The sequence below is a fragment of the Nakamurella sp. UYEF19 genome (assembly GCF_040546275.1).
Lineage (GTDB): Bacteria > Actinomycetota > Actinomycetes > Mycobacteriales > Nakamurellaceae > Nakamurella.
In genome coordinates, this window is the sequence record NZ_JBEPNO010000001.1 from 1 (window position 1) to 57,671 (window position 57,671).

A 57,671-nucleotide genomic window follows, 5' to 3' on the forward strand; every position below is an offset into this window, starting at 1 on the left:
TCGTCGCCGGGACGCAGTATCAGCGGGGCAGCTCTGGACATACCCCATTTTCTCAAACATCCACAGTAAAGTCACTTGCAACACGCGACACTAGCGGCCACGGCCAACGGTCTTGGCATGCAATACATGAACCAGATCACCGAACGCATCGACCGCGAACAGGACCAGGCCACCCCGCCGATCTTCGCACCCCTCCTGCAGGGAGTCTTGGCTCGACCCGGGCGATTGCCACTGGTGACATTCAGACTCGGCCACCCTGTCCGGGCGGCACTGCGCAGTCCGCGTCGAGCAGTCAGCGGGGTGATCCGATGATGACCTGGCGAGGACGTCAACGCATCGCCGGATGGCTCGGCCTGTGCGGTGGGATCCTGGGCATACTGGCCGGTCTGGCTCAGACGACCCTCGGTAGCCGGATTCCCGAGTGGACCGGGCACAAGGCGAGCCTGGTGGCGCTCGGGCTGCTGACCGTCGGATTGAGCGTCATCGGCGTGCTGTGCGCACTGCTCCTGCTGCGCCATCCGGAACTTACGCCGCAGCGTCGGATCGCAGTGGCAGTAGGTCTTTTCGTTGCGGGCGGGCTGTGTTTCAGTACGGCGGGCATTCTGTGGTACCTGCCGGGAGTGCTGCTTCTGGGTGCCTCGGGCTACGCGGTGCTGGCTGGAGATCCACTCCGCACACGGCAGATCGTCATGCATACCTGGCTACATCTGCTGATTAGCGTGCTCGGGGCCTTCGAGGTGCTGATGGCCGTGAGCGCCGGACCGGTGGCCGCCATCGTCGTCGGCGTCGTCGGTGGGCTCGCGCTGATGACCGCCCCTTGGATTCAGGGACTGGCTGTTCCGGGAGTGCTCCAACTGATCGGGACCGTCCCGTTCGCCATCCTTACTTGGTGGACCGTGGCCAGTCCACTACTTGCGGTGCTCGCCCTCGGAATGGGCGTGGTGCTGCTCCGGACGGGTCGCCGGCGGGAACGCTTGCCGCGACGAGGGCTGATCGAACGGCTGGTCACACAGTAGAACGAGGCGATGCCTCTGCAGCCCAACAGATCAACCCCCGAAACCAAACGCGAGGAGTACATCATGAGCATCACAGGCCCACGGCTTAAAGGCTCGCCCGACCGGAACCGGACCATCGACCGGATCACAATCGCAGCAGGCGATGGTGGCACGGTGAAGCACGAAGTGCCGCCGCTGCCCCCACAGGCGGTACCCCGGATCGATCTGAGTTTGACCGGTTCGTCGGCGATTCCGCGCCCAATGAGTGCCTCTCGCAACGTCATCGTCGTCGGCATCGACGGGTCAGAACAGTCGCAGCAGGCGCTGCGCTGGGCCCGGTTCCTGGCCGAGCAGCTCGGGTGCACGCTGCAGGCTGTCACTGCATGGCAGCTGTTCGGGGAAGCGGGGTGGGGCGGGTACGGCTGGTCGGTGGTCCCAGGAGTTTTCGATCCGGTGAAGACCGCCGAGCAGATATTGGCGGGCGCCGTGAACGACGTGCTGGGTGCGAACCATCCGGATGGGCTCGTCCTCACCGCCAACGAGGGGGCGTCTGCCAAGGTACTTCTGGAGGTCGCCAAGGACGCCCGAATGTTGGTAGTCGGAAGCCGCGGGCACGGCGGTTTTGCCGGCCTGCTGCTCGGCTCGGTCAGTTCAGCGTGTGCGGAACACGCAGAGTGTCCGGTGCTGGTGATTCACGGCGATAGTGGACCATCGCCGGATTGATGACTTGAGACGGGGGCGAGCCCGGATTACACCCGAGCACCTAAAGCTCGGGAAAGCCCCAGCCCGCTCGTGGAGGTTGAGAGTGAGGCGTTGGCGCCGCTTCGGCGTGGAAAGGTACCGATGCGATCAGCCGTTCGTCGAAGCTTGGGAGGACGTCGCCATCGGGCCGAGGTCGGTGAACTTCAGCGGGAAGGTCAACTCAGACGGCAGCGGGTGGCTGCTGGTAAGGGTGTGGTCGGCGTCGATGCGGATAAGCTCACCGGGGGCCAGTGGGCGCCATCTGGGGTCGTCGTCCATCGGCTCGCTCGCCACCACGGCCGCTGTCCGTTCGGCGAGATCAGGTGATACGGCACCGATTCGGGCGGTCCTCGCATCCAGCCCACCACGACGGGCCTGCTTTTCCCGTTGCAGGACCCACAGCTCATTGGTCTCCGGGTAGCGCACGGCCCACAGTTGGTGTGGTGTCGCCAGGATCAAGTTCAGGCTGTAGACCGGAATGTTGGTCGCGGTCCAGGTCAGGGCAGCGACCAGCCCGGCCTCGATGTCGCCTCTTCGAGCCGTGGTCTCCGCGGTGATCAGGGCGAAAAGCCGTTCGCTGTCGGTATCGCCCTGCACGAGGCTGCCCGCGCCCATGTCTTCGAGCCGGCGGTCCAGCAGGTCCAATCCCTCGACGGCCCCATTGTGGGCGAACAACCGTCCATCCTGGCTGAAGGGATGAGTATTGAGAGCGGTCAGGCCCCCGGTGCTGGCGTAACGGACATGGGCCAGGAACACCGAGCTGGTCAGCTCGCGGGCCAGGGTGGCGAATTCGCGGTCCTGCCACGCGGCGATCGGCCGCTTGTACAGCTCAGGCTTGCCTTCTGTTGTGAAAATTCCGACGCCGGTGCCGTCCGGTTCCCGATGGCTCTGCAACAGCAGGCTGTCCGGGGCGCCGAGCAGCCAGAACGTTGCCCGGACCGGTGTTCCGGCGTGCAAAGCGAACAGGCGACACATGTCGACTCCGTTCTCCCTGAATGCGCCCGATTGAACCGCTGAGTCGTCGGCGTCGGCGTACGTAGCCTCCGGCGGACTGGGCAAAGGTCCCGGCCGGCAGGGGACCAATGGGCACTATCGGCACGTGACCTGCAGATTACAAGATGAGGCCATGGTCAAACTCAGCCCCTCGGCACGTGCCTGGACCACGACCTCCACTACGCAGAGCAGTCGAGTCGTCGTCGGCATCGACGAAGACCCAGGCTCGTTGCAGGCGCTTCGTTTTGCCGCCGACGAGGCGGCGTTGAGGGGCGGCGAGGTTCTGGCCATGCATGTCTGGCACAGTTCCAGTGCTTGGGGCAATCCCGACTTCCGACCGGACGGTGGCCCCGCCGACGGCTATGTCCGCGACCGGCTCGCCGAGACGGTGGGGACCGTCTCACGCGAGCGGGAGTTGCAGGACAAGCCACTGGTACGGATCCACATGGAGGCTCTGGAGGGAATCGCGGAGGTCGAACTGACCATGGCGGCTGTCGGTGCGGCGATGTTGGTACTGGGCCAGCGGCATCACCACCGACTGTTCGGCTCGGTCAGCCAGGCGAGTCTTCGTCGCGCCCCCTGCGTGATCGTCATCGTTCCGCCTCCTGCGTCCACACCGTGAGAGGCCGTTCGACTTCGGAGCTCACGGTGACCGTCACCGTGAGCCGAGAAGTCGCGGCATCGTCCAGCGTTGGACCTGGGTCGACGCCGGTGGGGGAGTGCGCGCCAACCGCGCCTGGGAAGTCTCGACCCATGGTGCACTCTCGACCCGTGGCACCGCGGTCAGCAACACCGTGGAGATCTCCAGGGCTCGCAGGGTGTGCTCCGGTTGCGGGACGATGAGCAGATCCCCTGGGCCACCCAGCCAACTGGCCTGATCAGCGGCCAGTTCAACCCGTCCGGAAAGCACCTGCACAAGAATGGTGGCCTGGTCGGGGTGTTGGAGCTCGGACAACTCGGCTCCCGCAGCCAGTTCGAGCAGGGTTTGCCCGATCGCGACCCCGCGCCCGCCCAGACCGACCGTGGTCTGGGTTGGTCCGGCGGGCCGGCTTTGTGTCGCGAAGAGCGGGGCAACGGTGGAGGCATTGAGCAGACGCTCGTACATGGGTCACTCGTCTCGGTCGGTTCATCGGCGATGGTTGTTCTGGTGGTGAGGAATTTCGGATTGACTCGCTTCGTCGAGGTGCCCTGTTCTGCCGTCCAGACGGTCCAGTGCCAGAGCGAGAGCCATCTGCGGCAGTGACTCGGGGTGAATTGAACCGTCGAGATCTGAAACAGCCTGCGCAAGAGCCATTTCGGTAGGGACGACCATGCGAGTCACCGCTAGGGGGTGACAGTCAGATTATTGGTGATGCGCCTGATTCCGGGGGCAGACCAGGAGACCTGCTCGGCCTGGCGGCGCTCGGCCCAGGAACGAACGGTTCCGTCCAGCGTGACGTGGCCGCCGGGACCGGTGCTGACGGTGATGGATTCACCGTCGAACTGGGCATTGCGGAGCAGTGCGGCCCGGATGTTCTCCTTCACCACGACGGCGGAGACCGTCGGCTTGATGGTGATTCCGTCGATCACGTCCAGCACCCCCTTCAGGTAGTGCACCGCCCGAACCGCGTCTTCGCGTTCGAATCGCCACTGGACGTCGCCCGAGAGCGTGACGATCTGGTGGTGGACGGAGGCGGTGACGCCATCCGGAACGGTGATCGACCGGCCCAGGGCCTCGCCGGCTTCCCGCGCGATGTCCGTGTCGTTGGTCGAGGACCAGCTGTTGTGGACCTCCAACTCCTGTGCGATGGCCGTCACGCCCCGGACCCCCAGGGTTGCCTTGGTGGCCGACACCTTCTGCGGGTAGGTCTCGACGTGGCCGGTCAAGGTGACGGCGCCGTCATCGACCGAGACGCCGATGTGATTGCTGTTCACGTTCGGCAGCCAGGACAGTTCGTCCTCGACATTCTTCTTGGTTTCTGCGTCTGTCCTTTTCAATGTCTGTGTCATGACAACGATTCTCATGTCCCCGCCGTTCTCCGCGAAGGGCACAAGGTCCCGTCGTAGGAGCCGAACGGTCCGGCGGGGACGGGCTTTTGGACATCGCGCGCGTCCTACCGCGAGCCGGGCACGACAGTGCTCGGGCGGGAGGCGGCTGCCGAATCCGTGATCAGGACGCTCTGCGCCGTGGGGGTTGGGGTGAGCTCGATGGTGGGCACCGACGGAGGGCTCGCGTCTGGCGCGGTGGGGGACGCCGATCGTGTAGCTGCGGGTGGCGTCCGCGGTGCCGGCGACGAAGTCATCGACGAGGGTGAGAAGTTCGATGATGCAGAAACTTCGGGAGCCCGCGACGACGTCACACCCGACGACGTTCCGGCGGAGGTCGATGAGCGGGGGGTCAAGGACGAGGTCGGGGAGTCACTGCTCGCGGTCTGTGGTGTCGACGTAATCGCCCCGGAAGTCGTTGGAGCGGTCGACGGCGGCGTCGTCATGATTCCGACCACATAGGTGGGGGTCGCCGGGACCGACTCCGTGGCTGGCCGGACGAGCAGGTAGGTCGTCAGGACGGCCAGGAAGCTGAGCAGCAGGATGATGGTGGATCTTCGGGGGCCTGTCCGTCGCAGTCTCACGGGGCGGCCGCGGGCAAATGGTCGTCAGCGGCGCTGCTGTCCAGCGTCGCGGTGTCGAGCGCCGCGGGTAGATTGATGCCGGCTTGCGAGAGCGCGCTCGTGATGCGCATCCGGAGGGCTCGGCCCACCTCGAACTGCTTGCCTGGCAGGGTTCTGGCCACGAGCCGGATCTGGAATTGGTCGACCTCGATCGACTCCACACCCATCACGGTGGGTGCGTCCAGCAGCAGTGGGCGCAACTCGAGATCGGCGTATGCCGCAAGGCCCACCGCTCTGAGCAGATCGCTGACCTTCGTGACGTCGGCCGTGGCTGCCACCGGTACGTCGATCACGGCCCGCGCCCAGTCTCTGGACAGGTTCGTGACCTGCACGATCTGGCCGTTCGGGGTGATGACCACCTCCCCGCTGGCCGACCGCACAGTGGTGATTCTGAGCGTCACGTCCTCCACCGTCCCGAGTACCGGCTTCACCACCCCGATGACCGATATGCGAATCAGGTCGCCGAAGCCGTATTGGCGCTCGGCGATCACGAAGAAACCGGACAGTAGGTCCTGGACCACCCGCTGGGCACCGAAACCCAGGGCTACCCCCAGCACCGTCGCGGGGGCGACGAAGCTCGCCAGCGGGACCCCGATCAGCTCGATGATGACGACGCCGACCGTGGTGTACATGATCACCAGAACCAGCCACGAAATGACCTGGGCCAGCACGTGTCGATGCTTCGCGGCCTCGGATTTGACCATGGAGTCGACTGTGTCGCTCCGCGCGTCGATGCGCTCGGTGATCTTGCTGGACGACCACCGCACCAAGCGGGACAACAGGATCGAACCCAGAATCAGCAAGACGATCTGTAGGCCGTTCCCCCTGGCCCAGTGGCCGAGCTCGACGAGGGCGTTCATCGGTGGACAGTTCCTGTCGTCATTCGGCGCCTATGGATGAACGATGATCTTGACGGCTGTGTCCTTGTGGTGGATGAGGGTCTCGAAACCTTCCTCGATGAGTTGGTCCAGTGATATCCGTGCGCTGATGAACGGGGCGAGATCGATCTTGCCGTCCTGGACCAGTTTGATCGTGGCAGGGTGATCGCGGACGTAGGCGATCGTTCCTCGCAGATCGACCTCCTTCAGCACCAGCTTCTGCATGTCGACCGTGGCCGGATGACCCCAGATCGACACGTTGACCACCACACCACCGGGGCGGACCCCGTCCAGGAGCTGGTCGAGGACCGCATTGATGCTCGAGCATTCGAAACCTACGTCCGCACCTCGTCCCTCTGTCAGTTCGTGGACGCGGGCGACGACGTCCTCGGTGCTCGGATCCAGGACGTGATCGGCCACGGCAGTCGACCTGGCGATGGACTTCCTCGCCTCGCTCAGTTCGGAGACGATGACCGTGAGTCCCTCTGCTTTGAGCAAGGCACACAACAGCAGCCCGATGGGTCCCGCTCCGCCGACGAACGCGACATCGCCTGCCTTGGCTCCACTTCGCACAAATGCGTGGTGTCCCACCGATAGTGGCTCGATCAACGCAGCCTGGTCCAGCGGGATGCTTCCGATCGGATGGACCCACCGCTGTTCGACGACGATCTTCTCGCTCAGTCCGCCGCCACCGCCGGCCAGCCCGATGAAGCCCATCTTGACGCAGAGGTTGTATCGGCCGGCCAGGCACGGCGCGCATTCACCGCATGCGAAGTATGGTTCTACTACTACGTTCTCGCCGATTCCCAGGTCAGTGACCCCGGCGCCGAGAGCGGAGATGGTCCCGGAGAATTCGTGCCCCATGGTGACCGGCTCCTCCTCGTGGGAGAGCGGATGTGGATGCCCGGCAGCGGGGATGAAGATTGGACCCTCCAGGTACTCGTGCAGGTCGGTCCCGCAGATCCCGCACCAGGCGACATCGATCGCCACCGTGCCGGGACGTAGGAGCGGCTCCGGAATGTTCTCGATGCGAATGTCCTTGCGCCCGTGGAAACGTGCTGCCTTCATGGTGGTGCCTCTCAGTGGTGTTGATGAGTGATCGTGCCGATGGCACAACGTTGTGCTCCGGTGGGTGGATGGTCGACTGCTGCACTAGTTGTGCAGGACGGCGGCACCGCCGAAGCGGCCGTGGGCGAGGTCGGACAGCGCCCGTGGCGCGTCGGCCATCGGGTAGGCGGTGGTGGTGGCGTGGATCTTGAACCGTTCGGCCAGCCGGAGGAATTCCTCACCGTCGCGACGGGTGTTGGCGGTGACGCTCACCAGGTGCCGCTCCCGGAAGAGCTCGGCCGTGTAGTCCAGCGGTGGGATGCTCGACAGCCATATTCCTGCCACCGCCAACGTTGCGCCAGCGTCGAGGGCGCGGAGAGCGACCGGTACCAATTCGCCGGCGGGCGCGAACAGGATCGCACCGTCGAGCGGTTCGGGAGCGGCATCTGCCTGGCCTCCGACCGAATCGACGCCCAATGCCCTGGCCAACTGCTGGTTGTGCTCACCACGGGTGAGCACGTGCACCCGCAGACCCTGATGGAGGGCTATCTGAGCGGTCAGATGAGCGCTCCCGCCGAAGCCGTAGATCCCCAGACTTCCGCCGGGGGGCATGCTGGTGGCGCGCAATGATCGGTAGCCGATGATCCCGGCGCACAGCAGGGGGGCGGCCTGCTCGTCACCAATGGAGTCTGGGAGTCGGTAGGCGAAGTCCTGATCGACCAGGCAATAGTCGGCGTAGCCACCGTCTACGTCCCATCCGGTCAGAGTCGGTGAGAGACATAAGTTCTCGTCACCCCGCCGGCAGTATCGGCATTCACCGTCCGCGCTGCCGAACCACGGAACACCCACCCGTTCGCCAAGGGCGAAGCGCGTCGCTCCGTGACCGAGGGCTTCCACCAGGCCGACGACCTCGTGCCCGGGCGCGACCGATGGACGTCGCGGCGGCAGATCCCCTTCGGCAAGATGGAGGTCGGTCCGGCAGACCCCGCAGCAGGCTACGGCGACCCTGACCTGGCCGGGCCCAGGTTCCGGGCGCGCCCGCTCCACCCGCCGTAGCGGTCCGGCGTCGATCGGCGCGCAGTGCCATACGACCCAGGTTCGCATCAGACAATTCTCTTCTCTGCAACATCAGCCTCGAGTACATCAGGTTCGGTCGCTCAGGATCGGGTGAGAAACGCACCGGCGAATGCTGCAGCAGCCGCGGTTCCTGCAAGAATCAGGCACACCATGAATATCCCCCGTCGTTGATTCTGTCCCCGTGCGCCACTGACGGGCGCACTTGTTGTTCCTTTCCACACTGCGGTACGCCGATCCCGGGTGCCATCACCGAACGTCCCTGTGGGGCAGGGCAAAAGTCCCTGGTTGGCCGACGCTGCCGGAAAATACCTTGGGGGTCGGATCACCGTGGGTCGCTGCGGTTCCAACTGACAAGGGGAAGAGAATGCCGATCAGGGCAAGGGAAACCGATCAGGGGGCAGGGAGGGTCGAACCCACCGGCGGCGTACTCCCGGCAAAGGCTTTCGGCGGACCGGATGACGGCCGACGATGGATGGTTCCCGTCGACGAACTGCAGAGGATCCAGAAGTTCGGCGCCGGCCGATCCTGGGGCTACCTGTTGGCGCTCGATCCGCGAACTGGGCAACCCGTTCGGGACAGCTTCGGACGCCTGGTCTACCTCGCCTCTGGCGACCGTCTTCTGATTTCTCAGAAACCGTGTCTGTACTCCCATTCCGACAGCGACATACCGAGAAGTTCGGTCACCGGATCCGGTACCGCATTCCTGGCCAGGACGAGATAGGGGGCGCATGTCAGGGCACTGCCGATGTAGCCGTCGGGAATCCACCTGGTCTTGAAGCCGATGAAGATTTCCTTGTACTTGACGTGTTGATCGGCGCCACAAAGCATGATGCTGTCGACGATGTCCTCCATCCTGGTCTCCAGCAGTGCTTCGCGATCTGCCGGAGTTGCTGCCGGCAGATCCCGACCGACGTCCTCGACGAACAGGCTGGAGTCGCTCTCGCGATCCTGCGCGACGGCCAGTGCCATCAGGGACCAGACCGAAGTCGGTCCGCGCACGGTGATGCTCTTGGTGGCCCCGACCACGTGGGATCCAGGGAGCAGGGGGTATCGCCGGGCTGCCTCGGTACCGAACAGTTGTCGGCCGGCATCCAACAACGGCGCGACAGGGAAGATCGGCAGGTCAGCACCGTCGTGCCGCCTGCGCCTCATGATGGGGCGGATGCTGCCGTCGGTCAGCCCGTCGTGACGGGCAAGGTCGTACCCCCACACGGCCCCGTTGATGCCGTTGAAGGACGACGTGTTCCGCATGTTGACCTGGCCCGCGTAGGCATCGTTCTTCTCGGCACGATCGTGCGCCACCACGGCTTCCAGGACCGTGTCCATCTGCCTGGCGACCATCCCGGTCGACAACTTCAGGACCGAGATGTAGCCCATCCCTGACGCTCCCGGGTTGCCGTAGCCGTCGCAGTAGTCGTCGAACGGACTGATGGCACCGTTCACCACGTCTTCCAGAGTCATCGCCCGGTGTCTGGTCACGACCGTTCCGGTTCGGGTCGGTCTTCCTCGTGGCGACAGTCGGGCGATGCCGTTGAGGTCGTCGGACGGGGCTGTTGCGGTCATGGCTTTGCCTTTTCCTGGTCCGGCAGAATACTGCTGTACCCCACGACTGCCCGCGGCTGATCGACTGGTGCGAGGCGGGTTTCGAGCCGGGGGAGAATCCTGGACCGCGCACCGAAGGTGCTCCTGAGCAGCGAGCACAATTGCTCGAAGGTGCCATGACCGGTTCGGTGGACGGCACCGGCCTCAGGCCGGCTGTTGAATCAGCAATCCCAGTAGAGTCGACCCGAGACCCCCCTGTCAACCGCCGGACCGTGAAAGCGCCCCCGTGGGGACCTTTGGCCCTGTGATGCGCTGCGCGAGCGTCATAGCGTGGACGGGTATCACGATCACCGATCGGATCAGAATCGTCCTAAAAGAGGAGCCGCGCCGTGCTGAGTGTTTTTCTGGTCGATGATCACGAAGTGGTGCGGCGCGGTGTGGCCGACCTGATCGACGACGAGGACGACATGGCCGTCGTCGGGCAGGCGGCAACGAAATCGCAGGCGCTGGCGCGGGTGCCGGCTCTTCGCCCGGACGTGGTGTTGCTGGATGTCCGCCTTCCGGACGGAAACGGGGTCGAGCTCTGCCGCGAACTGAAATCTAAGATGCCGCAGCTGAACTGCCTGATGCTGACGTCCTTCACGGACGAGCAGGCCATGATGGACGCGATCCTCGCGGGAGCCGGTGGCTACATCATCAAGGACATCAAAGGCATGGAGCTCCTGACAGCCGTCCGGACGGTCGGTGCGGGAAAGTCCCTGCTGGACAACAGGGCTGCGGGGGCGCTGATGCAGCGCCTGCGCGACGGCGTCCACCAACCCGGGCCACTGGCCGGGCTGACCGACCAGGAACGCACGGTGCTCGAGCTGATCGGCGAGGGGATGACCAACCGGCAGATCGCCGAGAAGATGTATCTGGCCGAGAAGACCGTGAAGAACTACGTGTCGAGGCTGCTGGCGAAGCTGGGGATGGAACGGCGAACACAGGCTGCCGTGCTGGCCTCCGAACTGCGGGCGACCCCCCGCTACTGATCGGCTGGTGACGTCAGACAGCACTCCGGCCGATCTGCAGGAGTACCTGCGGCCACAGACCCCCGCCAATGAGCTCCCGCAGTTGCTCGCGGCCGGCCGACGACCCCTCCGTCATGGCGAGGAAGCGGGCACTCAGATCCGACCGGGCTGCGGTGAGGAGAACTCGCTGCATGGCCTGGCCCGCGCGGATCCGTGAAGCGGCATCATCCTGCAGGGTCCCGATGACGGCAACGTGCGCCGATCGGTCGAGCAGCTCGAATTCCCCGGTGTCGCCGACGAATTCGCCGAGCAGGTGGAAGTCGGCCGGGGCGAGAAGCGCAATCCAGGCCTGCTCGATCCTGGCCGCATACCGCAGTTCGACCATCAGTGCTTCGGGAATCGAGTCGGTTTCGAAACGCTCGGTCCGGGTTTCCAGCAGTCCGATGGCCAGGGATAGTTCGGCTCCGTCAGGGTTGGTGGGCCGGCGCCCGTCGATCTCCACCGAGGCCAGCAAGGAGGGACGATCCAACTGCGGCAACAGCTGCACCACCGGGTCGACCCCGCACGATCGAATGGCGAGCCGCAGGTTGAGAAGTGCAGCGCCGCAGGCCACCCAGGCCTCACGGTGATTGTCGTCGAGGCCCCAGGGGTCGGTGGGGATCGCCAACAGCAGATCGATGCTCGTGGCTGTGCACTGAAATCTCCAGGGACGGCTGTGATGCACCTCGGGGGCCTGTTCGGCAAGAATCAGTACCTGCTGCACCTGATCCGGCCTGAGAGTGCCGACAGGAGCCTGGATACAGCTCATCAGTGTGGTGTCCTCTCGTGTCCCTGCCGCCGGGTGTCGCCGACGGCCCACGTCTTCCGTGCTTCCCACCTTTCCTGCCCTCCCCCGCAGCCTGTAGGGCCGAACGTCCCGCAGCTGTCGAACGAACGCCCCCCGTTTGCCCGGGTCCGGGTTGACGAACACACCGAGTGCACGATCACGTGCCAGAGTGGGACCATGACGGTCACAAGATGACAGATGTGGGCCCGGTCGGCGCCCGCCCGGCGCCGGGTCCCCAGGTCGTATCGGCAACACCGTCGACGCTGGCGCATTCGTTGTCCCAGGCCCGGCTGCGCGACCTGATGTTGGAAGTGGAAATCAGGGTCGAGGAAATCCTAGCGAGCAACAGGACCCGCATGGATGGCCTGCTGGACGCGGTCCTGGTGGTCTCGTCCGGACTCGAGCTGGATTCGACCCTGCGGCAGATCGTCAAAGCCGCCGCAGATCTCGTTGGAGCGCGTTACGGCGCACTGGGCGTGGTGGGTGAGAGCGGGTTGCTCACCCAGTTCGTCCACACCGGAATGGACCAGGAGACGATCGACGCCATCGGCACCCTGCCGGTCGGACACGGAGTCCTCGGCGTCGTGCTGGAGGAAACCAGACCCCTTCGGTTGGACGACCTTTCGACCCACCCGGTTTCGATCGGGTTTCCGGCCCACCATCCACCGATGCGGAGTTTCCTGGGCGTACCCATCCGCGCCCGGGGGGAGGTGTTCGGACGCCTGTACCTCACGGAGAAGGTCGGCGGCAAGTCGTTCGAGGAGGATGACGAGGTCGTTCTGCTCGCGCTCGCTGCCGCAGCCGGCATCGCAGTGGAGAACGCCCGACTGTACGAGGAGGTACGTCGCCGGCAGCGGTGGCTCGAGGCGGTCGGCGAGATCACGGTGGAACTGCTGGATGGTACGGATGCCAACGAGGCACTACGGCTCATCGCCGGCCGTGCGCGAGAGTTGACCGCTGCCGACTCTGCTGTCATCGCGCTGCCGGTGATCCCCGGTGACGGTGCCGCCGCCGGCGTGACGGAATTACGGGTCGCCGTCTGCGACGGACTGGGCGGTGAAGTGCTGACCGGGATGAGGATCCAGATCGAGGGTTCGACGTCCGGCTCGGTCTTCCGCGATCGGGTGCCCCGAAATGTGGCCGCGTTGGCGCAGTCGCTGCCGCAGGAGATCGGGGTTTCCTTCGGCCCGGCGCTGGTCCTTCCGCTGGGTACCGGTCAGTCGATCTCCGGTGTGCTGATGACTATTCGTCGCCAGGGGGCAGTACCGTTCGACGACCACCAGTTGCAGATCGCGGCGTCGTTCGCAGACCAGGCAGCACTGGCGCTGCAGCGGGCGGAGAACCAGACGGCAAAGACGGACCTGGTGATCTTCTCGGACCGCGACCGGATCGCGAGAGATCTGCACGATCAGGTGATCCAGCGGCTCTTCGCTGTCGGGCTCGCCATGCATGGGACCCTCCGGCGTTCCACGACGGACGTGGTCTCCTCGCGGCTCAACGATCACATCGACCAACTTCACGAGGTCATCCAGGACATCCGCACCACGATCTTCGACCTGAACACCGAGCCTTCGGACGTCCCGACCGTCCGCTCCGCGTTGAAGAAGGTGATCACCGAGCTCACTGCCGACACCGCCCTTCATGTCTCCGTCCGGATGACCGGTCCGTTGGAGGTGCTACCCGCGGAGCTGGTCGAACATGCCGAGTCGGTGGTGCGGGAGGCGGTCAGCAACGTGGTGCGCCACGCGAACGCCCGCGACCTCATGGTCACGGTCTCGGTGGACGATGATCTCGTGATCGCTGTCACCGACGACGGCGTCGGCCTACCGCCCAAGGTTGCGCGCAGCGGCCTGCACAACCTCAATCGCAGGGCGGTCGCGGCGGGCGGGACGTGCACGATCACCCGACAGGAAACCGGTGGCACGCGACTGGTGTGGTCTGCGCCGCTGCCCTGACCCTTTCGCAGACCTCGGATCGACAGCGTGTTGCTCCCCTTCCTGTTCAAGGCGACCGCTGAATTGCTGGACGTCCCTGACCGGAAGGACTTTCGCCTCTCACGGTCCGATTCTCGCGGACCGAAGATGAGTGGTGCATCAGTACGAGAGCGGGGGAATCCCTCCTCCGCATCATCGCCATTCTGTGAAAGAGCGTGAAATGGTCATACAATCGCCTTCCAGCGATATTCAGCCTCCATTGATCGATCGTGAGGTCAAGGCCCGGATTGCAGCAGAAAAGGCCTACGCCAAATCTCGGCGAAGCTGGCTCGCGCGGCACAAGGTGCTCACGGTGGCTCTGGCGGCCGTGGTGTTCGGGGTCGCCATCTCGATCGCCACGATGTCCGGCAAGTCCGCGAGTGATGCACGGACAACCGGGTCGACCACCTCCGCCGGCGCAGCTGGAATCGGCACCGCGGTGCGGGATGGCAAGTTCGAGTTCACCGTGACGGCAGTCGATGCGGGTGTTGCCACGATAGGGACGGCACCGCTCGACGAGACGGCGAAAGGTCAGTTCGTCACCGTCCATCTGACCGTCAAGAACATCGGGACAGTTGCGCAGACCTTCGACCAGAGTTCGCAGACGATGATCGACCAGCAGGGTCGGAAATTGTCGTCCGACCTGATGGCCGGTGTCTCGATTGATCCGAACAACTTCCTTGCCGGGATCAATCCAGGGGTCGGTGTCACCGGTGTCGTGCTTTTCGACATCGCCAAGGATGCCGTCTCCACCCAGATGGAGCTGCACGATTCTGCCTTCTCCGGCGGGGTCACCGTTCAACTGGTGAAATAGGACTGACGAGCGGAGACTTTCTGTTCTGCCGCATGGTGAAGGAGGGGGCCAGGATGAAAACATCACAAAGATGGGTCGCCTTCGCAGCGAACAAACGGAGAACTGCATGCTGGACGAACTGCGCCAGGTTCCGGGCATGAACGCCGGCCAGATCGGAGTGGCCGTGGGCGGCGGCTGCCGCCCTCACCGGTGAGGTGGCCTGGCCCTACGAGATGGACGCAGCGTGCCGGGCGGTCAACCACACCCTCTGCGTCAACTCGGTGTGCAATCTGGTGACGATCCGCTCGGGCCATCGGAGCCATCAGGTCCGCTATCGAACACGACATCACTGTTGCGTTGAGGCGCAAATGCGTCCCCAGGGGTGGCGCAGGGCAGCGTCAGGAGCGGCCCGCGAGACGACTGCGGCCCTCCTGGGCGCCCCGGGTTCGCGCGAGCGATTGTCACCGAGATCGACGGTATGGAACGAACGTGTCTGCGGTGAGGTCCGGCGACCGGCGGGACGTCTGGCCGGCCGCACGGGACCTTCGGCCCTTCTCGACAGGCTAACGGTTCGCGCACCGTCGGGGGATGACGACGACGCTGTTAAAGAAGGTCCCGCGACCGGCGTCCCACGGGCGCGGGGCGAGCCGGTCAGAGCTGACTCCACAGGCTCGCCACCTCGAACGTTCGGCGGGAGGCGTGTTGTTGGCACACGTCGCAGCGCAGGTGAAGATCCTGGTGGACCAGGACGCAGCGGTTCGGACCTACGAAAGCGAATCGATTCACGACATGCGCGTGGCCGCCAGACATCTGCGCAGCGTTCTCGCGACCTTCCGGCCCCTGTTCCGGGCCGAGATCACCGATCCGGTCCGGACCGAACTGACGTTCCTGGGCCGCTTCCTCGGCGCAGTGCGGGACGCGGAAGTCCAGAGCACCCACCTGCTCGAGGTGGTGGCGGCCGAACCTCCGCAACTGGTGATGGGATCCGTCGCCGAACATATCGGTCTCGAACTGCAGCGTGATTCGCGCACCGCAGAAATCGAATTATCAGAGGTCCTGGACAGCCCCCGCTACCGAGCACTGCTCGACACGCTGGACAGACTGCTGTCCGACCCGCCTCTGACCACCCGTGCCGGGGAACCTGCCGTGCGGGCGTTGCCCGCACCGGTCGCCCGAACCTGGAAGAGAATCCATTCTCTGGCCGACCATCGGCTACCGGAGGATCCGGACGACCGCGATCGTCAACTGCACGAGATCCGCAAGAGCGCAAAGGATCTCAGGTACGCCTGCGAGGCCGTCGAACCAGCTCTGGGTCGGCGTGCGGCCAGGTTGGCCACGACGGCTGAACGGTGGCAGACGGTTCTGGGGGACCACCAGGACAGTGTGGTGGTCCGGGCGACGTTGCAGTCGATGGGGGAGCGGATGTTTCTCGACGGTCGGAACTCCTTCACCATCGGTCGTCTGCACGCTCTCGAACAGCGGCGCGGCCAACGCGCCGAGAAGCAATTTCTCACCAGCTGGTCCAAGGGTTCCGGTCGTCACCGACCCACGTGGCTCGATGAGTGACCAAGGTAATCCGCTCGGACCGCTGAGCGGCACACCCCGCGGGGAGGTCGTACAGACGCCAAGCGTCAGCGGGGTAGGTTGAGCTCGCGCGTTCGCGCGATGGAGGGGGCTCGTGGTGCAACAAGGTTCCGACGGTCCTCATGCATTAGACCCCCTTGGCGATCCGCAACAGGAGGATCTCGATCTCGCCCACAGCCTGTCCGCGCTGTCGACACTGTCCACCGGACTGGACCTAGAAGTGCTGCTCACCAGGGTGGCGTCCTTTGCAGTCCAGGCCATTCCCGGTGCGGACGGTGCCGGCCTGACTTTGCTCGAGCTGGACCGTCCCGACCTGATTGTCAAGAGCGCCGATTTCGTCCGCGAGATCGACAGCATCCAGTACGCGATCAAGGAGGGTCCCTGCATCAGCGCTGCGGCCCAGGGGTTGACCATGCGATCCGGATCACTGGGCGGTGACCCCCGGTGGCCGCACTTCGGTCCGCGGGCAGGTCGGCTCGGCGTGCACAGCGTGCTCTCGCTGCCACTCGTCACGCCGGCCGGCATCGTGGGAGCGATGAACGTGTACGCCAGGTCCAAGAACGCCTTCGACGAACGAGCGGAGGTACTGGGGGAGACCTTTGCGGTACCAGCGGCGATCTCCGTGCACAACGCGCAGATCCTGGCGCAGACAGCCCGCGCCATGGCCAGGCTGCAGGACGCCCTGAAGGGGCGGGCAATGATCGACCAGGCGATCGGAATTCTTCGCAGTCGGGGTGGCGGAACGGTCGAAGAGGCTTTTGACCGGCTCCGGAAGATCAGTCAGGCCGAACACACGAAGATGACGGAGGTGGGCAGGACCATCGTCGACGAGGCGGTGCGTCGCGCCGATGCCCGTAGGGTTCAGTAGACCCTGCGAAGACACGCCTTATGGCGTACGATTTACTGATCGGTACGTTGAAGGCGGTCCCGAACCGTTGGTGCGTCCTGATTTCCCGTGTGGCGACTGCTTCCGCGGGCAGGTTTTTCGAATCGGCGTTCGGGGACGCCCGGAATACTTCCTTGTGGACAATCTCGCCGAATTGACTCAGTCGTTGGCAATTCTCTCGGTCGCCCACGACGACCCCGCCGCGGACCTCGTCGCCGAGCTCGCCCTGCTGGATCGATACCTACGGGTTGCTGTGCCCTCCAGCCTGGGCTTCACCCTGGCCATCCACGGGCCGGGCGGCACGATCTCACTGACCACCACCACACCGTCGATGGTGACGCCCGGTACCAGTCTCATGATGCCCCTACCGGCGGTCGCGTCGGGCCGGATGTCGGGAACGGTCATCTTCTACGCGGCTGCGCCTGGAGCGTTCGTCGACCTGGCCGCTGATGCCGAGTGGGTCAACTACATCGGTGAGCGGCTCGTCCCGGACTCCGAGCCGAGCGGGACAGGAGCGGAAACCATCTGCGGGGAAGACGGAATTGCAGCAGTATCGGAGGTCAATCAGGCCATCGGTGTGTTGATAGATCGGGGTCATCCGCCGCTCGAGGCCCAGAGCGAACTTGATCGCCGAGCCGCGATCATGCAGACAACCGTTCTCCGGGCGGCGCGTCAGCTGCTTGCCTCACTGAATCCCTAGTTTCGCCCCGAGTCAGCGGTGCCGATCCACCGGGGTGTGACCAGGGTCCGAAGTGCTTGACAGGTAGGTGCCCCGGGGCGTTACGTGGAGGGGCTGATGCCACAGCCGGCCTGAAACGGATTCCGCCCGCCCTCGGGTCGCGGGATTCAACGAGACCTTCGCCGCTCAGAAGCATTCTTGGTCCCTACGTCCGGCCGGAGGCCTGATGACGTCCGATCAACCAATGAGCACAGCTGAGGCGATCGGCGGTGCAGTCGGTCCGTTCGACGACTACTGCGACGGGTTCGGGAACCCCGGATCCTCTGGCGCGACGTATATCTCAGTGGTCAAATTGTCGACCGGCATGGTCGCCAAACAGATGGATTCTGTCGTCGACGAGATTGTCGCGCACGACCGGGCCGAGAAGAACGACGCCTACGCGGGGCAGGTCAATATGATCCCGTCGCCGCCCTTCCCTGGTATCAACAGCGCCCTCTGGGGGTACGACGTCGCCCGGCACAACGGATTGGACTCGGGCACCATCGAGCCCATGTCGTTCCGTGTGCAGTTCGATGGATCGCAGGCTCCGATTCTGCCCCTCGGACCGCTCCTGGAGGCCGGAGAGCAGTTGTTCGGTACGGAGTCTGCCCGTCGGTACCCCTTGCTACCGGGTACCCACGTGCACTGCGCGATCAAGGAATTCAGCGCGGCGGGACCGACTTCTGTGTGGGCCGCGATGGCGGTCGGGGTGGCGAGGGACAGGCGGCACCACACCAGCGTCTTCACCGAAGATGTTGGCCAGGACCCGATCGGCGAGAACCCCGCCCGGCGGGTGGGGAAGGTGCAGCGCCGAATGGACCTCATGGTCGACGGATTGCTCAAGGAGGGGACCGAGACGGGTGTCTGCTTCAGCGAGATATTCCTCGGGTTCAAAAGCCAATCAATCCCCAAGGGATATGTTGGGAGCGCGCTCGCCTGCGTCCCCTGCGTGGTGCTGGCCCGCAGTGCCGTACCGAACCCCGTCGCTGGGTCTGCGACAGTCATGCTGTCCCAATGGGAGGCGCAGCACGGGTTCTCCCGTCGCCCCGCAGATGATCGGCTGCACCTAGCAGCCGTGTCGCGTCGTCGCGGCTGAGTGATGAAGGCGGGCTGTTTGTGAGATGTCGGACCGTCCGCACCTCAGGAACGGGCGAGATGCGGGACGAGGATCTCTCGGGCCAGGAGCAGCATGGCGGCCGCGATGGGCATAGAGACGAGAGTGCCGATGATGCCCAGCAGGGCACCGCCGATCAGCGCGGCCATCACGGCGACGAGCGCCGGTACCTCGACGGCACATCCGATGATCCTCGCGGCGAGTAAGTAGTCCTCGCCGAACCGAAAGAGCACGAAGAAGCCGATCGTGGCCACACAGATCGGCATCGCAGAACCGAGGGTGGCCAATCCGGCGGTGCCTTGGGTGGGTGGTCGGTCTTGCGGCCGCGGCGGGCCGGCCGGGAGGGTCCAGCCTCCGCCCACGCCGAATCGATCACATGCCTGACGATGGTCAGATGGGGGCGAGCCCGCTCCCCGCGGGTGCGCGTCGAGCCCTCTGCCCGCTTCCCGCTATGGAGCTGCGGGTGCGGTTGTCGCCGCCCGGTAGCTGAATCGCCGTCGCGAACGCCGGTGTGCCATGCCCCATCACCCCAGGAACGGGCCGCATCAATCTGCTTCCGATGCGACGAGAGGCGCGGAGTGGTGATCCTGCCCGCTGTGCCCAGCGCCTGCGGTGGCACGGACACCGAGCCGCCGCCAGGCAAGACGGTGCGGTTCGAGTTGTCCCCGGCGAACGCCGTTGACTCAGCCGACCTGTCCGGGTGGTCCCGCAGCAACGCGGATGGGTCCGGTGCGGTGCTGCGCGACGGGATCGGCCCGCGGTGTCCAGTCTAAAACGGCCGCCGCTGGGTGGAACATTCGGGTGGCGGGACCACGAGAAGTGATCCACGCTCGGTGAAGGTGCGCAGACACTTGCGGTATTCGAGCGACGCCGGCGCGGTATCGCTTGCGGACCCACGACTGGACGCCGTGGTCGGGAGCGGCCTGGCTTGTCTGGAAGCAGCTGAGAGCGCCTGGCTCCACAGCCCGCTGGATGCCCGGTTCCTGCACCTGCTGGAGGTGACCATGCGCTACTTGAGTCCCTCTCGTCGGGCTGGGCCGAACGGGACCGGCTGAACCGGTAACCCACACCGAGCAGTCTGTTGAGCATTGCTGTCGGCTCGGCTACGGGTGCGGCGTGTTGGTTCGCACTGGCGGGGCCGCGCCACTGCGCGCTCGTTAGAGTGATCCGGGGTAGCCCTTGCAGTCTTGCAGGGTTGGTGCAGCACTCCGAACTGAATCAATCAATCAATCGATTGATAGATTAGTGGAGGAGGAACCATGGGTGTTCTTGAAGGACGTGTTGCGATCGTCACTGGTGCGGCAGGAGGTATTGGGGCTGCTACGTCCAAGCGTTTCGCCGAGGAGGGTGCCGCGGTCGTACTGACCGATATCCGCGGTGACCGCGTGATCGAGCTCGCCAAGGAGTTCGAACAGGCCGGTGGTCGGGCTATCGGTATCGGATGCGACCTCGCGGTGGAAACGGAGATCACCGCAGTCGTCGACCTGACGATCAGGACGTACGGCCAGGTCGATGTACTGGCCAACATCGGGCAGGGGGGAATGGACCGGCACCGCTACCTGGAGGACACCCGCACCGAGGATGCCTTGCTGACCTACACCACCGGACCGCTGCAGACGATGCTGTTCATGCAGAAGTGCCTGCCGCACATGAAGGCTCGCCACTACGGGCGGATCATCAACGTGGCATCGCACTCGGCGATCCTCGGGTTGCCGGGCTTCGCGCCCTACGAGATGGCCAAGGGCTCGATCCAGGCCCTGACCCGCAATGCATCGCAGGAGTGGGGGAAGTACGGAATCGTCACCAACCTGTTCCTGCCGGGGATCAAGACACCGGCATTCGACATGTCCGACCAGGGACGCGAGCAGGCGGAACTCCTGGCGACGCAGATCCCGGTGGGCCGCTTCGGCAACCCCTACGAGGACTGCACCCCGATGGTGCTGTTCCTGGCCAGCGAAGGTGCCGGGCACATCAACGGCCAGTCGATCGGCATCGACGGCGGGAAGACGATGATTGCGTAGTCGTGTTCGGCATATCCTTGGCCGCCGGTGTGCCGGTGCACACCTGCCACCGGCGCGTTCGCCCGGCGGCCCGAGCGATGGGGGAATCCAGTGGTGAAAGCGGCCGGGCCGTCCCGCGGTCGTCCCATCGGGTCTGACGGCGCAGTGACCCGGCACCGCATCCTCCTCGCGACGATCGACCTGGTCGCCGATCGGGGTTACGCCGGTGCCACCATGCGCCAGATCGCGGCCGGCGCCGACATGACGATCGGCACGGTCTTCTACCATTTCGCCAGCAAGGCCGATCTCGTCGCAGCCGCGCACGTCGAGGTCATCGAGCCTCTGCTCGAGCGAACCTACGCCGCGGCACGCGCTCAGACCGGCTTCCTGCCCGGCGTCGTGGCCTGGCTGCAGGTCGGTGGCGAGGTTCTCCAGGAGTGCCCGGCGATCGCCCGGTTCGGCGCAGCACTGCTCCAGGCATCGGAAGCCGACGGCCCGGTCCGGCGCATCCACGACCATTTGATCCAGCGTCAGGTCGACGTGCTCCGCGAACTCGCCGAAGCCCATGCCGACGAACTCGAACTGCCGGGTCACGAATGGCAGGCGGTAGCAGACGCAGCGCAGGCCATGGTGATCGGACTCATCGACTTCGCCGAACACAGCGACGTCCGGCGGTCGCAGGCCGCGCGGGCAGCAGCAGTCACCATGCTGGCCCGCTCGATCGGGCCCGCCCTGACGACCGACTCAAGTCCGATGTGACTGACAGCGCGCAAGTGGTGGCACGGTCTTCTTTGTCCATTTCGATTTTTCTGCGGGAGGGACGTAGCTCCCGGCCGTGCCCACATCTTGCCCACAATCGAGGCCGATTCGTGGTCATATGCCGTAAGCCGTCATGTACGAAATCCCGGGTCGGAGGCCATTTGGCGCGTCCTCGTGCACGTCATTTCGGCCATCATTGTCGTTCCACCGAAGAGGTGACTCATGAGTGTCCGCGCCGTTCAGTCGAGTAGCGCCGCGGCTTGGGCGGGTCCGATTCCGATCCGGATCTGGTAGATGTCCATGGTGATGGAGGGTTTGGCGTGGCCGAGTTGGTCGGCGATCTGGCGGCCGGTGAGTCCGGCTTTGTCCAGTTCGGTGGCGACCATCTTGCGGAGGCTTCGGGCGGTCATTGTCGGGTAGCCGTGTTTGTCGAGGAATCGCCGGACCTGACCGGTGAAGTTGGTGGTCCATCGGGGTGTGTCGTGGTCCCGGTGGTTTCCGGTACCCATTCGCTCGGCGGGGTAGACCAACGTGCTGTAGCCGCTGTGGGAGTCGCGTCGGCGACGGAGCATGGTGAGCGCCCTTTCTGGGAGGGCAAGGGTTCGCATGCCGGCGGAGGTCTTTGTGTGCTGCTGCCGTTGACCTTTGGCGTTAACTGTTGCGCAGATGGTGACCGTTCCGGCAGCGAAGTCGACGTCGTCCCAGGCCAGCGCGAGCGCTTCAGCGGTGCGGCAGCCCGTGCAGGCGATGAGCAGCAGAACGTCTGGGACGTCTGCGGTGAGGGCGAGGGGATCGTTGTAGAGCTTGCCGAGCATCTCATCGGACTGCGGGCGATCCAACCCGGTCGCACGATGAATGGTGCTCCGTGGTCGGTTGACGCGGGGGAGACCGACCGCAGGGTTGGCTTTGACGGCTCCGTCGATGAGCGCTTGGTCCATGGCCGCTCGCAGGATGCCGCGGCACGTCTTTGCCACCGCGGGTGTCAGGGTGTTCAGAAATCGTGCGACCTGGCCGGTGGTGATCTTGCCCAGGGGATAGCTTCCCAGCTTCGGCTTGATGGTGCTGGCGACTGCCTGGCGGTAGCGGATGACGGTTCCGATGGCGCGGTCGCCTAGTTCGGCGCGGTGTTCTTGTTCCGATAGCCAGGCATCCAGGTGTTCGCTGAGCAAGGTGGTGCTCGTCGAGGCGCCGGCTGGCGTGTCGGCCAGGCTCGCGATCACTTCTTCGACGACGTCCTGGATCTTTTGCTGGAGACGTTCGATGGCGGCGTCGCGGGTTCTGCCTTCGGCCCGTACCCGGCGAAGCGCCGACCCTGTTTCTGTTGTCCGGATCCGGGTGAGAGCGACCCAGTATTCCGGGCGCTGTGTGCTCCCGGTAGGACGGACGGTGGCGCGTCCGTCGACCGAGATGTAGGGGTAGCAGCTGATCTTGCCGCGCTCACCCAGGGCGGTACGTGGTTGGGGCATCAGGGAACCTCTGCGTGTCGGACCTGATATTGATACGGGTGCCGCGAGATTGCTAGGTGGACACCTTGGTGGACACTTTGCGCGTGATCGATCGGTGTCTCAGGTGATCACCACCACCCGCAGTGACTCAATGTCGCAGGTCACGGCTGATCAATACTGACCCGGCATGATCGATCGAGGGTCATCGCGACAAACCGTCAGGTCGTGGGTTCGAGCCCCACTCGCCCCACGTCAGAGCATGTATGAGGTCGCTCAATCCGGACAGTTTTGGCTCCAGGTCCCATGTCGACAGAGTCGTCGAACGCCCGTGGTTCGGCATTGACGGACTGGGTCTGGTCACCGAGCAACTCCGGGTTGTCCGATCGGCAGGCACGGGTGCCTGAACGTGGCGACACGGTCAAGGCATGCGGTCGCCAATCACCTCGGTTGATCGGCCGGCGGCGGTCGGCGGAAGAAGCGCCGCACATCCGCACTGCGCAGCCAGATGTACTCCGGCCCCGCACCCTCCTCCTCCTGGAGCTTGACCATCACAGGCGTCTCGTTCCACCGAACCGGCCGCCACTCCTGGGCGCCATCCAGCAGCACCCAGCCGATCTACGGTCCGCCTGGACGTCGACCATCTGTGAGCGGCAGATCGGTCCTCGCCGCGGATCACGCGCTGACATCCCCAGATGCGGACGGATCGTCCGGGGCCGGTCCAGCCGGCTGACGACCCTGGGTGTCGCGGTTGCGCGGGTTCCCTACGGAGCGGTCGAACTGGCCTTGGCTTGCTGTGGCTCCGGAGGCGGGCCGCCGGTAGATGGATGGATGTCTGGTTCACGGCAACGCAGGGACGGGATCATGGTCGTCGGTGTAGATGTTGAATTTTCCAGTAGAACGCGTCATAGCCTGCCGGCGGCGATCTTCCCGAGCGCGATCAGGGCATCTGAAGTGATCTTGGCGTCGAGGCCCGTCTGGATGTTGATCGACAGGATGTCCGGGCCCTTGAGGACGTACATCGCGGCGACAGCGCCGCCGACAATGGAAAGGCAGGCACCGTCTGCCATGGCGATACCATTCACATTCTCCAGGCCAGGCTGTGGTGGGGACTCCGAGCCAGCTGACTGCTTTGCGCTGCAGTACATGCCGAACTGGGTCTTGCTGTCAGTGCTGCCGCCACTGTGGTCGACGACGATGGAGACGGCACCGGCCCCGGTGTAGACGCATGCGGTGGTGGTGCCGTCAGAATTGTCCTTCCCAGGGCCCGGGTCGGCGCCCAACAGCGGGGTCAACTCCTGCCGGGTCAAGATCGAACAAGCGTGTCCATTGCTGCTGGAACCTTGGGAGGTCGTCGCGCCGCTGCTCGATCCGGGCCCCTGGGTGGCAGCGTCGATCGTCGGGGCAGCGGGGGTTGTCGCGGTGGGAGGGAGCGCTGCAGCGCCGGACTGGCACCCACTGAGCGCCAGAACGGCAGCCGCGCCCAGACAAGCTGCGATCTTCGAAAGCGAGGTCATGGTGATCCCATCGATAGGTTGGATGGTGCTCGCGGACATTTCGGGCGGATACCGGACAATAGGGCGACCGAAACTTCAGAACACGGGTTCATTGACAGGACGTTCCGGCGGGGAGGGTCGCGGATTTGTTGACGATGGATTCGTAGGGACCGGTGATTCCGCCACTGGCTTTGATCGGAGGAGCGCCGAAGGTGCTGAGAAAGAAATTCACCAACTTGGCGACGGGTGCGGGTATTTCGTAGCCGATTCCGTAGCCGAGTTGGACATTGATAGCAGCGAGTCGACAGGGCACGGCGGCTTCCGAGGATGCTGCCGTTACACCTATCCGCACGACCAGGGAAAGCCACGCCCCGGCCGAGAATCCAAGGAGCCCGACACCGACTGTCAACTTCGCCTGATATCCGAAGATCAGACCCACCGGTGCGATTCCGACGGCCTGGATCGAATCTAGCAACGACGTTTGGGTGGCGAAATTGTCTACTTTGGTGACGTTTTGGGTCACGCCATGAATTCCGAAGCCGATGGTGCCGCCGAAGGAGTAGTCACCGCTTGCGGTGACGGACCCGGGCGAGGCAAAAGCGGTCGACAGACTGAATGTCTGTTCAACCCGCGCAGTCAGTGGCAGCGCGAAGCCGCCGATGGGCACCGTGAATGCGACCGGCACTTGCACTCGCTGCCGCGCCACGTTGCCCTTTACTCCTGCCGTCGAGGCCGCGGAGAATTGGACTCCGATGCCGGCCGCGCCATGGAGATCGATGGACGCGTCGGTGACCTTGCCGCCGGCGATGTGCAATCTGAAGGACACCGTGGGGGCACTCAGGTGAAGAGTGAGTGTCGCCGAGACGCGCATCCCCGCGTGGTCGTAGGCCAGGCGCACGCCGGCACCTGTGGTGCAACAGAACGGGGTCAGGGTGTACGCCCCGACGTCGTCAGCAGGGGGTGTAGGCACCGGTAGGGGCAACACGCCGGAACCCGGGCTGCCCGGCACCGCAGGAGGGGCAGCGCGGCGACCGATCTCCGGGCGCGGGAGACGCCAGCCTGCCGGCTGGGCGACCGAGTTGAACTCGACGGTCGGTAGCCGGATGTCGCCCGGCTCGGTGGTGGGTGTTTGTGGTGAGGAGCTCACCGACCCGCTGGGTGACTGGATCGACGCGGCCGTCGATGGGCCTGTGTCAGGAGTCAACGGTGCCGCAGTGTCGGGGGAATTAATCGGAACACTCTCCGGTGCCTGGCTTTGAGTGCCGGTGACAGTTGGCGTTGCCGACCCGGCCGGACCGTCGTCGAGACTGGAAATCAGACCCGGCCGGGTCGGTGTCTGATATGCCATCACGGAGTTCAACGAGACAGGGGCCGCTGAGTCGAAATTGCCGTTGCGCACGACGTCGGTGATATCCACCGGGCCAAGGACCACCTGCTTGTTGTTGCCGACGGTGGAGACCGCGAGGATCCGGCCGGCTCCCAGTCCGGTGGCGAGCATGATCTTTCCAGGTACCAGGTCCTGGATATGGCCGGCGCTGCCTTTGATCGTCCAGACCATGCCGTCGGCGCTGACCGATTGAACCGCAGATGCGCCGCCTCCGACCAGTACGACATCGCTTTGGTAGACAATCGAGGCGTCCGATTTCGGGCTTGCGCCGTAGGCCGACTCCGGACCCGAGAGCGCCGCGGCCGATGTTGCTGTCGGGGCGGTCGTGGCCGTGCCTCCGGTCGAACACGCGCACAGCAACACCACGGCCAGCAGACCGGACGTCCATAGAGCGCGGCGACCTGATACACCGGTGCCTGCGTGCGGTGGGGAGGACATGGTGTGAGCTCCTCTTGGGGATTCTCGAGTGGGTGGTCTCGGAAATGGATGTCGGCGAGAAGGGATCAGAGCCGGGCAAGAGCTTGTTTGGCCAAAGTGATCAACTTCTGCTTGTTGGCGTCGGGCTTGTTGGTGAGGTTTGCGAGCGAGGGGAGAATGATGATGAGGGCGCTGGCTCCCTGTTGGATGAAGATCTCGCCAATGGTGGCGTTCCAGAATGCGTCGTCGCCCAACCCGGCCACGTGCTCGCTCAAACTTTCGAGCTGTTGTTTCCGTTGCTCGATGTCGACCGATGACTTGTCGACGGAGACGTACATGACAAAGCTCGCATCGGCGGTAGCCGAGTAGATGCACTCACCGATCGGGCCACCGTCGGCGGTCACCTTCATGGGCACCGCTGCCGCGGCGGAGACCTCGGCCAAGGTCACCAGTGCGCAGACCGACCCGGCGGAGATTGCGCTGGTCAATGTCGTCCTTTCGGGTGCCGGTTGGGCCTTGGTCTGACCGGCCGGGAGGGGAGCCCCGGCTGTGCTGAATGCGGGCAAGTTCCCTGTGGGGCTACCGCATGCCGTGGATAGGCACATCGTGACAACTGCGAGCAGAAGTCCCAAACGAATACGTTTCATGAGATGCTCTCCACTTGGATGCGGAATGGGTTTGGCCGATGTGGCCAGGCGAATGACAGTGAAGTGATCAGTCCCGGCTCACAACATGAGTGCCGGCAAGACCGTGGCCGTCCGAGAACCGGCGCGACGGAGCATTTCCATGACTGTCACGGCGTCCTCCGCGTCGACAACGCTGACGCAGGTCTGTTCACCTGGAATGTAGGTGCTGTGCAGCACGGACACCGGCCAACCGTGCGCCGTCATCACATCGGCTGCTTGCCGGACCGCGTCGACAATGCCGCTGAAGGCCCCAATGTCAGCGCCGATCACCGGCTGACGAATCGTGAAGATGCTCATGAGTTGACCGTAGGCAACGGCGTCTGCGTCGACATCCGTACAACCACCTGGTCACTACTTGGTTTTCGGTGCTCGACCTCGTGTCGTCGACCGCCGCACCACAGGTAGTGCCGGGGACGAAGTACTTCTGCAGGACGACGATGATCATCGGCAGGACGACGACCGATCCGGCGTACAGATTGCTGACCTCTTGTCCGTTGCTGCCAAAAGCCTGACGACCTGCAGGCTCCCTGGGTGCGTCCAAAGTCGATGGCCCCGGGACATTCTCAGGACAGCCCCCCGCACGTGCGGGCAATCTGGAGGCCGATCCGCGAAGGTTCCGATGCTGGTGCAACCGTTCCGATCAAGGCCGAGCCGAAGGCCGGCGGTCTGATCGAGGTCGCCGTCGGTCAGCGGGTCAGCACCGACACGGCCGAGTCAGCCGCGACCATGCACCAACCATCTGCCGGACAGGTCGCCTGAGCCCCGGCGGTCTTGAACTCGTAGTCGGTACTGGCAGGGAGTGCGTCGCCCCGGGCCCAGGACCGGCCCGACCAGACGAGGTAGTCACTGCCGGAGATACCCAGACAAAAGCTCGCCGACGAGCAGGACAACGCTCCGATCAGCTCGCCGTCGGTCACAGACCAGGACGACCCGTCGTACCGCTCCGCCTTCCCCCCGGTGCCTGCCAGGCAGAACATCGCGGACGCGCAGCTGACGTCAAGCGGGGTTGACATCGGCTCGTCATGCCAACCGGAGGCCGAGTGGACGTACACATCCTTTCCCGTTGCGATCCCGCACGTCACCCCGTCGTGCGCGCAGCCGATCGCTGTCGGAAGTCCTGCGAGCGTCAACACGGAGGTCATCCATGACGTGCCGTCCCACGTGCTGACGGCGGTCGCGGCTGACCCGGAAGGCCCGGCCACGCACCATCGCGGGCCGGCGCAGGCGAGCACGGCCACGCCGCCGCCTGGCGACCAAGAGCCTGCCCGCGTGATCTGCCAGTGCTGGCCGTCATAGCGCATCGTGGCGGAGCCGAACGAGGCCAGGCAGAAGGTCGCCGACGTGCACGACACCTGGCCCGCATCGCCGGCCGACGCCGTGACCGGCAACGGAGCCGCCGCACCCCACGCAGTTCCGTCCCACGTCCAGTACTGCGCCTTCTCGCTGATCAACGCACAAAACGTCCGGGACGCGCATGACAGCCAGACACGGGTGCTCGCCGCCAGGCCCGGCACCCCTACGGCTGCCGCGTGCAGCATCACGTGCTGCTGGCCGTTCGAAGAGGATGAGGAGGACCGTTCCTGTTGCGCCGCAGACGTACCGCAACTGCTGAGCAGCGCACCCAGCAGCAGCGCGAGCGCCAGCATCGCGACCTGCGCCCGGCGTCCTCGCTGCCGCTTACCTCGTGTGCCAAGCACGCGACGAGTGTAGCGGCGTAGAGCGGGCCGGCGTCCTTCGAGACCGCACGTCGCCTTCGCCGCGGTCGGCATCCCGATCATCATCGGGGCCCTATCGTGGTCCAGATGAAGGGGTGTGCGATGACACGGTGGTGACTGGCAGCTACAACTTCTCCGCCAACGCTCAACGCAATGCCGAAGACCAGGTGCGGATCACCGACCCGGCACCGGCTAGGCAGGATGGGGATGCGCGTCAGCCGCGGTCACCGGCCATCAGCGGCGCGCCTGTGATTGGTGTGAGACCGGTTCAGGATTCCCGTCGGGTTGCTGCCAGGAGCTGCGTCAGCGTGTGGCTCAGGTCCTCGAGTTGGTTGGGGGTCAGATTTGCGGCCAGCCTTCGGTGCAGTTCCTCGTGGAGTGTTGCTGCGGCCCGTGTGGTCATTTCGCGACCTGCAGGGGTCAGCGCGATCAGTGATGAGCGTGCGTCGTCAGGGTTGGGATCGCGTCGGCAATGACCGGCGGCTTGGACTCTGTCGACAATTTTACTGACCCCGCCCCAGCTGATGTTCAGGCGCTCGGCGATATCCAGCACTCGGCAGGGCCCGTCACTCTGCAGGACCTGCATCGTCTCGAACCGGGCCAAGGTCAGGCCGTTGGTTTCCTTGAGCCGGGCATCGACGGCGTTCCATAGAGTTGTTTCGAGCCGGATGAGGTCGTTGAAGGTACGGGCGAGATCGACCATCGGTCAGGCAATCTCAAGGACAACGCGCCCGCCGGCTCCGGCCTCCACCAGCTCGTGGGCCTCCGCGATCTGCTCGAGCGGCATCCGTTGGGCGATATGCGATTGCAGTGCGCCTTCCACCAGTGCATCGGTGAGCTCCGCGGCGGCGTGGGCCTTCACGGTGGGTGAAAAATCGTCGCTGCCCAGGAGCCGTAGGCAGGTGTCGGCGAAGCCGAGGGTCCAGTAGGGGATAGCGGGCTGGTCGACCGATGTCGCGAACGAGCAGATCGTGGCGCCGACTGCGACGATCTGCGCGTTGATGTCGATGTGGGCAGCGAAGTCGACGTCCGCGATTCGGTGCACTCCGGTCGGCGCGATCGCCCGGATCGCCTGGGTCAGATCCGGCCGCGTCGCGTCCAGCACGTGGTGGGCACCCAAAGTGCGGGCTTGTTCGAATTGGGCGGTACGGACGATTGCCAAGACGGTCGCGTTACCGCGGCGGGCCATCTGGGTGCCGATGGATCCGACGCCTCCGGTGGCCCCCCAAACCAGGACGTGAAGCCCTTCGACGGGACCATCGGCGAACACGGCCCGGTGACCGGTGATGCCGGCGATGCCCAGGCAGGCGGCCTGTTCGGCCAGCCACCGGTCGCTTCGCGTGGCCGACAACGGCAATGGAACCGTCAGCGCGGTCGGCACCACCACATATTCCGCTGCGGTACCGAACGGGCGGTAGGACTGCGCTCCGTAGCACCACACCCTGGTCCCGATTCTGGAGGCCGACACACCCGAGCCGACCTCGTCGATCACTCCGGCGCCATCGCTGTGGGGCACCACCTTCGGGAAGGCCATATCTGTACCCAGCCAGCTCGAGCGCTTCTTGACATCGCCTGGACTCAGCCCGGACACGGTCACCGCGATGCGCACCTCTCCTGGCCCAGGGTGCGGGTCAGGTAGGTCGCCGACCACGAGGACCTCACGCGCCGATCCACGCCTGTCGTACCAAGCTGCCCTCATGGCGACACCGCCTCACGTCGAACTCAAAGTACGTTCTATGGAACATACACTGCTGCGTCAGGTCGATGCCCGCTGCATGGGCTGCAAGACCCCGCAGCGGCCGTGATGGCCGCGGCCCGCACCGGTGCTATTGCGGGAAGCGCAGGATCGGTTTGATGGCACCGCCGGCGTAGGAGGCATCGATGGCGGCGGCTATGTCGACGAAATCGAAGTATTCGACGAGTCGGTCGAACGGGAACCGTCCCTGGTCGAACAGCCGCATGATCGTCCCGATCGAGGAGCCGCTCTGGCCGCCGCCGCCGAGCACGCCGACGATCTTCTTGCCCCACAGGGTGGAGAGATGGTCGAGTTTGAACTCGGCGCCGGCCGGGGCTCCGCCGATCAGGATGCAGGTGCCGAGCATCCCCACGCAATCTGCGGCCTGCCGTACGACGCTGACGACACCCGTGCACTCCAGAGCGAAGTCGGCCGGGCCGCCGCAGAGCCCAACAATCGTGCCGACCACATCGTCCTCTCCCGCACCGATCACATCAGTGGCGCCGAGGTCACGGGCCAGTGCCAGGCGGGACGGATGACGGTCGACGGCGATGATGCGGGTGGCCGGACTCAGTCTGGCGGCCATGATGGCGGACAGGCCCACCGTGCCGGCGCCGAAGACGACCACGCTCGATCCGGGACCCGGACGGGCGGTGTTGAACACCGCGCCGGCGCCGGTGGATACGCCGCAGGCCAAGGGGCCCATCAGTTCCAGCGGGAGATGCTCTGGGACTTTGACCAGGGCCTTGGCTGTCGTGATGCAGTGGGATGCGAACGAGGACTGCCCGAAGAAGTGGCTGGAGATCGGCTGACCGGTAGGTCGGTGCAATGCCGTGGCGCCGCCTGGTCGTCCACCGCCGACCAGCTGCTCACCCAGCCGGAGGCAGTACCTCGGCTGTCCTGAGGTGCAGTGCGCGCAGAGGCCGCAGAACGGCCAGCCGATCACGACGCGATCGCCCGGGTCGACGTCGTCGACGCCGGGCCCGATTGCCACCACGATGCCGGCGCCTTCGTGGCCCAGCACCCCGGGTAGCGGAAACGGGAGGTCTCCATGTCTCGCGAGCCCGTCCGTGTGGCAGATGCCGGTCGCCACCACCTGCACCACGACCTCACCCTGACCGGGATCATCGAGGACCAGGTCCCTGATCTCCCAGGGCCCATCCTGTTCCTCGATGACCGCTGCCATGATCTTCATGCGCTGCAACCTCTCTCGTGTGAGCGCCGGGCTGTCGACTCAGAATGGGTAGCTCGGGGGAGTGCTGCGAAGGGTCACCCATTGGGTTTCGGTGAAGGCCTCGACGTTTGCTGCGGACCCACCGAACCGGGAACCGGTCCCCGAGGAGCCGACACCGCCAAAGGGGCTGTTGGCCTCGTCGTTCACTGTCTGGTCGTTGATGTGGACGATGCCGGTCGGGATCCGATCGGCGAGGGCGAGACCCTTCAGGGGGTCGCGGGTGATGATGCCGAGGGAGAGCCCGTATTCGGAGCTGGTGGCCAACCTGACCGCGTCGTCGAGATCGGAGAACCGGGTGACCGGGGCAACCGGGCCGAAGATCTCCTCGGTGAAGGCCGGAGCGTCGAAGGCCACGTCGGAAAGAACGGTGGCGCGGTAGAACAGATTCTCGTACTCGCCTCCGGCCGACAACACGGCCCCGGTTTCGATGCTCGACCTGACCAACTGATGCACCTTGTCCCGCTGGCCGGCATCGATCAGCGGTCCGAGGGCGACCTGTCCACCGGCCGGATCACCGACCGGGAGCGAGAGTGCCTTGGCAGAGAGGCGTTCGACGAAGTCCTCGTAGATCCGGTCGTGGACGAGATGCCGCCCGGTGGTCATGCAGATCTGGCCCTGGTGGAAGAAGGACCCCCACGCTGCGAGGTTGACGGCCGCGTCGACGTCGGCATCGTCGAGGACGATCATGGCCGAATTGCCGCCCAGTTCCAGGTGCGCCCGCTTGAGGTGCCGTCCGGCCAGCTCACCCACCCGGCGGCCTGCCGCGGTCGAGCCGGTGAACGAGATGACCCGGACAGCAGGGTGTTCGACCAATGCCTCGCCCACGTCCGCTGTGCCCGGCAACATCTGCAGGACCCCTGGTGGAAGTCCGGCCTCCTCGAAGATCCGCGCCAGCACGACCCCGCCGGTCACGGCAGTCCGGGGGTCGGGCTTCAGGATGACGGCGTTGCCCAGCGCGAGAGCGGGTGCCACGGAACGGATTCCGAGAATGATCGGCACGTTGAACGGGGAGATGACACCGACCACGCCGGCCGGTACGCGGCGAGCCATCGACAGGCGTGGCTGTTCGCTCGGAATGAGTTCCCCGTACGCCCGGCCAGGCAGAGCGGCGGCCTCGTAGCACTCCTGCTCCGCGACGTGGACCGCGAAGCCGGCCATGCCGGCGACGGCGCCCACCTCGCGAATGTTCCACCAACTGATCTCGTCCGAGAACTTCGACCACAGATCGCCCGCACGCCGCATGACGCCGGCCCGCTCGGTGTGTGGAAGGGCGGCCCAACTGCGTTGGGCGAACACCGCCGCTCCAGCCGCACGCGTGACATCAGCGGCATCGGCTCGCCCGACCCGTCCGAGGGTCGCGCCGGTCGCCGGCTCGATGACATCGAAGACGCCGGCGGATCCGGAAACCCAATTGCCGTCGATCAGGACGTTCCCGGTCCAGGTGTTCTCGTCGAGTAGCAACTCGGGCCTCTTTCCTTCGTTGGCGGAGAGACCGCGAAGTTACGTCCCGTCTCCGGGCTGCGCAACATGCCGTTTCACCTATCGAAACTTGACTCTGACGATCAGAACGATCGACCTTGGGAAGAATGGAACCCAAGGCGGGCCGAGATGGCAGACGTGGTTCGTAGCAACGGTTGTTCGAGCCGGTCGACGAGGGAATCCAGCGTGACGTGCACGATGCTCAGGTGCACGGCGACGTTGACCGCCGCGATCACCTCGCCCGACCGCGAACGCACCGGTGCCGCCACCGAGCGGAGGCCGGGAGCGAGTTCCTCGTCGTTCCAGGCGATCCCGGTTTGCCGGACTCTGTTCAGGGCAGCCGTCAGCTGTTCGCGTGCGGTGATTGTCCGAGGCCCACGCCTGGCCAGATCGGTGCGGTCCAGCAGGGTCCGCAGCACGGCAGGGTCCCGCCCGGCGAGCAGCACTTTGCCCATCGCCGTGCAGTAGGCGGGCAAGCGGGAGCCCACGTGGAGGTTCAGATCCATTCCTGGATAGTGTCCGCGCCGGCTGCGTCGGCGGTCGACGTAGACGATGTCGGTGCCGTCCAGCACGGCCATGCTGACGGTGTACCCGGTGTCGTCGGCGAGCACCTGGAGATGCCGGCCGGCGATCCGGGTGATCTCCATCGAGTTGATCGCGGCGGCGCCCAGATCGATGACCCTGGCCCCCAGGGAGTACTTCTTCGTCTCCGGATCCTGCTGCAGGAAATGAAGTTTGGTCAGAGTACTGACGTAGCGGTAGGTGGTGCTCTTGTTCAGTTCGACGGCTCGCGCGAGCTCGGCGATACCCAGCACCGGTCGGGACTCCGTGAAGGTCGTCAGGATCAGCAGACCGCGTTCGAGCGACTGCGAACCCGCAGCCGCGGCAGGGGAGCTCGCCCGCCGCTCCTGCTCGACTTCTGCAGAGCCATCGACTCCTGGGGAGAAAACGTTTTCATCGGGAATCCCGGGGTCAGAGGACGATCCGCGTCCCAAACCTGGCTTCGTCACCATGTTCCTATTCTAGCCACACCGTTTCATTTATCGGAACGCCTCGTTGACTTCGCTTCCACCCGCTCTTACGTTCTCGCCACTCACTCAACGCGGAGGTGGTCATGGAGCAGAATGTCCCGACCGACGGGCCCCGGCTCAACCGGCGACGGTTCCTTCAGGCAGGTGGTCTAGGTCTGTCGACGCTGGCGCTGTCGGGTCCCTTGCTGGCCGCCTGCTCGGGCAGTGCACTGGGCGACAGCACCGGCGGGGCCGGCAGCAGCGCGCCGAGCGCCGGCAGCTCGGCGGGGCAGGCGTCCCAGGGATCCGGAGCAGTGACTTCGGCCCGTTCGCTCAAGGTCGGTTTCGTCAGTCCGATCACCGGTCCTGCCGCCGGGTTCGGCGAACCCGACTCCTACGTGCTCTCGCTGGCGCGCAGGGCATTTGCCGACGGATTGACGGTGGGCGGGAAGAAGTATGCCGTCCAGGTGATCGACAAGGACGGCCAGTCGAATCCGCAGCGTGGATCCCAGGTCGCCAACGACCTCATCACCAGCGAGGGCGTAGATCTCATGTTGACCACCTCGACACCGGAGACGGTCAACCCGGTCTCCGACGCCTGCGAGGCGGCCGGTGTCCCCTGCATCTCGACAGTGGTGCCGTGGGAGGCCTGGTACTACGGACGAGGCGCCAAACCCGACCAGAAGGCCGCCTACAAGTTCACCTACCACTTCTGCTTCGGTGTGCAGCAGTTCTATCTCGCCTACTCACACCTCTGGCCCCAGGTGTCGACCAACAAGAAGGTCGCGGTGATGTGGCCCAACGATTCCGACGGCAACGCGATTCGTGCTGCATTGGGACCCCTGCTGGCCAAGGACGGCTACACCATCGTCGATCCAGGGGCCTACACCGACGGAACGAACGACTACTCCGCGCAGATTGCGAAATTTAAAGCCGAGAAGTGCGAAATCATGAGTACCTTTCCGATCCCCTCCGATTTCGCGACTTTCTGGCAGCAGGCCGCCCAGCAGGGTTTCCGGCCCAAGATCGCCCAAGCGGCCAAGACCGGCCTCTTCCCGTCGCAGGTGGAGGCCCTCGGTGGCCTTGGCGTCGATCTGGCCGGCGCCGCTTACTGGACGCCGACCTACCCGTATGCGAGCTCGCTGACCAAGGTCGGATCCAAGGAACTGGCCGACGGCTACGAGTCGGCGTCGGGCAAGCAATGGACCCAGCAGCTCGGCGCCACCCTGGCGCTGTTCGACGCCGGCGCTGCCGCCTTGCAGAAGGCGTCCGACCCCACGGACAGGAATGCAGTGGCCGCCGCCATCGGCACGCTCGACGTCCAGACCCCGGTCGGGCGGCTGCAGTGGGGGAACGGTCCGGTGGCGAATGTGGTGGCGACGCCGATCATCGGAGGGCAGTGGGTCAAAGCTGCTTCCGGCAGCAAACATCCGCTGGAGTTCGTGCTGTGCGAGAACTCGGCCGACCCGAAGGTCCCGGTGGCGGCGAAGTTGCAGCCGTTCGGCGCATGACATTTTCCGCCGCGGACGGCGGCTCGGCGCCTGCTACGGGCCTGGATACGGCCGTGTTGGCCGGTGACGGCCTGACGAAGACGTACGGAAAACTGACCGTATTGGACCAGGTGTCGTTCCGGGTGGGGAAGGCCGAGGCGGTCGGTATCGTCGGGCCGAACGGAGCGGGAAAGACGACGTTGCTCGGCGTATTGAGCGGCTCGGTTCCGGCGACGTCCGGCGTCGTTCTCCTGAAGGGGCGCAACATCTCCTCGCTGCGGCCTGAGTTGCGGTGCCGCAACGGGATCGGCCGTGCTTTCCAGGTTCCGCGGCCGTTCTCCGGGATGACGGTTCTGGAGAACATCCTGGTCGGTGCGTCCTATGGTGCCGGGTTGGGTCGAGCGGCCAGCGATCGCCGCAGCATCGAGGTGCTCGAGTTGTGCGGCCTGGTGGATCTGGCGAATCGACGTGCCGAGACGCTCGGCCTGCTGCACCGCAAACGACTCGAACTGGCCAGAGCACTGGCCACGGACCCACAGGTTCTGCTGCTCGACGAGATAGGCGGGGGGTTGACCGACAGCGAAGCGGCAGAGTTGGTGGTGACCGTTCTCCAGTTGCGTGAGCTCGGTCTGGCCATCGTCTGGATCGAGCACATCGTGCACGTGCTCCTGCAGGTGATCGATCGCCTCGTCTGCATGGACGCGGGTCGGGTGATCGCGGATGGCGATCCACACGAGGTACTGCGCGACGCAGCCGTCATCGATGCCTATCTCGGAAGGGCGGCAGAATGAACATCCTCGAGATCGACTCGCTACGGGCCGGACACGGACTCCTCGTGGCCGTCCAGGATCTGTCGTTGACCGTGGCGGAGGGCGAGACCGTGGCTCTCGTCGGGGCCAACGGTGCCGGTAAATCGACTCTGCTCCGGACGATTGCCGGTGCCCACCGGTCGACGGCGGGATCGGTGCGACTCGACGGCGAGGACATCACGGCGCTGGCCTCCCATCAAAGGGTGCAGCGCGGTCTGGCTCTGGTACCGGAGGGGCGCAGGTTGTTCGGAGATCTCACGGTGTGGGAGAACCTCGTGGTCGCGGGTCGTCGGGCCCGCACCGGGCCCTGGACGGTCGACCGGGTGATGGAGGCGTTCCCGATGTTGACTGCGCTCCGAGATGTCCGCGCTTCCAATCTGTCCGGCGGCCAGCAGCAGGCCACCGCCATCGGACGGGCCCTGATGACCAACCCCCGGCTGCTCTTCGTCGACGAGGTATCCCTCGGCCTCGCGCCGGTGGCGGTGGATGCGGTGTACGAGTCGATGGCCGCCCTCATCGCCGGTGGTTCGACGGTGGTGCTCGTCGAGCAGGATCTCAGTCGAGCGCTTCGGGTCGCCGACCGGGTGATCTGCATGTTGAACGGGCGCATCGTGCTCGACGCTGGTATCGCTCAGGTCAGCAGGGCGGAGGTCACGGAAGCCTATTTCGGTGTGCCGGCTCCGCGCCGCCTTCCCGATGGCGCCGCACCCGTTTCCACCAAGAGCGCGGTGCGACGATGACCTGGGTCAACGCGCTGGTGCAGGGTCTACTGCTCGGCGGTCTGTACGCCTTGTTCGCCTGCGGGTTGTCGTTGATGTTCGGCGTCATGCGCATCATCAATCTGGCGCACGGCGACATCGCGATCATGGGCGCATTTCTCACCTTCCAGATCGCTACCAGGCTGGACGTTTCGCCCTTCCTCGCGCTGGTCCCCACGCTGCTGGTGATGGGTGCACTCGGCTACGCGCTGCAGCGGACGATCCTGGCCCGGAGTCTCCGGTCGGGTACGTTGATCCCCTTGCTGACGACGTTCGGACTGTCCATCGTCATCCAGAACGGTCTCTTGCAGGGGTTTTCCGCCGATGTGCACTCACTCGGCCCGCAGGCGGGCTCCATCGCCACGGCAAGCCTGACGATCAGCTCGCAACTGTCCGTGCCGTATTTCGGACTGGTCACCATGGTGGTCGCCGTCTGCCTGCTCGGGGGGTTGCAGACCGTCCTGCAGCGCACCGCCTTCGGTCGCGAGATGCGCGCCACCGCAGCTGATCCGGATACCGCCGGCCTGGTCGGGATACCGGCGGCATCGGTGTATGGAAAAGCGACGGCGATCGCCGTCGCCACCGCTGCGCTGGCGGGAACCTTCCTGGCCATCCGATCGACGTTCGATCCCTCCAGCGGACCGACCCAGCTGATCTTCGCCTTCGAGGCGGTCGTCATCGGCGGGCTGGGATCCCTGTGGGGCACGCTGGGCGGTGGCATCGTGCTGGGCATCGCCCAGACCGTCGGGGCCAACATCGATCCCCAGTTCTCCATTCTGGCCGGGCATCTGGTCTTCCTGATCATCCTGGCCAGCCCGCGTGGCCGCTACCTGGCGACGAGGAGTGCCACCGCATGACATCGATTTCGGTCGGTTGGGTCATCCGGCGCTCGACGCGGGCATCGCGGATAGCCTGCGGCGGCGCTCTCGTCCTGGTGCTGGCGTTGTTCGCGGTGCCGTTGGTGATGACTGCGAATGTGGTGCAGCAGCTCACCAGCCTGTTCATCTTCCTCATCCTGGCGGTGATGTGGAACGCTCTCGCCGGGTACGGCGGACTGGTCTCGGTCGGTCAACAGGCCTATATCGGATTCGGTGCCTATGGCACGATCTTCCTGACCCAACAGGGGATCCCGGCCTATCTGGCAGTAGCGCTCTCGACGCTGGCCGCCGGGGTCCTCGCCGCCCTGCTCTCCCTGCTGGTCCTCCGGCTTCGCGGCAGCCAGTTCGCGATCGGGACCTGGGTGGTGGCCGAGGTCCTGGGGCTTCTCGTGATCCTGGACCAGAGCCTCGGAGGCGGTACCGGCGTCTCCATCCGGAACCTCAACACCTACGCACCGAACCTACGCCGGGCGTACACCTACTGGATGACCCTCGGGGTCACCGTGATTCTGCTGGCGCTTGTCTTCCTGCTCCTACGTCGTCGGACCGGGGCTGCGCTGCAGGCGATTCGTGACGACGAGGACGCGGCGGCCTCCATCGGAGTACGGGTGCGGCCGCTGAAGTTCACGCTCTACGTCCTGGCCGGGCTCGGCTGCGGGGCGGCCGGAGCTCTGACCCTGACCAACAGCCTCTTCGTCCAGCCCCAATCGATCTTCGGCGTCCAGTACAGCGCCTACATGATCTTCATGGTGCTGGTCGGAGGACTCGGGACGTTCGAGGGGCCGATTATCGGGGCCGTCGTCTTCTTCGTCATCCAGAACCAGTTCGCCGACCAGGGCGCCTGGTATCTGATCGGTCTGGGGCTGGTGGCCGCCGGCTTCGCACTCTTTCTGCCCCGGGGGCTCTGGAGTCTCGCGAGTGATCGACTCAACGTTCAATTCCTGCCTGTCGGGTATCGTCTGGTCTCTCCGGAGCTGCCGTCGAGACGAAGGACCAAGAAGTAGTGACGCCCAGACGTCGAGCCTTGCCGCAGTTCCAACCCCGACAGGTGTCGCAGTACATCGACGGTCGGTGGTGCAGCTCCGAGGAGGGCCGGGAGTACGACGACTGCAATCCATGGACGGGTGACACCTTCGCCCGGGTGGTCGCCGGGCATGCCGAGGACACGAGGCGGGCCATCACTGCGGCCCACCGGGCGTTCCCGTCCTGGGCAGAGGAGCTGCCGGGCAACCGCCAGCTGATCTTCCTCCGCGCCGCCGACATCCTGGAGGGTCGCCGTGACGAACTCACCCGGGACCTTGCGGCCGAAACGGGCTGCGGTCAGCACTTCGCCACGGTGCAGATCAACTTCGCCGTCTCGCTGCTGCGCCAGGCCGCAGCGCTGCCCTATCTTCCCGTCGGCCAGCTCATGCCCTCCGATGTCCGCGGCACCACGGCCATGGCAGTGCGGCGGCCGGTCGGGGTGGTGGGTGCCATCGCCCCGTGGAATGCGTCGCTGATTCTCTCCGGCCGCGCCATCGTGGGGCCACTCGCGCTCGGAAACACCCTGGTGCTCAAGCCGTCCGAGGATTCTCCGCACACCGGTGGCGCCATCTGGGCCGAGGTGTTCACCGAAGCCGGTCTGCCGGCCGGGGTGCTCAACGTCGTCACCCATGCACCCGGAGAGGCCGGCATCGTCGGCGGTGAACTGATGGCCCACCCGCTGGTCCGCCGCATCAACTTCACCGGATCCACCGCTACCGGCCGCCGGCTCGCGGAGCTGGCAGGTCGGCATCTGAAACGCATGGTGCTCCAACTCAGCGGTCAGAACCCGCTGATCGTGCTGGCCGACGCCGACCTCGACTACGCAGTAGACGCGGCGGCCTACGGCGCCTTCGTGCACCAGGGTCAGATCTGCATGTGCGTCCGTCGCATCTACGTCGAGCGTGAGATCGCGGAGGAGTTCACCCGTCGCTTCGTCGAGAAGGTCGGCGGGCTACCGACCGGCGATCCGCTGGATTCCGGCACCGTCATCGGTCCGGTGATCAACAAGTGGGCGCTGGCACTGATCGAGCGACGGGTCGACGAGGCAGTGGCTCTCGGCGCCCGCGTCCTGGTCGGCGGGAAGGCTTCACCGCCCTGCTATCCCGCCACCGTGCTCACCGATGTCCCCCCCGAGGCCGAGATCTCGGTGGACGAAACCTTCGGTCCGGTCGTTATTCTCGAGATTGTCGACGACGCAGCCACCGCTGTGCGGCTGGCCAACGCCTCGCAGTTCGGCCTGACCGCCTCGGTGCTGACCAGTGACACCCACCGGGGGCTGTCCATCGCCCGCCGGCTGGAAGCCGGCATCGTGCACGTCAACGACCAGTCCGTGAACGACGAGCCGCAGATGCCCTTCGGCGGGGTGAAGGACAGCGGTTGGGGCCGTTTCGGCGTGGGATTCTCCGCGGAGGAGTTCACCGAGTTGCAATGGGTGACCTCCCGCGCGGAGTCCCGCGATTTCGCCTTCTGAATCCGGATTCGCCTCTCGTTGAAACCCGCGACACCGGGTTCGTGACCCCGGCATTGCTCGGGACGTCGCAGAACTCACCGCCCTGGGTCCTCGCTGACGACACTCTCGTCATCGTGAGCTCTTCCAGCGACTTGCTTTCACGCGTTGGCACTCCCGGAGCAGTGTCAGAGCGAGTCCTGGGGGGTGTGACCCGTGGCATCTGCGGTGGGCGCAGCCGCGCGGCGGAGGCGTTTTTGCTCGTACATCGCGGCGTCGGCGTTCTGCCAGGCGCCCGGGAAACCGGAGATGATGGTGTAGGGGGCGTGCCCGATGGACCCGGGCGTGCCTACCCGGGTCAACTGCGCGCTGAGCCGGTCGACCAGGTGCTGGGCCTGCCGGGAGTTGGCGTTCGCGGCCAGGATCCCGAATTCGTCCCCACCGAGGCGGGCCACGATATCGGAGTCCCGGGTGGTCTCCACGATGGCGCGGGCAGCTTGCCGGATGTGGGCGTCGCCGGAGTGGTGTCCGTCCCGGTCGTTGACCAGTTTGAGGCTGTCCAGGTCCATGATGATCACGGAGCCGGTGTGCCCGAACCGTCGGTAGCGGGCCTCCTCGGCGGCCAGCAGTCGGTCCCAGCCGCGGCGGTTGAACAAACCAGTCAGTGCGTCGGTCTCGGCGGAGGTGGCCGACCGTTCGGCGGCCTGCTGCGCTTGGGTGCGCATCAGGTCGGCCTGCAGGATCGTCGAGAGCAGTTGCGCGAGGATCTGCAGGAGTGGACCGTGCTGGGCGAGTTCGGCTGGTTGGGCCTGCGGGTCCAGCCCGCAGAGGGTTCCGAAGATCTCTCCGTCGGCCTGGTGGAGCGGCAAGCCGACGTAGGCCCTGATCGGCAGGCTCTGACGAACCCCGGCAGTGGCGTAAGAGGCTACTTGCTGGACGTCGGGGGCGATTTGTGGTCCGTCGCCGGTCAGCATGTGCTGACACATCGAGTCTGACCACCGGTGACTGTCGCCGGCCTGTTTACCGTAGGAGGAGTCCTCGACCGCTAGATACAGTTGGTCGCCTTCGGTGTGGCGGGTGACCGACCAGAACCCCATCGGTATCGCCGTGTGCAGGTACGCCAGGACACTCGCGCAGGCCTGGTCGAAGGTCGCACTTGCGCCCAACTGCGGTAGCTGCATGTCTCACCTTCGGCTTCCGGGAATCCAGCCTCTGATGATCCTCCACTGACCACCGGGTGTGCGGAGTTCATGCTCACCGAGACTCGAGTTCCGACGAATCTTGCTCCGCGAAACCCTAGTATCCGACGCTGGGCCCTTCCCTGCCGGACCCGCCGGCCGGGCCGTTGCGGTCATCGCCGAAGCTCGGGGGGGGGGCCTGCAGAGGCTTGACCTGGATTCTAGCTGAGGGCCGTTTCGGCAGATCCAGAAGTGTCCTCGAACGAGCCTGACGCAGTGCCCATCCCTGCTCCTTCGGTATCGGGCGGCAGATCCTCACCAAAAGGGGTCCTTCGCGCGAGTGCCGCATCTAGTCGGCGAGCGACTCATCGCGAACTGCCGACCATGCCTGTTCGCAGCGCACCGGTAGGCAGGATGGCTGCCCCCGGGGGTCCCGATCGAATGATCCAACATCCTTCCGTCTGACGCAGAGTGACCGAGCCGACGGATGCGGCCTTGACCTGGCACCAGGTGGCCCCATGGCCTCGGCGCAGACACCTGCCGCGGTCGCGCCACTTCTCATGCGATGGGTTTGTCGGCGACATCGATCCATCGGGCCGCCGCCGTGTAGAACTCGGGGATCGTGGCGTTGAACGCGATGGCAGCATGGGGTGCGTGGTGTCGGACGAGGTTGACGATGCGTTCGAACGGTACGAGTTCGTCGTCGGCCTTGCGGAGGCCGATGCCGATGATCACGCATCTCCAGGGCTGCCCGCGGAGGGCGGTGGTGATCAGCTCTTCGGGGTTGTCGCGGCCGTCGAGGCCGAAGAGGCAGGACTGCGTGCCGATGCCGTGTTCGACGAGCTCGTCCATGCCGGTCTGGATGGATTGGGCGACCGGTGCGGGATCGGACCGGCCTGACATGGGGTGGGGGTCGAGTCCGATGACCAGAACCTGCAGCTCCAGCTGGTGTGCATTCATCACTGTCCGATCCGTGAGATAACAGACGCAACCCCTCTTTTCCGGGTGGATCGGTCCCGCCTCCAGTCGATCGTTCCCAGGGCAGTTGGGGACCGGTCTCACCGGAACTGGCGTAAGCTCACGACCGTGAGTACAACGGATGCCGAGCCCAGGCAACGCAACCCGCGAGGCGCGGGCCGCGCACTGCGGGGCGAGATCGTTGCGGCGGCAAGGGGAATGCTGATCGAAGACGGCTCCGAGAGCGCGGTGACCCTGCGGGGTGTCGCCCGTCGCGTGGGTATCGCGCCGCAGTCGATCTATCCGCACTTCGCGGGTCCCGACGAGATCGTGCAGGCCGTGACCGTCGAGACTTCCGCTGAACTGGGGCGGTTCATCTCCGACGCGAAGGTGGGAATCGAACCCCCTCGGGATCGGCTACTGGCCGGGTGCCGCGCCTACATCCGGTTCGGGGTGGACCACCCGAACCTGTACGGTCTGCTGTTCCGCCGGAACCGGCCGCTGGGTGGCGAGGAAGCCGGCCCTCACGGGGTCGGCGAGCCGGACGACAGGAACCCGGACTCCGGGCCCTTCCCCTATCTGATGGACGGCGTCCGGCAGTGCATCGCCGATGGTTCCTCCGGCGCGACCTCAGTGCTGTCAACGGCTGTTCAGCTGTGGGCGGCGATGCATGGCCTGGTCTTGTTGCAGGGCAACGACTACCAGTTTCCGTGGCCCGATACCGACCAGACCGAGACCGAACTGGTCAGCTCGATCGCCAAGCTTCGCGACTGACCGGCTGGATCGAGGACTGCTGCGCGGGAGCATCGACTTGCCCAGGCATGTGATCGGTCCGCAGCCGACGGAGCGACTCGTGCAATTTGCCGATCATCGCCTTGCGGACGCAGCCGTGTCTGTCAGTGTCTGCGGCGCAGCCCTGGGCGACCGCTCAGGCACAGGGCAGCACCGGCCAGCAGCAGCAGAGTTGCGATGAAGAGCATTGGGGCTAGGTCGACTCCGGTGTTGGGCAGCCGACCGGGCGGTCTTGTTGGCGTCGTCACGGGCGTCGTCGATATCGGTGTGGTGCTGCTGACCGTGGTGGTGGTGGTGGTGGTGGTGGCGGCGGTGGTGGTCGGCGGTGTGGTGACCGGTGGCAGGGGGGGCACGAAGTACGTTGCGGCGGCCACGGCGATGGTCGGACCGGTGCTGGCGCGCAGCGTCGCCCGGTTCACCAGGGAAGTCCCCGCCGAGGCGGATACGGTGGTCCGGATGGTCACCGCGGTAGTGGCCCGCACCTCGAGGGTGCCGGCGAAGGTACAGACCACTGCGCTGCCCGCGCCCCGGCACGACCAGTCCGCCGGGCCGTTGAAGTCTCGGTAGGCAAGACCCTGTGGTAGGTGATCCGTCACGGTCAGCGGTGCGGTGGACGCGTTGGGTCCCGAGTTGGTGACGGTCAGCCGCCAGGAGAGCAGCCCGTCGGCGTCCGGGCCGGTCCCGACCAGAGCTTTGGTCAACCCCAGCCCGACCAGCGGCGTGACGGGTGTGGTCACCGTCGAGGTGTCGTTGCTCGGGTTGGTGTCCTGCGCCGCGGCGGTGACCGTGGCGCTGTTGGTCACGTTGGGGTAGGCCGAGGGGCCGACCTGCACCGTGACGTCGATGACGGCGGTGGTGCCGGCGGCCAGCGATCCCGGCAGTCGGCAGCTGATCGTCGCGGCGATCAAGCAGCTGGTCTGTGCCGCGACCCCGGGGGCTTGGGCGCCCACGACGGACACGCCGCGCGCGCTCACCGCGGTCAGACCGGTCGGCAGCTGATCGGTGACGGTGACGACGCCGGGCGCCTCGGTTGGTCCGTCGTTCGTGACCGTCAGCCGGTAGGTGGCCTGCTGGCCGACGACCAACGATCCGATCAGCGTCTTGGTGATCGACAGGTCGTCGAGCGCCGGGACCACAACTGGGTCGTCGGTGGTGTTGTTGGCGGACAACGGGTCCGGAGTCTTCGAGGATACGGTCGCGACATTCGTCACCCCCGGATACGCATGCTTGGTCACGGTCGCAGTGACGGTCAGCTGCTGCTCGGCCCCGCCCTGTGCTGTCAGCGGCGCCAGCCCGGTCGGCGAGTCGAGTGTGCAGTTGACCTGCTGGCCGGTGACGGTGCAGGTCCAGCCGGCGGCGGAGGCGGACAGCGGTGCGAGCCCGACCGGCATCGTGTCCTGCACCACGACGTTCCTGGCAGTGGAGGGGCCCTTGTTGGCCACAGTTAGCGTGAACGTGATGGGATTTCCGACCCGCACGGCGGCCGCATCGTGCGACTTGACGATCGACAGGTCCGCCTGCGGTCCGACCGGGACGGCTTCGTCGGTGCTGGTGTTGTTGCCCGCCGGGTCGGTGGCATCCGGGTCGGAGGTGGTTCCGGGGTGCACTGTGGCCGCGTTGTTCAGCGACCCGGTGGCTTCGACCGCCACGGCGGTGGTGACGGTGATCGGTGAAGCTGCACCGAGCAGCAGATCGGCCGGTGCAGCCGCGGTCCCCGCCGTGCAGGTGAGCAGTTGCCCGACGGCAGTGCACTCCCAGCCGTCGCCGGTGGCACTGATCAGGGTGACCCCGGTCGGTAGCGTGTCGGTGACGGTGATCGGGTTCGCCAGGGAGGCGCGGGATACCGAGGGCCCGAGATTGCTCACCATCAGCGACCAGCTGAATTGCTGCCCTGGTACAGCGGTTGCGCCCGGCTCGTGGGACTTGACGATCGCCAGGTCCGCCCGGGTATCGAGCGGTGCGACGTCGGTCGCCGTATCGGTGCCGGCCAGATCAGGCGTCGTGCTGGCGGTGATCTCCGCGGTGTTGGAAAGCGTGTGCACGGTCGGGTCGTTCAGGTCCGCATCGCCAAGGGTGATGGGATCAATTAGCCCGGTCAAGGTGATCGGGTGGTCCCCGACGGTCAGCGGTGCGGTGGCCTGGCACAGCACTGTCCCGATGACTGCGCCTGCGGCGCAGGTGAAGTCCGGCGAGGTGGCGCCGGAGTACGTGACCCCGGCCGGGAGGGTGTCGGTCACCGTGATCGGTGAGCCGGCAGCGGCGAACGAGTCCGACGGCCCGGCATCGGTCACCGTGATGGTCCAGTTGAACGGGGCCCCGGCCACTGCCCTGGCACCGTCGGCGTGGGTCTTGGTGATCGACAGGTCGGCCCGGGTGGCGACGTCGGCGGGATCGCTGGTGTTGTTGTCGGCCGCAGCGATCCCGCCGGTCGGTTCTCTGGTGGCCCCGGCAGCGATCGAGGCGGTATTGGTCACGGTTCCGCGGACCGAGGGCGCGACAGCAACCCGGATCGGGAATGCGACCGACTGGGATCCGGCCGGCAGGTTCACCGCCAGATCGGTGGTGCGCGTGCAGATCACCGTGGCGGCCGGTGTCCCGGCGACGCAGCTGAATCCGGATTCCGTACTACCGCCGGAGACGAAAGTCGTGCCGGCCGGCAGGGTGTCGGTCACGGTGATCGGGTTATCGACGTTCGCCTGGGACACCGAGGGGCCCAGGTTGGTGACGGTCAACGTCCAGTCGAAGTTCTGTCCGGCCGTCGCGGTCGCGGTGTGCGACTTGACGACGGTGAGGTCCGCGGTGGTGGTCACCGGGACGTCGTCGGAGGCGGTGACGGGGACGGCCGGATTCTGCGGGGTTCCGGTGGCGACAGCGGCGTTGTTCGTCAGCGAGGTGCTGAGCACCCCGGAGCCGATCGCCACCGACAGCAGCAGGGCAGGTGCCGCACCGCCGGCCGGGATGGAGGGGGTGCTGCCGTCGAGGGTGCAGGTGATCACCTGACCGGCTGCGGTGCAGGTCCATGGGCCTTGGTTGGACAGGTAGGTCATGCCGTTCGGCAGCGCGTCGGTGATGGTGATGGGGCCGCCGGCGTCGGAGGGGCCTGCGTTGGACGCGGTCAGGGTGAAGTTGACCGGATCACCGGCGGAAACGGGGTCACCGGTACTGTCATGGGTTTTCGTCAGTGAGACCCCGGCCAGTGTGTGGGCGGTGACGGTGTCCTCTCCGTGCCAGGCCGGAGGGCCGGCGCTGTGCGGGGTGGTCACCGTCAGATCAGCGGCGTTCACGAGCTGGGTTCCGGTCGGCGCCGACGAGACCGGATGTGCGGTCACGGTGATCGTCGAGGTGCCGGCCGCCACCGTCAGTTCGTCGCGAAGGCAGGTCAGGGTCGCGAGTGTGCAGCTCCAGCCGGGGCCGGACAACCCGGTGACGACGAGACCGGGATCCGGTGTGTCGACCACGCTCAGTCCCCGGGCGGTGCCCGGGCCGGCATTGACGACACCGATGGCATAGGTGACGTCGGTGCCGGCGACGACGGTCGCGCTGGCCGCGGTCTTGGTGATCGAGACGTCGGCCAGTTCGGCGATCGGCGTGTCCCTGGTGACGGTGTCGTTTTCCGGGACCGGGTCGAACACCGGCCCGGACACGGTGGCGCGGTTGACCACGGTTCCGACGGTCTGCTCGTCGACCAGGACGGGAGCATCGATCGGGGCGGCGAGGTTGTTTCCCGACGCGTTGGTCCCGATGGTGGCTGCACGGCTGCAGGTCACGGTGGCCGAGCCGGTCAGGGTGCAGGTCCAACCCGCACCGGCCGGGAGGTTGGCCGGATCGAAGGTCAGCCCGGCGGGCAGGGTGTCGATCACGATGGTGGGGCCGACCGCCACCGACGGGCCGAGGTTGTGCACCTGGAGGCGGTAGATCATGGTGCGCCCCGCGACGGCGGCGGTGGTGATCGTCTTGTCCAACGTCAGGTCGGCCTGCCCGGTCACCGCTGAGTCGTCGGAGGTGGTGTTGGAGGTCGGGCCCGGATCAGGCGTGTCCGCGGACACGGTGGCCGAGTTGACGATGTTGGTGGCCGTGTCGAAGTTGTCGGCGACATGGACGGAGATGCGGACGGTATCGGTCACCGGCGACCCGACGCCCGGCCCGGCGATGGCGCCGGCGAGCGAGCAGGTCACCCGTTGGCCGGCGGTGAAGCAGTTCCAGGTACCGGACACGGAGGTGAACGTGCCGTTGGAGGACAGGAAGGCCGGCAGGGTGTCGGTGACGACCACGCCGACGGCGTCGGACGGTCCGTAGTTGGTGACGGACAGCTCGTAGATCCGGTCGGTGCCGGCGACGATCTGCTGGGTGTCCTTGCCGACCAACACCTTCGAGACACCGAGGTCGGCCTCCAGATCGGGAGTGGTCGTGACGGTGGCGGTGTCGACCCCGCCGGACGACTCGTTGTCCGGCGTGTCGCCGGGTGCCACTGCGGCGGTGTTGACCACGGCGGACGTCCTGTCCGCCGGGATCCGCACGGTCACGGTCAGCGGGGCGGTGCCGGCCGAAGCGGCCAACGTGGTGGTCCAGCGACAGGTCAGCACCCCGGAGACCGGTACGTCACAGCTCCAGCCGGTACCGGCTGCGGAGACGAAAACCGTTCCACTGGGCAGCGTGTCGGTGACGATGATCGGAGAACCGTTGTTGGCCAACGACACCGAGGGTCCGAGATTGGTGACACCGATGGTGTAGCCGGCGTTCGCCCCGGCGGTCAGCGTGCCGTTCAGCGTCTTGGTGATCCTCAGGTCACCTTCGGTCACGACGGTCCCGCTGGCCGAATCAGTGTTGTTGGTGGTGTCGGGATCGAACGTTCGGTCGGTGATGGTGCCGGAATTGCTCGCGGTGGAACCCGAGATCGCATCCGGCGGGACGATGACGTTCACGGCCACGGCCGGGAACGGCCGGCCGGCTGCAAGCACCTCGTTCCCGTCCGTCCGGGTGCAGGCGACTGCGCCGCTACCGGCATCGGTGGTGCAGGACCACCCGGGGCCTGTCGCCGAGACGAGCGTGAGGGGGGCGCCGGCGGTGCCGCCGGGCGGGGTGAGGGTGGTCGGCACGGTGTCGGTGAGGTTGAACGGTCCGACGGCCGTGTCCGGGCCGTTGTTCTTGGCCGTCAACGTCCAGCTGCCCTGGCCACCGGCAGTGAAGGTGCCGGCGGTCTTGGTGATCTGCACGTCGGCTGCGGCGATCAACGCCACTGCGCTGCCGGTGCCGGTGCCGTACTGGCCCGCGGCGTTGCCCGTGGCGTTGGTCGCGTCGTTGCCGGTGGCGGTGAGCGTGTTCGTGTTCGGGCTGGCGGTTCCGGTGGACGTCGGCGCGTCGGGACCGGGGGTTGCATCCAGCGTGATGGTGACGGTCTGACCGGGCGCCAGGCCTGCGGTGGCGGGGTTGCCCTGCAGGGGTGCGAGGCCGGTCCAGGTCAGCGTCGGCCCGTCGGTGGGGGTGGCCGCCCCGATGGTCGGTTCCAGGGCGACGGGGGTGCCGCCTGCCGTGGTGACCCTGGCCGAGCCGGCCCGGTAGGTCCAGTGCAGCGGGAGGACGTCGGTGCCGGTCAGGTGGTAGGCGCGTCCGGTGCCGGCGTTGGTCAGCGTCAGCTGCCAGGTGAACGGTGTTCCGGCGTAGGCGGGTCCGGTGGTGACGGCTGCCTTGGACGGCACGATCTTCGGGAAGTCCGGGGTCACCGTGCGGGACGCGGTGGTACCTGGTGTCGAGTGCCGACCACCGGAGTTCATCTGGCTGTAGACGTCGGTGACGGTGGCGGTGTTCCTCTGCCCCCCGGTGCCTAGGACGGCGGAGGGCGCCAAGGTCGCGTGATAGGTGATCGTGGCTGATCCACCGGCGGCCAGGGGGCCGGGTATCGACCAGGTCAGGGTGCCACCGGAGCCGTTGGCGTTCGTGCCGGATAGGGAGGTGCCGCCGGGCAGGGTGCTCGGGTCGATGGCGACGCCGCTGGGAATAGCGTCCTTGATCGTCACGTCGAAGGCCGGCCCGACGTTGGATTCACCGGTGTTCCGGTTGTTGGCGGTCAGCGTGTAGTCGAACGTCTGGCCTGGTTCCGGGGTGGTGTTGGACACCGACTTGGCCAGGTGGATCACCGGTTCGGTGACGACGACCGTTGCGCTGGCGGAGATGTCGGTCGGGATGAACGGAGGCATGCCGCCACCGGACGTCGAGTTCCAGGCGATCGACGCGCCGTTGGTGACGACGGCGTTCCTGATGACGGACGGCACGTCGGCGAGTGCCGCGGTATAGGTGAGCGTGATGGTGCGTACCTGCGGTTGGGCCAGCAGATCGCCGAGGTCCCAGGTGGCCAGCGTGCCAGTACCGGAGGCGGCCGTCGTCGGAGCGTTGGACGGCAGGACGCATGTTCCCGGAGTCTGGGTGCAGTTGAGCGACACGGTGGTCAGCGTCGCGGCGTCCAGACCGACCGGCAGCAGGTCCCGCAGGACCGCGTGGTAAAGGTTGACCTCGGCCGGGATCTGGGCGGTCACGGTGAACGTGACCGTCGATCCGACGTTGGCACTGCCCGCGCCCGCCGTCTTGGAGAGCGCGGGGGTGGTGACCTTGACCGACTGGCTGTCCGATGCGGTGTACTCGCGGGCGCCGTCCGGCAGCGGCGACTGCGGCGTCGTCCGGACTCCTGCGATCGAGGCTCCGCTGAGGTTGGCGGTGTTCAGGTAGGTCTTGCCAGCGGCTGCGGTTGCTTCGATGGACACCGTGTAGAAGAGCGACGCGCTGACGCCGCCCGCCAGATCACCGACGTGCCAACCGATCCGGGTGGTTCCGGTGGCGCATCCGTTTTCGCCGCTGCCGGTTCCGGTCCCAGCGATGGGGCTCTCTGCCGAGCCGACAGCCGGGCCGCCGGAGACGTAGCCGGTGACCTGCAGACCGGCCGGGACGCAGTCGAGCACCCAGTTGTCGTAGGCCGTGGGTCGGCCGGCGGTGTTACCGGCCGTGAGCTGGTAGGTGATGCTCTGACCGGCGGTGTACGGACCGGCGGGCGAGACCGACTTGCTCAGCGTCGGGAGCGGTGCCACCACCGTGGAGGTCGCCGAACGGGTGACGCTGGCCGGGGTGCCGCCGACCGGGGTGTACGCGAACGCAGCGGTGTCGTCTCGGGTGTCCCCCTGGCCACCGACCGCACTGGTGAACCGGCCCGTCAGAGTGAGAAGGAACAGTTGATCGATCGCGGTGGCGTTGGTGTAGGACGCCGGGAAGGTCAGCACACCCGAACTCGGGTCGAGCGAGAAGCCACCCGGGAGCGCGGTCGTCGTGCCTGGGTCGGACGCGTCCGGGGCCAGCGCGGCGGTCGGTGGGTGGGCGGCATTGAGCAGTTCCAGCCCATTGGCCGGCAACGTGTCCGCCAGTGTTGCCGAGGTGACGGTCAGTCCGGCCGGCACCACCGCCCCGATGGTGAAGGTGAGCGTTTCGCCCACTGCGGCCTGGGAGGCGCCGTTGTTACCGGATTCGGTGATGGCGCTGGTGATTGTCTTCGTCGCCGACGCGGTTGAGGTGTAGACGTCCGAGCTGTCGGAGACCGCCGGGGCCTGCTGGGATGCCACGGGCACATCGGTGTCGATGTTGCCTGCCGGGTAGTAGGTGATGCCGTCCGGCTGGTCGTCGGAGTCGGCGGTGTAGCTGGAGACGTAGGCCGTGTTGGTCACGTCGATCGCCGGGCCGACCTGCGGCACGGTGACGGTGTAGTCCAACCTCGTGGAGCCGCCGGCGGCGAGGCTGCCCGGAATGGTCCAGCGGATGATGGACCGGCCGGTGACGGACGGGTGCCATTCGTTCAGTGCACCGGCGTCCCGGCACTCCTGGCCGAAGGTGGCGCTCGCGGTGACGTCGGCGCAGGTGAAGGGCGCGGGCAGGACGTCCCACACGCCGATGTTGGACACACTCCGGTCGGTGCCGGTCGCGGCCGCACCTAGGTGCGAGAGGTCGATGCGGAAGTCGACCACGTCACCCTGCTTGACCTGTTGGTGGTCGGTGTCGGCGACATTCTCCGGACTGGGCAGACCGTTGATCGAGGCAACCCCCTTCGTCACCGACAGCCGGACCGCGGGGGCGATGGCGAAGTTGACCTGGTCGCGGAGCGAGACCACCTTGCCGGCAGAGTTCTGCTGGCGAAGTTTCATCAGGTTGCCGGTGATGTCCACCGCTCCGGGGTTCGCCGGGTCGGTGACGCGGACCGCGACCCTGGCAACGAAGGTCTGGCCCGGATCCAGCAGGCGTGCATTCCCCGAGGTGCGACCCAGGGCCCAGCTGATGCTGCCGGCAGTGGCAGTCGACGCGTCCAGCAGGATCTGACCGGTGGGCACCGTGTTGTCCGGACCGATGGTCGCGGCGACGAAGGTGGTGCCCTGCGGTAGGAAGTCGGTGACCGCGGCGTTGCGGGTGAACGTCCCGGTGGCGAACGTGACGCGCAGTTCGAAGCAGACGAGATCCCCCAGGGCGAAAGTGGTGCGGCCGGCGGGCAGCGCCGGATTGGTGGGATTCGCGTAACCCGTTCCGGCGCAGGAGTAGTCCGTCGCCGGCGCGACCGGGAGTGGCTTGATCAGCTTCTTGATCGCCGAGCCGCCGCTGACCAGTTGGGCGGAGGAGGTATCCGTGACCGCGAGCTGGCCGGTTTCCGGGCTGGTTCCGATCGGGGTCGTCGTCGCGGCCAGCGAGACGGTGTTGGTGAAACTGTCGCCGGCGCTGGTCTCGGTACCGGCCAGGGTGCCGCCACCCGGGTACCTCGGGAGCATCCGGGCCGGATAGGTGATGTGCACACTCGACTGGTCGGTCAGGTTGGCGATGGGGGAGAAGGTCATCGTGAACACACCGGAGGCCGGATCAAAGGTCACACTCCTGTAGCTGATGGCCGGTCCGGCATCGATGGTCGGGCCCCGGTTGTCGTCGACGCATCCCGTGACGCCGTTCAGCGACGGGTTGGCCGCCACCAGGGTGGCCCACTGGCTGGTGCTGACCAGCGGGCAGACCCCGTTGTCCAGCTGGTCGGTGAGCACGATGCCCTGCGCCGAGGTGTACTCGGACGTGTCGACCTCGAGCGAGTAGGTGGCGATGCCGTTGATGGTGAACGCGTCCTGCTTGCTCGCCGCACCACCGACCGTCTGCACGCTCTTGAGCACCCGGACATCCTTGGCGGTGACGGTGTGCGTGTCGTTGTCGCTCACCGCGGTGCCGTTGGCTCCCGTCGGGTCGCTCGGTGTCGGGCCGGTGTAGGTGCCCGAGACGGCGGCTGAATTGGTGACCACCTGACCGCCCCCGGACTGTCTGGTGGACGCCCCCGTGTTGTTGTCCAGGTTGGCGCCCTGGTCGCCCGACGCCGGGGTGGGCGCACCGCCGGGGAACGTCAAGGTGTTGTCCCGCAGCGGAATCGCTGCGACGTAGCGGATCGTGTAGGTCTCGTCCGGTTGTAAGGTCGGCACCGTCCAGGTCACCTTGGTGAAGATCCCGATCAACCCGGGAATCGGGTTGTCGACCGTCTGGACGGAGGTGGCCTGGCGGCAGCTGTCCGCCGGTATCCGTCCAACGCCCAGCGGGCCCGATCCCGGGTACTCGACCGCGCCGCTGTTGTCGGTGGTGCCGCAGGCGAGGTACTCCAGATTCGCCGGTAGGTAGTCGACGACCTGGTTGTTCGTCGTCGCGTGGTCGCTGTTGTTGATGACCAGCAGGGTGTATACCGAATGGTCCTTGTGCACGCCGCGAAGCAGTTTGCCCTCCGGGCTCGCGTCATCGGACTTCGTGATGGTGATCGCGGACATCGTGGTGCTGGTCGACCGGGCGGGTCCGATGGCGGTGCTCCCGCTGTCGACCGGAACCCCGGCCGCGGTGAATTTGGGGACGAGCCGCGGGTTGGTCGAGGCGAAGTCCTGGGCGTTGTTGCCGACCGTCGACCCGACCGGGTAGAGGGTCTGGTCCGGGACCACGAGGTAGTTCAGGGTCACCGTCCCATCCAACGGAAGATCCGCGACGTTGCTCCAGATCAGGGTCTGCTGCGGGATCAGCGGCGAGCCGGGATTGGGGAAGTGGACCTGTGCGGTGACCACCTTCGGATCCCCGACGTCGGCCGGGGTCGTCGACCCGGGCTTGTAACTGACTCCGGGGGGAAGGACGTCGCGGAACGCGACGTTGTACTGCTGCACTGCGTTGGCGGAACCCGACGGGTTGGTAGCCGAAAGCGCATAGGCGACAGGGCTTCCAGCCAGCACTGATCCAGGGCCCGTCTTGTTCAGTCCGATCGTCGAGGCGGCGGCGGCGGAAGCCTCCGGTGCGTTCACCACCCAAGGCACCACCACCGTGGCAAGCACCAGGGAGACGGCGGCGACCTGGGCGAGCAGACGTTGCCAGGTGTGCCCGGAAGCGTGCCGCGCCCGGTGGAATGACCTCCCACACCGCCGAACATCCGCCCAGAAGGCACGCCCGACAGCCGTCATTGGACCTCCACGGATGATGACCCGACGGTGTGACCCCGCGGTCGCTGGTACCAGTTGAACATGTACTCCTGACCACCAGTTGAACACGAGCTCCGCACAACGCCCTACGAGCCCACAAGCAGGGACCGCGCAATGCGACGGACGAACAAGAAATTGGGGCGTCGCTGGGGCTCGCAGCAGGCGCAACCGGCACTCAGGCGGGTGGCCGACGCCCGAACGATGGGCAACAACCGACAGGTTCTCACCAACCAAGCTCACGCTGGGTAGTGGCGTGCCTCGAAAGGCTGATTCTTCAGCGCTTCCGGCACGACCGAATGGCCGGATCTGAACGGACGAGCATCGGCGGTCGCGAAGGCCGTGATGCTGAAAATGCTTCGCGGCAAGCTCGAGGCCGATCCCGCGCAGCCGCGCCCTCTGCTGATCGTTCGCGGAGTCGGCTACCGGTTTCAGGCCTGAGCCCGGCCAACGGGTTCACCTGCACTCCGATCGACTCCCGCCTTCAAGACGGCACGCACTGGTTGATGGGTGCGGGCCAGTGGTCGGTTTGACAGGATGCGTCCATGGACGAGAGCCGCACGGAGGCCTTCCAGCGACGGTGTCCTTGCGGTGGCCATCACGTTGCTGGTGCTGGATCTGCATGTCGAGGCCACCGGTGAGGGGAGTCTGGCTGGTCAGCTCGGGCGCAACCGGCCCAACTTTGCCGCCTAACTGGTGAGCCTCTTCGTTGCCGTTCACCACCTCTACCCTGGCTACTTTTCTTGCCGGCGGCGGTGCCGACGCTCGGTAGGCCGTTCTGCTCTGCGGCATCTCCAACATCGGAATGGCCTTCAGCTACCGCGATGCTCCGCCGGGTGATCGACCGCGTTCATGGTCGCCTCGGCAGCCACCATCACTGACCTTGTCACCGACATCTTGAAACCGCTGATCGGCCTTGAGCGACCGCCGTCGTTGAGCATGGTGTGTTGGTCACCTCTGCGTCATCGCCCGCCGCGTCTACCGTCGACGACCGACCAACGATAGGAGCAGGAGTGGTTCTGCCCAGTCGGCCCGCCGGTCGGTCCTGCCGTCGACGATGCCTGGGCTGGGTCTGCTGAATCGGGATGACGGTCCGGGCCGGAGATCGACCTCAGCGAGGCGCTGGTTCTACGCCTGGCCGAACCGAAGCGTCCTCCATTACCGTCGGCCACACCCATCATCACGCAGGCCATCTTTTGCGTATTCCGTTGGCGACGATGAAAAGTCGCGTTCCGAGCCGACCCCAACGGGAACATGTTTCACGCGGAGAGCTGCCGGCGTCCCATCGCCGCGTCGGTCGGCGGCATAGGCGACCACACTGTATTCCGCACCGCGATCAGCATTACCGCTCCGGCGACCCCGCCCGGTGCTTCTCCGCAGGCGAATGCTGACATCTATTCGTCGGCCCCCTCGGGCGAGACCCGGCGCACAGCAATAGATCTATCTCACAGAGGGTGCCGCGCCGTCGGAGACCGCCTGAGCCCCCGGGCTCGGAAGCAGAAAGGCCCGCGTTGACCATGCTTCGGCCACTTGTCGAGCTGCGGGTAGGTGGTGGGGTGGGACGACGAGAACGAGGTTGCGGTCGTGGTCGCTGTACTGGGTGTCGATGTTGACGCCGGCGTCGGCCATCAGACGGGTGAGTGTGCCGAGTTGTCCGGGGGTTCCCTGGTCGAGACGGAGCCTCACCACGTCGGAGATCGACGCCACGGGGAGGCCGGCGCCGAAGAGGGTAACGGCGGCGGTGTCTGCGTCGGAGATCAGGAAGTGGGCGATGCCGATCTCGGCGTGCGCGAAGACGCCTCCCCCTTCGATGCTGACGCTGGCGCGGCCCATCGTTTCTCCGAATTCGGCGAGTGCGCCGGGTCGGTTCGGCAGGTGCACGCAGATGTCGCGGAGTTCGCCTTTCATGCGGTGACGACCGTGGGTTGGACGATGACGTCGGAATTGAGGGTGTTGGCGATGTAGCAGCCGTGGTGCGCTTCTTGGACGAGTGGCTCGACCAGAGCGTGGTCGGTGTCGGTGGCGACGGTGATGACCGGTCGCAGCAGGATGTGGGTGATGCGCATCGGCTGCCCGGTGTCGCTCATCTCGCCGTGGGCGTCGTCGTCGTAGTCGAGGATTTCCAGGTGGTGCAGGGCCGCGACGGACAGGAAGGACAGCAGTTGGCAGGAGCTGGCGGCCATCACCAGCAGTTGCTCGGGGTTCAGGTACGCGGGGTCGCCGCGGAAGTGGGGGTCGGCGCTGAGCGGGACTTCGGGGGCGGGCGGCGCGACGGCTCGATGAAACCGCGTGTAGTTGCGGTATCCGGACTTGGTGCTGCCGGTCCAGAGGACGTGTGCGTGGTAGGTGTGCCGGTTCGTCGTCGTGGTCATCTGGCCACGGTAGGACCGGAACGGTTCGGTGAGCGCCGAAAGGTGCCGGTCGTAGGGTGGGTCGTATGAGCCGCGATTTCACCGGGATCGGGCGGGCCTTGGCCGCGCTGGCCCGTTCGAAGATTCTGGATCTGTTGATGGACGGATCGGCCCGCCCGGCCGGTGAACTGTCCGCCGCCGCCGGGGTGGGCGCCTCCGCGACCAGCGAACACTTGGCTGTGCTGCTGGAGGCGGGGCTGCTCAGCTGCGTCATCACCGGTCGGCAGCGGTTCTACCGGATCGCGACGCCGTCGATCGCGGCCGCGGTGGAGCACATCGGCCGGTTGTGCCCGGAGCTGCCGGTCAGCTCGTTGCGTCTATCCAGGGCCCAGCGCGATCTGGCGCAGGCTCGGCTGTGCTACGACCATCTCGCCGGCCGGGTCGCGGTATTGCTGACCGACAGCTACCTGGATCGCCGATGGCTCGAAACAGAAAGTCTGGCGTTGACCGAGGCCGGTGAGCGAGGCTTCCTCGAGCTGGGGGTCGACATCGCGGCGCTGCGAGCGGGTCGACGTCAACTCTGTCGGTCGTGTCCGGATTGGACGGAGCGACGACCCCACCTGGCCGGCTCGCTCGGAGCCGCCGTGGCGGAGCTGTTCCAGCAGAGGGCATGGGCGCACCGGCGCGGCTCCGGACGTGGCCTGATCATCACCGACATCGGTGTTGTCGCCCTCGAGAAGCAACTCGGCGTTCACCTGCCCGCCTGACCTGCGCGAAGGTGAGTCGGTCCACGACCCTGGCGCAGACTCGTTCCCGCACCCCCCGCGCCTGACTCAGCCCCGAAACAAGCGCCCCGACGGACACCTCGACGTAGAACGAGGGCACCGGGCGGGGGAGTCGTGGGTTGTCCAGCCGGGCCGGGTCTGAAGCCGCCCTAATTATCTGTGGTTCGTTTCCCTGCTGTTCTCATTCCGTTGGCCGGATGGTCGAGCGTGCTTCTTATCGTCGGCTCAATGATGATTCACAGGTTGGCACGCGTGAGTCCGACGTGTGGCCCGCTGAACCCACAAGCTGGTATCCGTGCGAGATGTGCTGCTGTGGCGGTACTCCCGGGCAACTGCGGCAACGCGGTGCAGAGGACCCGGCAGATCGAACGGCACCGGCTCTTTCGGAGCGTTGATCGGCGGCTTTGTCAGACAATACAACTCAATACGGACATTAATACCGTTTCAGGTTTGATGGACATCAAGGGTTTTATGGACATCAAGGAGTGCACATGCAGATAGGCCCCGCCGTGCGTGCACGCG

General features: G+C 66.1%; 48 protein-coding genes and 1 pseudogene (1 of these 49 running past the window's edge). 23 read left to right on the plus strand and 26 right to left on the minus strand.

The window, feature by feature from the left end:
* Positions 1 to 308 precede the first annotated feature (308 nt).
* Both ABIB25_RS00005 and ABIB25_RS00010 read left to right on the plus strand, forming a co-directional pair.
* Positions 309 to 1,016 (plus strand): hypothetical protein, encoded by a 708-nt coding sequence (locus ABIB25_RS00005; RefSeq protein WP_354526351.1) that lies wholly within the window; start codon positions 309 to 311, stop codon positions 1,014 to 1,016.
* Between the two features lie 63 nt (positions 1,017 to 1,079).
* Positions 1,080 to 1,718 carry a universal stress protein gene (locus ABIB25_RS00010; protein WP_354526352.1) on the plus strand — a complete coding sequence of 213 codons (639 nt, stop codon included), beginning with the start codon at positions 1,080 to 1,082 and terminating at the stop codon, positions 1,716 to 1,718.
* A 126-nt stretch (positions 1,719 to 1,844) separates the two neighbouring features.
* Here ABIB25_RS00010 and ABIB25_RS00015 read toward each other — a convergent pair whose 3' ends face one another.
* A complete protein-coding gene (locus ABIB25_RS00015) occupies positions 1,845 to 2,711 on the minus strand; it encodes a class II glutamine amidotransferase (RefSeq protein WP_354526353.1) in 867 nt (288 codons plus the stop codon).
* Between the two features lie 151 nt (positions 2,712 to 2,862).
* Between ABIB25_RS00015 and ABIB25_RS00020 the strand changes: the two genes are divergently transcribed.
* Positions 2,863 to 3,351 carry a universal stress protein gene (locus ABIB25_RS00020; RefSeq protein ID WP_354526354.1) on the plus strand — a complete coding sequence of 163 codons (489 nt, stop codon included), beginning with the start codon at positions 2,863 to 2,865 and terminating at the stop codon, positions 3,349 to 3,351.
* Between the two features lie 33 nt (positions 3,352 to 3,384).
* Here the strand turns inward: ABIB25_RS00020 and ABIB25_RS00025 are convergent, their stop codons facing one another.
* Both ABIB25_RS00025 and ABIB25_RS00030 read right to left on the minus strand, forming a co-directional pair.
* Entirely contained in the window at positions 3,385 to 3,834 is a 450-nt protein-coding gene (locus tag ABIB25_RS00025; RefSeq protein ID WP_354526355.1) for a cupin domain-containing protein, read from the minus strand.
* Positions 3,835 to 4,052: 218 nt separating this feature from the next.
* Entirely contained in the window at positions 4,053 to 4,718 is a 666-nt protein-coding gene (locus tag ABIB25_RS00030; protein ID WP_354526356.1) for a BON domain-containing protein, read from the minus strand.
* 198 nt (positions 4,719 to 4,916) lie between these two features.
* Between ABIB25_RS00030 and ABIB25_RS00035 the strand changes: the two genes are divergently transcribed.
* Complete coding sequence (locus ABIB25_RS00035; protein ID WP_354526357.1) at positions 4,917 to 5,216, plus strand: hypothetical protein; 300 nt, start codon at positions 4,917 to 4,919, stop codon at positions 5,214 to 5,216.
* Between the two features lie 38 nt (positions 5,217 to 5,254).
* On the opposite strand, the pseudogene ABIB25_RS29155 reads toward ABIB25_RS00035, so the two are convergent.
* From ABIB25_RS29155 to ABIB25_RS00055, 5 genes and pseudogenes are all read right to left on the minus strand, one after another.
* Positions 5,255 to 5,338, minus strand: a pseudogene (locus tag ABIB25_RS29155) (hypothetical protein); the annotation flags it as partial.
* Positions 5,335 to 6,237: a mechanosensitive ion channel family protein gene (locus ABIB25_RS00040; protein ID WP_354526358.1), complete on the minus strand. Its 903-nt coding sequence runs from the start codon at positions 6,235 to 6,237 to the stop codon at positions 5,335 to 5,337. The pseudogene ABIB25_RS29155 and the gene ABIB25_RS00040, both read right to left, overlap by 4 nt.
* A gap of 30 nt (positions 6,238 to 6,267) precedes the next feature.
* On the minus strand, positions 6,268 to 7,323 hold the full coding sequence (locus tag ABIB25_RS00045) for a 2,3-butanediol dehydrogenase (protein ID WP_354526359.1): 1,056 nt from the start codon (positions 7,321 to 7,323) through the stop codon (positions 6,268 to 6,270).
* Positions 7,324 to 7,407: 84 nt separating this feature from the next.
* Positions 7,408 to 8,406 carry a zinc-dependent alcohol dehydrogenase family protein gene (locus ABIB25_RS00050; RefSeq protein WP_354526360.1) on the minus strand — a complete coding sequence of 333 codons (999 nt, stop codon included), beginning with the start codon at positions 8,404 to 8,406 and terminating at the stop codon, positions 7,408 to 7,410.
* A gap of 600 nt (positions 8,407 to 9,006) precedes the next feature.
* A complete protein-coding gene (locus tag ABIB25_RS00055; RefSeq protein ID WP_354526361.1) occupies positions 9,007 to 9,840 on the minus strand; it encodes a histidine decarboxylase, pyruvoyl type in 834 nt (277 codons plus the stop codon).
* A gap of 470 nt (positions 9,841 to 10,310) precedes the next feature.
* Between ABIB25_RS00055 and ABIB25_RS00060 the strand changes: the two genes are divergently transcribed.
* A complete protein-coding gene (locus tag ABIB25_RS00060) occupies positions 10,311 to 10,952 on the plus strand; it encodes a response regulator (RefSeq protein ID WP_354526362.1) in 642 nt (213 codons plus the stop codon).
* Positions 10,953 to 10,965: 13 nt separating this feature from the next.
* Here the strand turns inward: ABIB25_RS00060 and ABIB25_RS00065 are convergent, their stop codons facing one another.
* The gene (locus ABIB25_RS00065) at positions 10,966 to 11,694 is read right to left on the minus strand and encodes a nitroreductase family protein (protein WP_354526363.1); all 729 of its coding nucleotides are present in this window, start codon (positions 11,692 to 11,694) and stop codon (positions 10,966 to 10,968) included.
* A gap of 254 nt (positions 11,695 to 11,948) precedes the next feature.
* Here ABIB25_RS00065 and ABIB25_RS00070 point away from each other — a divergent pair, with 254 nt between their 5' ends.
* The 6 genes from ABIB25_RS00070 to ABIB25_RS00095 all read left to right on the plus strand — a co-directional run bounded on the left by ABIB25_RS00070 (position 11,949) and on the right by ABIB25_RS00095 (position 18,807).
* Entirely contained in the window at positions 11,949 to 13,712 is a 1,764-nt protein-coding gene (locus tag ABIB25_RS00070; protein WP_502919709.1) for a sensor histidine kinase, read from the plus strand.
* 133 nt (positions 13,713 to 13,845) lie between these two features.
* Positions 13,846 to 14,544, plus strand: coding sequence for a DUF4352 domain-containing protein (locus ABIB25_RS00075; RefSeq protein ID WP_354526364.1), 699 nt, complete (start codon positions 13,846 to 13,848; stop codon positions 14,542 to 14,544).
* Positions 14,545 to 15,225: 681 nt separating this feature from the next.
* Positions 15,226 to 16,089: a CHAD domain-containing protein gene (locus tag ABIB25_RS00080; protein WP_354526365.1), complete on the plus strand. Its 864-nt coding sequence runs from the start codon at positions 15,226 to 15,228 to the stop codon at positions 16,087 to 16,089.
* 112 nt (positions 16,090 to 16,201) lie between these two features.
* Positions 16,202 to 16,975, plus strand: a complete 774-nt coding sequence (locus tag ABIB25_RS00085) for a GAF and ANTAR domain-containing protein (protein ID WP_354526366.1) — start codon at positions 16,202 to 16,204, stop codon at positions 16,973 to 16,975.
* Between the two features lie 184 nt (positions 16,976 to 17,159).
* Positions 17,160 to 17,693 carry a hypothetical protein gene (locus tag ABIB25_RS00090; protein ID WP_354526367.1) on the plus strand — a complete coding sequence of 178 codons (534 nt, stop codon included), beginning with the start codon at positions 17,160 to 17,162 and terminating at the stop codon, positions 17,691 to 17,693.
* Between the two features lie 223 nt (positions 17,694 to 17,916).
* Positions 17,917 to 18,807, plus strand: coding sequence for a histidine decarboxylase, pyruvoyl type (locus tag ABIB25_RS00095; RefSeq protein WP_354526368.1), 891 nt, complete (start codon positions 17,917 to 17,919; stop codon positions 18,805 to 18,807).
* A gap of 44 nt (positions 18,808 to 18,851) precedes the next feature.
* Here the strand turns inward: ABIB25_RS00095 and ABIB25_RS00100 are convergent, their stop codons facing one another.
* On the minus strand, positions 18,852 to 19,091 hold the full coding sequence (locus tag ABIB25_RS00100; RefSeq protein WP_354526369.1) for a hypothetical protein: 240 nt from the start codon (positions 19,089 to 19,091) through the stop codon (positions 18,852 to 18,854).
* A 993-nt stretch (positions 19,092 to 20,084) separates the two neighbouring features.
* On the opposite strand from ABIB25_RS00100, the gene ABIB25_RS00105 reads away from it, so the two are divergent.
* Positions 20,085 to 20,846 (plus strand): SDR family NAD(P)-dependent oxidoreductase, encoded by a 762-nt coding sequence (locus tag ABIB25_RS00105; RefSeq protein WP_354526370.1) that lies wholly within the window; start codon positions 20,085 to 20,087, stop codon positions 20,844 to 20,846.
* A gap of 144 nt (positions 20,847 to 20,990) precedes the next feature.
* Positions 20,991 to 21,584 carry a TetR/AcrR family transcriptional regulator gene (locus ABIB25_RS00110; protein ID WP_354526371.1) on the plus strand — a complete coding sequence of 198 codons (594 nt, stop codon included), beginning with the start codon at positions 20,991 to 20,993 and terminating at the stop codon, positions 21,582 to 21,584.
* Positions 21,585 to 21,823: 239 nt separating this feature from the next.
* On the opposite strand, the gene ABIB25_RS00115 is transcribed toward ABIB25_RS00110, so the two are convergent.
* The 11 genes from ABIB25_RS00115 to ABIB25_RS00165 form a co-directional block, all read right to left on the minus strand.
* A complete protein-coding gene (locus ABIB25_RS00115) occupies positions 21,824 to 23,050 on the minus strand; it encodes a tyrosine-type recombinase/integrase (RefSeq protein ID WP_354526372.1) in 1,227 nt (408 codons plus the stop codon).
* Between the two features lie 881 nt (positions 23,051 to 23,931).
* Entirely contained in the window at positions 23,932 to 24,309 is a 378-nt protein-coding gene (locus ABIB25_RS00120) for a hypothetical protein (protein ID WP_354526373.1), read from the minus strand.
* A gap of 322 nt (positions 24,310 to 24,631) precedes the next feature.
* Entirely contained in the window at positions 24,632 to 26,347 is a 1,716-nt protein-coding gene (locus ABIB25_RS00125; protein WP_354526374.1) for a hypothetical protein, read from the minus strand.
* A 65-nt stretch (positions 26,348 to 26,412) separates the two neighbouring features.
* Positions 26,413 to 26,736 carry a hypothetical protein gene (locus ABIB25_RS00130; protein WP_354526375.1) on the minus strand — a complete coding sequence of 108 codons (324 nt, stop codon included), beginning with the start codon at positions 26,734 to 26,736 and terminating at the stop codon, positions 26,413 to 26,415.
* Between the two features lie 315 nt (positions 26,737 to 27,051).
* Positions 27,052 to 27,309, minus strand: a complete 258-nt coding sequence (locus tag ABIB25_RS00135; protein ID WP_354526376.1) for a hypothetical protein — start codon at positions 27,307 to 27,309, stop codon at positions 27,052 to 27,054.
* Positions 27,310 to 27,698: 389 nt separating this feature from the next.
* Positions 27,699 to 28,709: a hypothetical protein gene (locus ABIB25_RS00140; RefSeq protein WP_354526377.1), complete on the minus strand. Its 1,011-nt coding sequence runs from the start codon at positions 28,707 to 28,709 to the stop codon at positions 27,699 to 27,701.
* A 286-nt stretch (positions 28,710 to 28,995) separates the two neighbouring features.
* Positions 28,996 to 29,430, minus strand: a complete 435-nt coding sequence (locus tag ABIB25_RS00145; RefSeq protein ID WP_354526378.1) for a MarR family winged helix-turn-helix transcriptional regulator — start codon at positions 29,428 to 29,430, stop codon at positions 28,996 to 28,998.
* A gap of 3 nt (positions 29,431 to 29,433) precedes the next feature.
* Positions 29,434 to 30,426, minus strand: coding sequence for an NADPH:quinone reductase (locus ABIB25_RS00150; RefSeq protein ID WP_354526379.1), 993 nt, complete (start codon positions 30,424 to 30,426; stop codon positions 29,434 to 29,436).
* A 127-nt stretch (positions 30,427 to 30,553) separates the two neighbouring features.
* Positions 30,554 to 31,657, minus strand: a complete 1,104-nt coding sequence (locus ABIB25_RS00155) for an NAD(P)-dependent alcohol dehydrogenase (RefSeq protein ID WP_354526380.1) — start codon at positions 31,655 to 31,657, stop codon at positions 30,554 to 30,556.
* Between the two features lie 39 nt (positions 31,658 to 31,696).
* Positions 31,697 to 33,157 (minus strand): benzaldehyde dehydrogenase, encoded by a 1,461-nt coding sequence (locus tag ABIB25_RS00160; RefSeq protein ID WP_354526381.1) that lies wholly within the window; start codon positions 33,155 to 33,157, stop codon positions 31,697 to 31,699.
* Between the two features lie 101 nt (positions 33,158 to 33,258).
* Entirely contained in the window at positions 33,259 to 34,188 is a 930-nt protein-coding gene (locus tag ABIB25_RS00165) for an IclR family transcriptional regulator (RefSeq protein WP_354526382.1), read from the minus strand.
* A gap of 101 nt (positions 34,189 to 34,289) precedes the next feature.
* Here ABIB25_RS00165 and ABIB25_RS00170 point away from each other — a divergent pair, with 101 nt between their 5' ends.
* From ABIB25_RS00170 to ABIB25_RS00195, 6 genes are read left to right on the plus strand one after another with little or no spacing between them, the layout of a single operon-like run.
* Positions 34,290 to 35,696, plus strand: a complete 1,407-nt coding sequence (locus ABIB25_RS00170; RefSeq protein ID WP_354526383.1) for an ABC transporter substrate-binding protein — start codon at positions 34,290 to 34,292, stop codon at positions 35,694 to 35,696.
* Positions 35,693 to 36,466, plus strand: a complete 774-nt coding sequence (locus ABIB25_RS00175) for an ABC transporter ATP-binding protein (RefSeq protein WP_354526384.1) — start codon at positions 35,693 to 35,695, stop codon at positions 36,464 to 36,466. Before ABIB25_RS00170 ends, ABIB25_RS00175 begins: the two co-directional genes overlap by 4 nt.
* Positions 36,463 to 37,224, plus strand: a complete 762-nt coding sequence (locus ABIB25_RS00180) for an ABC transporter ATP-binding protein (protein ID WP_354526385.1) — start codon at positions 36,463 to 36,465, stop codon at positions 37,222 to 37,224. Before ABIB25_RS00175 ends, ABIB25_RS00180 begins: the two co-directional genes overlap by 4 nt.
* Complete coding sequence (locus ABIB25_RS00185) at positions 37,221 to 38,099, plus strand: branched-chain amino acid ABC transporter permease (protein WP_354526386.1); 879 nt, start codon at positions 37,221 to 37,223, stop codon at positions 38,097 to 38,099. Before ABIB25_RS00180 ends, ABIB25_RS00185 begins: the two co-directional genes overlap by 4 nt.
* On the plus strand, positions 38,096 to 39,124 hold the full coding sequence (locus ABIB25_RS00190; protein WP_354526387.1) for a branched-chain amino acid ABC transporter permease: 1,029 nt from the start codon (positions 38,096 to 38,098) through the stop codon (positions 39,122 to 39,124). The genes ABIB25_RS00185 and ABIB25_RS00190 overlap by 4 nt, the downstream gene beginning before the upstream one ends.
* 44 nt (positions 39,125 to 39,168) lie before the next feature.
* On the plus strand, positions 39,169 to 40,614 hold the full coding sequence (locus ABIB25_RS00195; protein WP_354526388.1) for an aldehyde dehydrogenase family protein: 1,446 nt from the start codon (positions 39,169 to 39,171) through the stop codon (positions 40,612 to 40,614).
* Between the two features lie 164 nt (positions 40,615 to 40,778).
* On the opposite strand, the gene ABIB25_RS00200 is transcribed toward ABIB25_RS00195, so the two are convergent.
* Together ABIB25_RS00200 and ABIB25_RS00205 are read right to left on the minus strand one after the other, a co-directional pair.
* Positions 40,779 to 41,771, minus strand: a complete 993-nt coding sequence (locus ABIB25_RS00200; protein WP_354526389.1) for a sensor domain-containing diguanylate cyclase — start codon at positions 41,769 to 41,771, stop codon at positions 40,779 to 40,781.
* A 555-nt stretch (positions 41,772 to 42,326) separates the two neighbouring features.
* The gene (locus ABIB25_RS00205) at positions 42,327 to 42,728 is read right to left on the minus strand and encodes a hypothetical protein (protein WP_354526390.1); all 402 of its coding nucleotides are present in this window, start codon (positions 42,726 to 42,728) and stop codon (positions 42,327 to 42,329) included.
* Positions 42,729 to 42,854: 126 nt separating this feature from the next.
* Here ABIB25_RS00205 and ABIB25_RS00210 point away from each other — a divergent pair, with 126 nt between their 5' ends.
* Positions 42,855 to 43,499: a TetR/AcrR family transcriptional regulator gene (locus ABIB25_RS00210; RefSeq protein ID WP_354526391.1), complete on the plus strand. Its 645-nt coding sequence runs from the start codon at positions 42,855 to 42,857 to the stop codon at positions 43,497 to 43,499.
* Positions 43,500 to 43,621: 122 nt separating this feature from the next.
* On the opposite strand, the gene ABIB25_RS00215 is transcribed toward ABIB25_RS00210, so the two are convergent.
* Entirely contained in the window at positions 43,622 to 53,998 is a 10,377-nt protein-coding gene (locus ABIB25_RS00215; RefSeq protein ID WP_354526392.1) for an isopeptide-forming domain-containing fimbrial protein, read from the minus strand.
* 552 nt (positions 53,999 to 54,550) lie between these two features.
* Between ABIB25_RS00215 and ABIB25_RS00220 the strand changes: the two genes are divergently transcribed.
* Positions 54,551 to 54,706, plus strand: coding sequence for a TMEM175 family protein (locus tag ABIB25_RS00220; protein ID WP_354526393.1), 156 nt, complete (start codon positions 54,551 to 54,553; stop codon positions 54,704 to 54,706).
* A gap of 747 nt (positions 54,707 to 55,453) precedes the next feature.
* Here the strand turns inward: ABIB25_RS00220 and ABIB25_RS00225 are convergent.
* Together ABIB25_RS00225 and ABIB25_RS00230 are read right to left on the minus strand one after the other, a co-directional pair.
* Entirely contained in the window at positions 55,454 to 55,921 is a 468-nt protein-coding gene (locus tag ABIB25_RS00225; RefSeq protein ID WP_354526394.1) for an amino acid-binding ACT domain-containing protein, read from the minus strand.
* A complete protein-coding gene (locus tag ABIB25_RS00230) occupies positions 55,918 to 56,385 on the minus strand; it encodes an OsmC family protein (protein WP_354526395.1) in 468 nt (155 codons plus the stop codon). Before ABIB25_RS00230 ends, ABIB25_RS00225 begins: the two co-directional genes overlap by 4 nt.
* 65 nt (positions 56,386 to 56,450) lie before the next feature.
* Between ABIB25_RS00230 and ABIB25_RS00235 the strand changes: the two genes are divergently transcribed.
* Both ABIB25_RS00235 and ABIB25_RS00240 read left to right on the plus strand, forming a co-directional pair.
* The gene (locus ABIB25_RS00235; protein ID WP_354526396.1) at positions 56,451 to 57,131 is read left to right on the plus strand and encodes an ArsR/SmtB family transcription factor; all 681 of its coding nucleotides are present in this window, start codon (positions 56,451 to 56,453) and stop codon (positions 57,129 to 57,131) included.
* A 509-nt stretch (positions 57,132 to 57,640) separates the two neighbouring features.
* Positions 57,641 to 57,671, plus strand: partial view of an ABC transporter ATP-binding protein gene (locus tag ABIB25_RS00240; protein ID WP_354526397.1) — the 5' portion only. Its footprint extends 977 nt past the window's final position; only the first 31 of its 1,008 coding nucleotides appear in the window; the start codon lies at positions 57,641 to 57,643; the stop codon falls past the right edge of the window.

Excerpts from the sequence above, each read along its gene's own strand:
- ABIB25_RS00145 (WP_354526378.1), bottom strand. The coding sequence starts at position 29,430 with ATGGTCGATCTCGCCCGTACCTTCAACGACCTCATCCGGCTCGAAACA.
- ABIB25_RS00040 (WP_354526358.1), bottom strand. The coding sequence starts at position 6,237 with ATGAACGCCCTCGTCGAGCTCGGCCACTGGGCCAGGGGGAACGGCCTA.
- ABIB25_RS00150 (WP_354526379.1), bottom strand. The coding sequence starts at position 30,426 with ATGAGGGCAGCTTGGTACGACAGGCGTGGATCGGCGCGTGAGGTCCTC.
- ABIB25_RS00015 (WP_354526353.1), bottom strand. The coding sequence starts at position 2,711 with ATGTGTCGCCTGTTCGCTTTGCACGCCGGAACACCGGTCCGGGCAACG.
- ABIB25_RS00180 (WP_354526385.1), top strand. The coding sequence starts at position 36,463 with ATGAACATCCTCGAGATCGACTCGCTACGGGCCGGACACGGACTCCTC.
- ABIB25_RS00215 (WP_354526392.1), bottom strand. The coding sequence starts at position 53,998 with ATGACGGCTGTCGGGCGTGCCTTCTGGGCGGATGTTCGGCGGTGTGGG.
- ABIB25_RS00005 (WP_354526351.1), top strand. The coding sequence starts at position 309 with ATGATGACCTGGCGAGGACGTCAACGCATCGCCGGATGGCTCGGCCTG.
- ABIB25_RS00100 (WP_354526369.1), bottom strand. The coding sequence starts at position 19,091 with ATGCCGATCTGTGTGGCCACGATCGGCTTCTTCGTGCTCTTTCGGTTC.
- ABIB25_RS00175 (WP_354526384.1), top strand. The coding sequence starts at position 35,693 with ATGACATTTTCCGCCGCGGACGGCGGCTCGGCGCCTGCTACGGGCCTG.
- ABIB25_RS00045 (WP_354526359.1), bottom strand. The coding sequence starts at position 7,323 with ATGAAGGCAGCACGTTTCCACGGGCGCAAGGACATTCGCATCGAGAAC.
- ABIB25_RS00130 (WP_354526375.1), bottom strand. The coding sequence starts at position 26,736 with ATGAAGGTGACCGCCGACGGTGGCCCGATCGGTGAGTGCATCTACTCG.
- ABIB25_RS00190 (WP_354526387.1), top strand. The coding sequence starts at position 38,096 with ATGACATCGATTTCGGTCGGTTGGGTCATCCGGCGCTCGACGCGGGCA.
- ABIB25_RS00020 (WP_354526354.1), top strand. The coding sequence starts at position 2,863 with ATGGTCAAACTCAGCCCCTCGGCACGTGCCTGGACCACGACCTCCACT.
- ABIB25_RS00095 (WP_354526368.1), top strand. The coding sequence starts at position 17,917 with ATGAGCACAGCTGAGGCGATCGGCGGTGCAGTCGGTCCGTTCGACGAC.
- ABIB25_RS00115 (WP_354526372.1), bottom strand. The coding sequence starts at position 23,050 with ATGCCCCAACCACGTACCGCCCTGGGTGAGCGCGGCAAGATCAGCTGC.
- ABIB25_RS00135 (WP_354526376.1), bottom strand. The coding sequence starts at position 27,309 with ATGAGCATCTTCACGATTCGTCAGCCGGTGATCGGCGCTGACATTGGG.
- ABIB25_RS00185 (WP_354526386.1), top strand. The coding sequence starts at position 37,221 with ATGACCTGGGTCAACGCGCTGGTGCAGGGTCTACTGCTCGGCGGTCTG.
- ABIB25_RS00030 (WP_354526356.1), bottom strand. The coding sequence starts at position 4,718 with ATGACACAGACATTGAAAAGGACAGACGCAGAAACCAAGAAGAATGTC.
- ABIB25_RS00055 (WP_354526361.1), bottom strand. The coding sequence starts at position 9,840 with ATGACTCTGGAAGACGTGGTGAACGGTGCCATCAGTCCGTTCGACGAC.
- ABIB25_RS00220 (WP_354526393.1), top strand. The coding sequence starts at position 54,551 with ATGCGTCCATGGACGAGAGCCGCACGGAGGCCTTCCAGCGACGGTGTC.
- ABIB25_RS00035 (WP_354526357.1), top strand. The coding sequence starts at position 4,917 with ATGGTGGGCACCGACGGAGGGCTCGCGTCTGGCGCGGTGGGGGACGCC.
- ABIB25_RS00165 (WP_354526382.1), bottom strand. The coding sequence starts at position 34,188 with ATGGTGACGAAGCCAGGTTTGGGACGCGGATCGTCCTCTGACCCCGGG.
- ABIB25_RS00235 (WP_354526396.1), top strand. The coding sequence starts at position 56,451 with ATGAGCCGCGATTTCACCGGGATCGGGCGGGCCTTGGCCGCGCTGGCC.
- ABIB25_RS00225 (WP_354526394.1), bottom strand. The coding sequence starts at position 55,921 with ATGAAAGGCGAACTCCGCGACATCTGCGTGCACCTGCCGAACCGACCC.
- ABIB25_RS00105 (WP_354526370.1), top strand. The coding sequence starts at position 20,085 with ATGGGTGTTCTTGAAGGACGTGTTGCGATCGTCACTGGTGCGGCAGGA.
- ABIB25_RS00070 (WP_502919709.1), top strand. The coding sequence starts at position 11,949 with ATGACAGATGTGGGCCCGGTCGGCGCCCGCCCGGCGCCGGGTCCCCAG.
- ABIB25_RS00125 (WP_354526374.1), bottom strand. The coding sequence starts at position 26,347 with ATGTCCTCCCCACCGCACGCAGGCACCGGTGTATCAGGTCGCCGCGCT.
- ABIB25_RS00155 (WP_354526380.1), bottom strand. The coding sequence starts at position 31,657 with ATGAAGATCATGGCAGCGGTCATCGAGGAACAGGATGGGCCCTGGGAG.
- ABIB25_RS00025 (WP_354526355.1), bottom strand. The coding sequence starts at position 3,834 with ATGTACGAGCGTCTGCTCAATGCCTCCACCGTTGCCCCGCTCTTCGCG.
- ABIB25_RS00050 (WP_354526360.1), bottom strand. The coding sequence starts at position 8,406 with ATGCGAACCTGGGTCGTATGGCACTGCGCGCCGATCGACGCCGGACCG.
- ABIB25_RS00200 (WP_354526389.1), bottom strand. The coding sequence starts at position 41,771 with ATGCAGCTACCGCAGTTGGGCGCAAGTGCGACCTTCGACCAGGCCTGC.
- ABIB25_RS00170 (WP_354526383.1), top strand. The coding sequence starts at position 34,290 with ATGGAGCAGAATGTCCCGACCGACGGGCCCCGGCTCAACCGGCGACGG.
- ABIB25_RS00230 (WP_354526395.1), bottom strand. The coding sequence starts at position 56,385 with ATGACCACGACGACGAACCGGCACACCTACCACGCACACGTCCTCTGG.
- ABIB25_RS00010 (WP_354526352.1), top strand. The coding sequence starts at position 1,080 with ATGAGCATCACAGGCCCACGGCTTAAAGGCTCGCCCGACCGGAACCGG.
- ABIB25_RS00205 (WP_354526390.1), bottom strand. The coding sequence starts at position 42,728 with ATGAATGCACACCAGCTGGAGCTGCAGGTTCTGGTCATCGGACTCGAC.